This is a genomic window from Sphingomonas sp. Leaf67, from assembly GCF_001421965.1.
In the GTDB taxonomy this organism is placed as follows: domain Bacteria; phylum Pseudomonadota; class Alphaproteobacteria; order Sphingomonadales; family Sphingomonadaceae; genus Sphingomonas.
In genome coordinates this window covers 1-57671 of record NZ_LMLP01000023.1, presented here as the reverse complement: position 1 = coordinate 57671, position 57671 = coordinate 1, and the positions used below count along the sequence as shown (strand labels likewise).

At 65.7% G+C, this 57671-nt stretch carries 50 protein-coding genes, 1 tRNA gene and 1 pseudogene (1 of these 52 running past the window's edge); 17 read left to right on the top strand and 35 right to left on the bottom strand.

Annotation, left to right across the window (positions count from 1 at the left end; translation table 11 throughout):
* Together ASE90_RS16230 and ASE90_RS16225 are read right to left on the bottom strand one after the other, a co-directional pair.
* Positions 1 to 1202, bottom strand: the 5' portion of a protein-coding gene (locus ASE90_RS16230) for a globin-coupled sensor protein (RefSeq protein WP_056003221.1). The gene continues 259 nt to the left of window position 1, outside the view; the window shows 1202 of its 1461 coding nt (coding positions 1-1202); its start codon is at positions 1200 to 1202; its stop codon lies beyond the left edge, outside the window.
* Positions 1203 to 1314: 112 nt separating this feature from the next.
* On the bottom strand, positions 1315 to 2271 hold the full coding sequence (locus tag ASE90_RS16225) for an L-threonylcarbamoyladenylate synthase (RefSeq protein ID WP_200910927.1): 957 nt from the start codon (positions 2269 to 2271) through the stop codon (positions 1315 to 1317).
* A gap of 46 nt (positions 2272 to 2317) precedes the next feature.
* Between ASE90_RS16225 and ASE90_RS16220 the strand changes: the two genes are divergently transcribed.
* Positions 2318 to 4039 (top strand): acyl-CoA dehydrogenase, encoded by a 1722-nt coding sequence (locus ASE90_RS16220; RefSeq protein WP_056003215.1) that lies wholly within the window; start codon positions 2318 to 2320, stop codon positions 4037 to 4039.
* Here the strand turns inward: ASE90_RS16220 and ASE90_RS16215 are convergent.
* From ASE90_RS16215 to ASE90_RS16185, 7 genes and pseudogenes are all read right to left on the bottom strand, one after another.
* Entirely contained in the window at positions 4036 to 5034 is a 999-nt protein-coding gene (locus ASE90_RS16215) for a DUF2332 domain-containing protein (RefSeq protein ID WP_235531883.1), read from the bottom strand. The genes ASE90_RS16220 and ASE90_RS16215 overlap by 4 nt on opposite strands.
* A 4-nt stretch (positions 5035 to 5038) precedes the next feature.
* Positions 5039 to 6844 (bottom strand): methyl-accepting chemotaxis protein, encoded by a 1806-nt coding sequence (locus ASE90_RS16210; protein WP_056003209.1) that lies wholly within the window; start codon positions 6842 to 6844, stop codon positions 5039 to 5041.
* A gap of 37 nt (positions 6845 to 6881) precedes the next feature.
* Positions 6882 to 9620 (bottom strand): TonB-dependent receptor, encoded by a 2739-nt coding sequence (locus ASE90_RS16205; protein ID WP_056003600.1) that lies wholly within the window; start codon positions 9618 to 9620, stop codon positions 6882 to 6884.
* Between the two features lie 240 nt (positions 9621 to 9860).
* Positions 9861 to 10907: pseudogene (locus ASE90_RS16200) on the bottom strand (family 43 glycosylhydrolase); the annotation flags it as partial.
* Between the two features lie 14 nt (positions 10908 to 10921).
* On the bottom strand, positions 10922 to 11929 hold the full coding sequence (locus tag ASE90_RS16195; RefSeq protein WP_056003206.1) for an arabinan endo-1,5-alpha-L-arabinosidase: 1008 nt from the start codon (positions 11927 to 11929) through the stop codon (positions 10922 to 10924).
* A 1-nt stretch (position 11930) separates the two neighbouring features.
* Positions 11931 to 13019: an arabinan endo-1,5-alpha-L-arabinosidase gene (locus tag ASE90_RS16190; protein ID WP_056003203.1), complete on the bottom strand. Its 1089-nt coding sequence runs from the start codon at positions 13017 to 13019 to the stop codon at positions 11931 to 11933.
* Positions 13020 to 13067: 48 nt separating this feature from the next.
* Positions 13068 to 15983 carry a TonB-dependent receptor gene (locus ASE90_RS16185; protein WP_056003200.1) on the bottom strand — a complete coding sequence of 972 codons (2916 nt, stop codon included), beginning with the start codon at positions 15981 to 15983 and terminating at the stop codon, positions 13068 to 13070.
* A gap of 338 nt (positions 15984 to 16321) precedes the next feature.
* Here ASE90_RS16185 and ASE90_RS16180 point away from each other — a divergent pair, with 338 nt between their 5' ends.
* A complete protein-coding gene (locus tag ASE90_RS16180) occupies positions 16322 to 18718 on the top strand; it encodes a glycoside hydrolase family 127 protein (protein WP_056003197.1) in 2397 nt (798 codons plus the stop codon).
* Positions 18719 to 18871: 153 nt separating this feature from the next.
* Here ASE90_RS16180 and ASE90_RS16175 read toward each other — a convergent pair whose 3' ends face one another.
* Positions 18872 to 19963, bottom strand: coding sequence for an SGNH/GDSL hydrolase family protein (locus tag ASE90_RS16175; RefSeq protein ID WP_056003195.1), 1092 nt, complete (start codon positions 19961 to 19963; stop codon positions 18872 to 18874).
* A 320-nt stretch (positions 19964 to 20283) separates the two neighbouring features.
* Between ASE90_RS16175 and ASE90_RS16170 the strand changes: the two genes are divergently transcribed.
* Positions 20284 to 21624: a glycoside hydrolase 5 family protein gene (locus tag ASE90_RS16170; protein ID WP_056003192.1), complete on the top strand. Its 1341-nt coding sequence runs from the start codon at positions 20284 to 20286 to the stop codon at positions 21622 to 21624.
* Positions 21625 to 21697: 73 nt separating this feature from the next.
* On the top strand, positions 21698 to 23080 hold the full coding sequence (locus tag ASE90_RS16165; RefSeq protein WP_056003189.1) for a M20/M25/M40 family metallo-hydrolase: 1383 nt from the start codon (positions 21698 to 21700) through the stop codon (positions 23078 to 23080).
* A 199-nt stretch (positions 23081 to 23279) separates the two neighbouring features.
* On the opposite strand, the gene ASE90_RS16160 is transcribed toward ASE90_RS16165, so the two are convergent.
* From ASE90_RS16160 to cpdR, 5 genes are all read right to left on the bottom strand, one after another.
* Complete coding sequence (locus tag ASE90_RS16160) at positions 23280 to 24857, bottom strand: amidase (RefSeq protein WP_056003186.1); 1578 nt, start codon at positions 24855 to 24857, stop codon at positions 23280 to 23282.
* 165 nt (positions 24858 to 25022) lie between these two features.
* A complete protein-coding gene (locus tag ASE90_RS16155; protein ID WP_082449882.1) occupies positions 25023 to 26090 on the bottom strand; it encodes an acyltransferase family protein in 1068 nt (355 codons plus the stop codon).
* A 349-nt stretch (positions 26091 to 26439) separates the two neighbouring features.
* Positions 26440 to 27531 carry an acyltransferase family protein gene (locus ASE90_RS16150; RefSeq protein WP_162235108.1) on the bottom strand — a complete coding sequence of 364 codons (1092 nt, stop codon included), beginning with the start codon at positions 27529 to 27531 and terminating at the stop codon, positions 26440 to 26442.
* A gap of 400 nt (positions 27532 to 27931) precedes the next feature.
* Positions 27932 to 28006, bottom strand: a tRNA-Val gene (locus ASE90_RS16145).
* Positions 28007 to 28081: 75 nt separating this feature from the next.
* Positions 28082 to 28459: a cell cycle two-component system response regulator CpdR gene (gene cpdR / locus ASE90_RS16140; protein WP_056003177.1), complete on the bottom strand. Its 378-nt coding sequence runs from the start codon at positions 28457 to 28459 to the stop codon at positions 28082 to 28084.
* Positions 28460 to 28560: 101 nt separating this feature from the next.
* Here cpdR and ASE90_RS16135 point away from each other — a divergent pair, with 101 nt between their 5' ends.
* Positions 28561 to 29421 (top strand): N-formylglutamate amidohydrolase, encoded by an 861-nt coding sequence (locus ASE90_RS16135; RefSeq protein WP_056003173.1) that lies wholly within the window; start codon positions 28561 to 28563, stop codon positions 29419 to 29421.
* A gap of 184 nt (positions 29422 to 29605) precedes the next feature.
* Here the strand turns inward: ASE90_RS16135 and ASE90_RS16130 are convergent, their stop codons facing one another.
* The 3 genes from ASE90_RS16130 to ASE90_RS16120 form a co-directional block, all read right to left on the bottom strand.
* A complete protein-coding gene (locus tag ASE90_RS16130; protein WP_056003171.1) occupies positions 29606 to 30139 on the bottom strand; it encodes a cytochrome b in 534 nt (177 codons plus the stop codon).
* A complete protein-coding gene (locus ASE90_RS16125) occupies positions 30139 to 30924 on the bottom strand; it encodes a SapC family protein (protein WP_056003168.1) in 786 nt (261 codons plus the stop codon). The genes ASE90_RS16130 and ASE90_RS16125 overlap by 1 nt, the downstream gene beginning before the upstream one ends.
* 78 nt (positions 30925 to 31002) lie before the next feature.
* A complete protein-coding gene (locus tag ASE90_RS16120) occupies positions 31003 to 32445 on the bottom strand; it encodes an FAD-binding oxidoreductase (protein ID WP_056003165.1) in 1443 nt (480 codons plus the stop codon).
* A gap of 109 nt (positions 32446 to 32554) precedes the next feature.
* Between ASE90_RS16120 and ASE90_RS16115 the strand changes: the two genes are divergently transcribed.
* From ASE90_RS16115 to ASE90_RS16100, 4 genes are all read left to right on the top strand, one after another.
* Entirely contained in the window at positions 32555 to 32998 is a 444-nt protein-coding gene (locus ASE90_RS16115; protein WP_156357659.1) for a hypothetical protein, read from the top strand.
* 108 nt (positions 32999 to 33106) lie between these two features.
* Entirely contained in the window at positions 33107 to 34531 is a 1425-nt protein-coding gene (locus tag ASE90_RS16110) for a DEAD/DEAH box helicase (RefSeq protein ID WP_056003159.1), read from the top strand.
* A complete protein-coding gene (locus ASE90_RS16105; protein ID WP_056003156.1) occupies positions 34512 to 34739 on the top strand; it encodes a DUF1289 domain-containing protein in 228 nt (75 codons plus the stop codon). The genes ASE90_RS16110 and ASE90_RS16105 overlap by 20 nt, the downstream gene beginning before the upstream one ends.
* A 64-nt stretch (positions 34740 to 34803) precedes the next feature.
* A complete protein-coding gene (locus ASE90_RS16100) occupies positions 34804 to 36024 on the top strand; it encodes an SDR family oxidoreductase (RefSeq protein ID WP_056003153.1) in 1221 nt (406 codons plus the stop codon).
* 39 nt (positions 36025 to 36063) lie between these two features.
* Here ASE90_RS16100 and gmk read toward each other — a convergent pair whose 3' ends face one another.
* The 6 genes from gmk to ASE90_RS16070 form a co-directional block, all read right to left on the bottom strand.
* Positions 36064 to 36726, bottom strand: coding sequence for a guanylate kinase (gene gmk, locus ASE90_RS16095; protein WP_056003150.1), 663 nt, complete (start codon positions 36724 to 36726; stop codon positions 36064 to 36066).
* Positions 36727 to 36877: 151 nt separating this feature from the next.
* Positions 36878 to 37084: a hypothetical protein gene (locus tag ASE90_RS16090; protein ID WP_056003146.1), complete on the bottom strand. Its 207-nt coding sequence runs from the start codon at positions 37082 to 37084 to the stop codon at positions 36878 to 36880.
* On the bottom strand, positions 37081 to 37299 hold the full coding sequence (locus ASE90_RS16085) for a hypothetical protein (protein ID WP_056003143.1): 219 nt from the start codon (positions 37297 to 37299) through the stop codon (positions 37081 to 37083). Before ASE90_RS16085 ends, ASE90_RS16090 begins: the two co-directional genes overlap by 4 nt.
* A 224-nt stretch (positions 37300 to 37523) precedes the next feature.
* The gene (gene fumC, locus ASE90_RS16080; protein WP_056003140.1) at positions 37524 to 38909 is read right to left on the bottom strand and encodes a class II fumarate hydratase; all 1386 of its coding nucleotides are present in this window, start codon (positions 38907 to 38909) and stop codon (positions 37524 to 37526) included.
* A 22-nt stretch (positions 38910 to 38931) separates the two neighbouring features.
* On the bottom strand, positions 38932 to 39348 hold the full coding sequence (locus tag ASE90_RS16075; protein ID WP_056003137.1) for a GNAT family N-acetyltransferase: 417 nt from the start codon (positions 39346 to 39348) through the stop codon (positions 38932 to 38934).
* Positions 39345 to 39827 carry an SspB family protein gene (locus ASE90_RS16070; RefSeq protein WP_056003134.1) on the bottom strand — a complete coding sequence of 161 codons (483 nt, stop codon included), beginning with the start codon at positions 39825 to 39827 and terminating at the stop codon, positions 39345 to 39347. Before ASE90_RS16070 ends, ASE90_RS16075 begins: the two co-directional genes overlap by 4 nt.
* Positions 39828 to 39908: 81 nt before the next feature.
* Here ASE90_RS16070 and hisB point away from each other — a divergent pair, with 81 nt between their 5' ends.
* From hisB to hisF, 5 genes are read left to right on the top strand one after another with little or no spacing between them, the layout of a single operon-like run.
* On the top strand, positions 39909 to 40496 hold the full coding sequence (hisB, locus tag ASE90_RS16065; RefSeq protein WP_056003594.1) for an imidazoleglycerol-phosphate dehydratase HisB: 588 nt from the start codon (positions 39909 to 39911) through the stop codon (positions 40494 to 40496).
* A gap of 1 nt (position 40497) precedes the next feature.
* Complete coding sequence (locus ASE90_RS16060; RefSeq protein WP_235531882.1) at positions 40498 to 40803, top strand: YciI family protein; 306 nt, start codon at positions 40498 to 40500, stop codon at positions 40801 to 40803.
* Positions 40800 to 41399 (top strand): imidazole glycerol phosphate synthase subunit HisH, encoded by a 600-nt coding sequence (gene hisH / locus ASE90_RS16055; protein ID WP_056003131.1) that lies wholly within the window; start codon positions 40800 to 40802, stop codon positions 41397 to 41399. Before ASE90_RS16060 ends, hisH begins: the two co-directional genes overlap by 4 nt.
* Positions 41387 to 42115 carry a 1-(5-phosphoribosyl)-5-[(5-phosphoribosylamino)methylideneamino]imidazole-4-carboxamide isomerase gene (gene hisA, locus ASE90_RS16050; protein WP_056003128.1) on the top strand — a complete coding sequence of 243 codons (729 nt, stop codon included), beginning with the start codon at positions 41387 to 41389 and terminating at the stop codon, positions 42113 to 42115. The genes hisH and hisA overlap by 13 nt, the downstream gene beginning before the upstream one ends.
* Positions 42112 to 42882 carry an imidazole glycerol phosphate synthase subunit HisF gene (gene hisF, locus ASE90_RS16045; protein ID WP_056003125.1) on the top strand — a complete coding sequence of 257 codons (771 nt, stop codon included), beginning with the start codon at positions 42112 to 42114 and terminating at the stop codon, positions 42880 to 42882. The genes hisA and hisF overlap by 4 nt, the downstream gene beginning before the upstream one ends.
* A 165-nt stretch (positions 42883 to 43047) precedes the next feature.
* Here the strand turns inward: hisF and ASE90_RS16040 are convergent, their stop codons facing one another.
* Genes ASE90_RS16040 through petA form a run of 4 tightly spaced genes read right to left on the bottom strand, consistent with a single transcriptional unit; the run spans position 43048 to position 46393 of the window.
* The gene (locus ASE90_RS16040; protein ID WP_414889364.1) at positions 43048 to 43599 is read right to left on the bottom strand and encodes an adenine phosphoribosyltransferase; all 552 of its coding nucleotides are present in this window, start codon (positions 43597 to 43599) and stop codon (positions 43048 to 43050) included.
* Positions 43596 to 44462 (bottom strand): cytochrome c1, encoded by an 867-nt coding sequence (locus tag ASE90_RS16035; RefSeq protein WP_056003122.1) that lies wholly within the window; start codon positions 44460 to 44462, stop codon positions 43596 to 43598. Before ASE90_RS16035 ends, ASE90_RS16040 begins: the two co-directional genes overlap by 4 nt.
* Before the next feature lie 10 nt (positions 44463 to 44472).
* The gene (locus tag ASE90_RS16030; RefSeq protein ID WP_056003118.1) at positions 44473 to 45798 is read right to left on the bottom strand and encodes a cytochrome b; all 1326 of its coding nucleotides are present in this window, start codon (positions 45796 to 45798) and stop codon (positions 44473 to 44475) included.
* A gap of 10 nt (positions 45799 to 45808) precedes the next feature.
* Positions 45809 to 46393 (bottom strand): ubiquinol-cytochrome c reductase iron-sulfur subunit, encoded by a 585-nt coding sequence (petA, locus tag ASE90_RS16025; protein WP_082438697.1) that lies wholly within the window; start codon positions 46391 to 46393, stop codon positions 45809 to 45811.
* A 248-nt stretch (positions 46394 to 46641) separates the two neighbouring features.
* Here petA and ASE90_RS16020 point away from each other — a divergent pair, with 248 nt between their 5' ends.
* Positions 46642 to 47334, top strand: coding sequence for a peptidylprolyl isomerase (locus ASE90_RS16020; RefSeq protein ID WP_056003116.1), 693 nt, complete (start codon positions 46642 to 46644; stop codon positions 47332 to 47334).
* A gap of 23 nt (positions 47335 to 47357) precedes the next feature.
* Positions 47358 to 48389 carry a tRNA preQ1(34) S-adenosylmethionine ribosyltransferase-isomerase QueA gene (queA, locus tag ASE90_RS16015; protein ID WP_056003113.1) on the top strand — a complete coding sequence of 344 codons (1032 nt, stop codon included), beginning with the start codon at positions 47358 to 47360 and terminating at the stop codon, positions 48387 to 48389.
* Positions 48390 to 48593: 204 nt separating this feature from the next.
* Here the strand turns inward: queA and ASE90_RS16010 are convergent, their stop codons facing one another.
* The 7 genes from ASE90_RS16010 to ASE90_RS15980 form a co-directional block, all read right to left on the bottom strand.
* Positions 48594 to 51806: a type I restriction endonuclease subunit R gene (locus tag ASE90_RS16010; RefSeq protein WP_056003110.1), complete on the bottom strand. Its 3213-nt coding sequence runs from the start codon at positions 51804 to 51806 to the stop codon at positions 48594 to 48596.
* Between the two features lie 25 nt (positions 51807 to 51831).
* A complete protein-coding gene (locus ASE90_RS20765; RefSeq protein ID WP_156361627.1) occupies positions 51832 to 52278 on the bottom strand; it encodes a hypothetical protein in 447 nt (148 codons plus the stop codon).
* Positions 52279 to 52345: 67 nt separating this feature from the next.
* Positions 52346 to 52924 (bottom strand): restriction endonuclease subunit S, encoded by a 579-nt coding sequence (locus ASE90_RS20760; protein ID WP_235531881.1) that lies wholly within the window; start codon positions 52922 to 52924, stop codon positions 52346 to 52348.
* 149 nt (positions 52925 to 53073) lie between these two features.
* The gene (locus tag ASE90_RS15995) at positions 53074 to 53424 is read right to left on the bottom strand and encodes a helix-turn-helix domain-containing protein (RefSeq protein ID WP_056003101.1); all 351 of its coding nucleotides are present in this window, start codon (positions 53422 to 53424) and stop codon (positions 53074 to 53076) included.
* Complete coding sequence (locus ASE90_RS15990) at positions 53421 to 53744, bottom strand: nucleotidyltransferase family protein (RefSeq protein WP_056003098.1); 324 nt, start codon at positions 53742 to 53744, stop codon at positions 53421 to 53423. The genes ASE90_RS15995 and ASE90_RS15990 overlap by 4 nt, the downstream gene beginning before the upstream one ends.
* Complete coding sequence (locus ASE90_RS15985) at positions 53741 to 54145, bottom strand: HI0074 family nucleotidyltransferase substrate-binding subunit (protein ID WP_235531878.1); 405 nt, start codon at positions 54143 to 54145, stop codon at positions 53741 to 53743. The genes ASE90_RS15990 and ASE90_RS15985 overlap by 4 nt, the downstream gene beginning before the upstream one ends.
* A gap of 90 nt (positions 54146 to 54235) precedes the next feature.
* Positions 54236 to 55810: a type I restriction-modification system subunit M gene (locus ASE90_RS15980; protein WP_056003092.1), complete on the bottom strand. Its 1575-nt coding sequence runs from the start codon at positions 55808 to 55810 to the stop codon at positions 54236 to 54238.
* A 319-nt stretch (positions 55811 to 56129) separates the two neighbouring features.
* Here ASE90_RS15980 and ASE90_RS15975 point away from each other — a divergent pair, with 319 nt between their 5' ends.
* Positions 56130 to 57611: a MobA/MobL family protein gene (locus tag ASE90_RS15975; RefSeq protein WP_056003090.1), complete on the top strand. Its 1482-nt coding sequence runs from the start codon at positions 56130 to 56132 to the stop codon at positions 57609 to 57611.
* Positions 57612 to 57671: the final 60 nt, after the last annotated feature.

Here is a 57671-nt window from a genome sequence, read left to right as displayed (position 1 = left end):
CTGATCTCACCGATTCGCCCGATGATCCGTTGCAACGCCTGCCCGGTCGCATTGACCAGATCGACACCGACATCGACCTGTTCGGACGACGCGAGGATGCGGGTCTTCACGTCCTTGGCCGCTTCGGCCGAACGCAGCGCCAGCGCGCGGACTTCGGATGCGACGACGGCAAAGCCCTTGCCCGCCTCCCCCGCCCGTGCCGCCTCGACACCGGCGTTCAGCGCCAGCAGGTTCGTCTGGAACGAGATGCCGTCGATGACGCTGATGATCTCGCTGATTTCGGCCGACGACCGCTGGATACCGCCCATGGCGTCGACCGCGCGGCGGACGATCTTGCCCGATTCCTCGGCCTCGCCCCGCGCCTCGCCGACGATGCGATCGGCGCGCGACGCGCCTTCGGCGGTTTCGCGAACGGTGCTGACGATCTGGTCCATCGCCGCAGCGGTTTCCTCAAGGCTCGCCGCCTGCTGTTCGGTACGCTGCGACAGGTCGTCGGACGCCTGACGGATATTGCCCGTTCCGATGCGGATCTGCTCGCCCGACCGGGTGACCATGCCCAGCGTCTCGCACATCTGCTGGCGCATCGCTTCGAAACTGTCGGCCAGCGCCTGATATTCGCGCGGCAGTCCGCTCAGCGATACGGTCAGGTCGCCCTGCGCCATCCGCTCGAACGCGGCACCGCAACGTTCGATGACGGCCCGTCGTCCGGCCTGTTCCGCCTCGAAATAGGCGGCGAGCGCGATGTCCATGTCGATCAGCGACGCCTTGACCAGCGCGGTCGCCGCCCGGGCGCGCGCCCGCGCGCCGAACGGCCAGCCGATCCGCCCCAGCACCAGCCGTGGCAGGACATGCTCCAGCATCCGGGCATAGCCGCTGATATACCAGGTCGGTGCCAAGCCGATCCGGGCATGGACCTGCCCGATGTTCGATGCGGCGGCGGCATAGTCGCGGTTGATCGGTCCCGAAAACAGCTTGCGCCAATGTTCGAGTTGCTTGTCGCGGGCATGGTCCATCCGGGCCTGCGACTGGAACATGACGCTGATCGACGGCGTCGCCGCGATGTGCCGGTACAGGCCGGTCAGCGCAGCGGGCGCATACCGTTCGATCGCACGTTTGACCTTGGGGAACGCACCGTAACTGCGTTCGTCATAGGCAAAGGCGGCCAGTCTCTTGTCGAAGTCGATCTCGTCGGTTGCGCTCACTGTCGGTACCCTCCCGTACCGAACCAGCTAACGCCCGAAGGTTAACGTTGCGTAGCTTGAAAAAACGAAACGCACCCTAAGTCAGCGGAATTTCTTGCTTTATTGACCTATATTAAGTCGCGGCCGCTGCCCGGCGCAATCGGTCGTTGATCGCCGCACCCAACCCGTCATCGGGGATCGGTGCGACCGCGATCCTCGTCGCCGCCGACGCATCGGCGGTGTGCAGCAAATCGAACAACCGCGCCGCCGCCTCGACAGGATCGCCGCTGGCCGACAGCGTATTGTCGCCCGCGACCGGACCGAAACCGATCAGCCATTCGCCGGCACGCCGATCGGTCGCGTTCAGCCGGACCGGCTTCGACGGGGCATAGTGGCTGGCGAGTTGTCCGGGCGCCTCGATCCCCGCGCCCGCCCCGCCGATCGATATGTTCAGCAGGTCGGCGACCGTAGTGCGGGTCACCGGGCCGGGGCGCAGTTCGCGCACCTGGCCGCCGACACAGGCGATGATCGTCGATTCGATGCCGCGCAGCGTCGCTCCGCCATCGACGACCAGCGGGATGCGACCGTTCAGGCTGCGCAACACATGGTCGGCACGGGTCGGGCTGATCGATCCGCTGGCATTGGCGGACGGCGCGGCGAGCGGCCGCCCGGTCCTTTCCAGCAACGCCTGCATCGCGTCGTGCGCCGGTACCCGGATCGCGACGGTCGGCAGTCCAGCGGTCACCAGCGCGGCGATCCCAGCCCCGTCGCGCATCGGCAGCACCAGCGTCAGCGGTCCCGGCCAGAATGCTCGGGCAAGCCGCAGCGCATGGTCGTCGAACACCGCCAGCGCCTGCGCTGCCGCCATGGTCGGGACATGCACGATCAACGGGTTGAAGCCCGGCCGCCCCTTTGCGGCATAGATGCCGGCGACCGCATGCGAATCGGTCGCGTCGGCGGCGAGGCCATAGACCGTCTCGGTCGGTACCGCGACGCAGCCGCCGTCCGCGATCACCGCCGCCGCCGCGTCGATCGCCGCCATGCCGTACGGTAAGGTGACGGTAGCGATGCGGGCGTTTGGAGCGGTCATGATTTGGGCGCTATACCGGCAAAAACATGGAATCGAGAGAGGGCAAATGGAGCTGATCCCCGCCACCGCCGAACAGCGTTTCGTGCTGACCCATGCCGCCGGGATCGACGAACTTGCCGCCGACACGCGATTTGCCGATGCGACCCCCGACATGCTCGACGCGATCCTGACCGGGATCGGCGAATTCGCCGCCGGCGAATGGCGGCCGCTCGACCGGATCGGCGACACGGTCGGCGCGCGCTGGACCCCCGACGGGGTGGTGATGCCCGACGGCTATCGCGCCGCCTATCAGGCCTATGTCGCGGGCGGTTGGGGCACGATCGGATCGCCGGCCGATTTCGGGGGGCAGGCGATGCCGTTCGCGGTCGCGACCGCCGTGCTGGAGACGCTCGGCACCGCCAATCTCGGCTTCGCGCTGGCCCCGACGCTGACGGTCGGCGCGATCGAGGCACTTACCCATCACGGCAGCGCCGAACAACAGGTGCGCTATCTGCCGAAACTGGCGACCGGCGAATGGACCGGCACGATGAACCTGACCGAACCGCAGGCCGGATCGGACGTCGGCGCGCTGACGACGCGGGCGGAGCCGGTCGGCGACGGCAACTGGCGGATTCGCGGGACCAAGATCTATATCTCGTTCGGCGATCACGACATGGCGGACAATATCGTCCATCTGGTGCTGGCCCGCACGCCCGGCGCGCCGGTGGGAACCAAAGGGATTTCGCTGTTCCTCGTGCCGAAATACCGGCTCGACGCCGATGGCCAACCGGGGGAGCCGAACGACGTCCGCGTGGTGTCGATCGAGCATAAGATGGGGCTGCACGCCTCGCCCACCTGCGTGCTGTCGTTCGGCGATACCGGCGATTGCATCGGCGAGCTGATCGGCGCGGAGGGCGCGGGGATGCGCGCGATGTTCACGATGATGAACAACGCCCGCCTCAATGTCGGTCTGCAAGGGGTGCAGGTCGCCGAAGCGGCAACGCAGCGCGCCGTCGCCTATGCCCGCGATCGCGTCCAGTCGGCGCGCGCCTCGTCCGGCGGCGCGCCGGTCGCGATCATCGAGCATCCCGATGTCCGGCGGATGCTGCTGCGGATGGCCGCTCAGACCATGGCGGGGCGGGCGCTGGTCTATTACGCGGCGGGACAGGTCGATCGTGCGACGCTGGGCGTCGAAGGCGCGAAGGCGAGGCTCGATCTGGTAACGCCGCTGGCCAAGGCGCATGGCACCGACATCGGCTGCGAGGTCGCGAGCATCGGCGTGCAGGTGCATGGCGGCATGGGCTATGTCGAGGAAACCGGCGCGGCACAGCATTATCGCGATGTGCGGATCACGCCGATCTACGAAGGCACCAACGGCATCCAGGCCGCCGATCTGGTCGGGCGCAAGCTGTCGGGCGACGGCGGTGCCGCAATCGACGCGCTGTTCGCCGACATGCGCGGCGACGTTGAACATGCTGCGCTCAAAGACCTGCTCAACGACACCCACGCCGTCGCGCGCTGGATGCTGGAGGCCAGCATCGACGATCGGCTGGCAGGCAGCTATCCGTTCCTGACGATGCTCGCGACCTGCGTGTGCGGTTGGCTGCTTGAACGGCAGGGGCGTGCGCTGGCCGGAATGGACGATGCCGACTTCGCCGCGCGCAAGCGAGCGGCCGTCACCTTCTATCTCGACCGGATCGTGCCCGAAGCGCGTGGCCTCGGCATGGCGGCGATGGCGGGTGGCGGCGGATTGTACAGCCTTACCGCGGAGCAGTTCGCGACGGGCTAACCGTGCCAGTCGATCCAGTGGCCATAGGCATGGCAGGTCGCCAGATGCCGGACGATGCCGTCGGGATAGGTGGTGAGCGTCAGATGCACCGCATCGCGAGCGTCGGTCCATTCGAACCCGATGCGAGCCAGCGGATAGTCGCTGGCCGCCATGGCCTCGGTCACCGCCGCCCGCGTCGCCGGGCTGCAATATTGCAGCGCCATGGTGTGGATCACGACGCGACATACGCCCTTGTCGGGTCGACGGGCCAGTTCAGCCGGCAGCCAGCGCAGAATGTCGTCGCACGCGATCTGCGGCGGCACGTCGCCGGCGATCGCCAGCGCATGGCGCAGCCGTTCGGCGCGTTCGGGTTCGTCGGCCCAGACATAGGCCATCAGCCGTTCGCGGGCCCGATGGTCGGCGGCGGCGAGCGGACGCAGGTCGACGCCGCGCGTCGCCACGATCTCCACCGGCCGCGCGACCGGGGGGGACCCGCGCCATTCGGGCGCGATCCGCACCGGCGAATCGCTGCGCCCGGCCCGTACCCCGGCCAGATCATAGGCATAGTGGCCAAGATTGAGGTTCAGTCCGGCACTCGCGCCCAGTTCGAGCAACTCGACCGGCAGGTCGTACAACCCGCGCAGCGTCATCAGCGCCGCCATGACCGCCCCGGCGCGCCCGACCTCGTTGGTCTGCGGCGGATGCTGCATCCAGTCGGCGATGAAGCCGTCCGCCGCCGCCATCGCACTACCGATCACCGTATCGAAATCACCGTTCCGGGTGGCATAGAGCGCACCGAGCATCGGATCGTCGCCCCGCCGCGCCAGCGCGTGGAGCGCACCGTTGAACCGCATCGCCAGCGCATCCGCCGCGGCATCGCCCGGCCAGTCGGCGATCAGCGCCGCGGTCAGGGGCGCGCGGGCCAGCTGTCGCTCCCCCGCCCCCAATACCGCCGCGACGAACGCCGAGCCCAGGTCGCGAACGACCAGCGCATGTTGCCCCAATGGACCCGGCATGTCCTTAGAAAGCGTCCCAGTCGTCGCTCGCATTCACGGCGCGGCGCGGAGCCGGCTCGGGCGGCGCGACCCAGCGGCGCTGCTGCCGGCGGGGCGTGAACGGCGTCACGTTCGTCGCAGCGCCACCGTCGATGGCGAAGGTCGCGACCGATCCGGCCAGCGCCTCCGCCTCCGACACCAGCTGCCGGGCCGCCGCCGACGTCTGTTCGACCATCGCCGCATTCTGCTGCGTCATCGCGTCCATCTCGGCGATGGCGACGTTGATCTGGCCGAGGCTGGTCGCCTGATGGTCCGACTGGCGTGCGATCGCGTCGATCGACCCGCCGACCGATGCGACCCGTTCGATGATCCGGCCCAGCGCCTCACCGGTCTGCTCGACCAGTTCGACGCCGGCCTTCACATGGGTCGATGCCGCCTGCACCTTCGTCTTGACCTCGGTCGCGGCGTTGGCGGAGCGTTGCGCCAGCGCGCGGACTTCCGACGCGACGACCGCGAAGCCCTTGCCCGCCTCGCCGGCACGCGCCGCCTCGACGCCGGCGTTCAGCGCCAGCAAATTGGTCTGGAACGCGATGCCGTCGATCAGGCTGATGATCTCGGCGATCTCGTTGCTGGCGCGTTCGATGCCGTGCATCGCGCCGATCGCCTGCCGGACGATCGCGTCGCCACGTTCGGCCTCGTTCCGCGTATCGACCATCGCGCTGCTGGCACCGGTCGCGGCACCCGCGCCCTCGCGGATCGACCGGGTGACTTCGTCGAGCGCCGACGACGATTGCTGCAATGCCGCCGCTTCGCGCTCGGTCCGCTCGGCCAGATCCATGGCGGCCTGCGAGATTTCGTCGGAATTATGCTTGATGCTGTCGACGGTGCCGCGCACCTCGCCCAGCACGCGGTTCAGGCTGGACGTGGCGTTGTTGAAGTCGTCCGACAGCGCCCGGAACGCGTCGGGCACATCGGCCACGCGGGCGGTCAGATCGGCCTGCGACAGGCTGCGCAGACCGCCGCCGATCGCGGTCATCGCCGCCGCGCGGTCGCGATCGTCAGTGATCTTCGCCGCCGCCGTATCGCGGAACACCAGCACGGCGCGCGCCATATCGCCCAGTTCGTCGCTGCGCCCCGCCGCATCGACGGCGATGTCGTGCCGGCCATTGGCCAGATCGGCCATCGCCTGCGTCAGGGCGGTGATCGGTCGCGCGATCTGACGGCTGAGCATGATCGACAGCGCGACGGCGATCCCGATCAGCGCGACGCCGCCGATCGCCAGCGCGATCAGCGCGGTGGTGATCGCGCTTTCCTGCGCCGCCGTATTCGCCTCCATCTCCTCGGTCTCGGTCGCGCGCAAGGAGCGCAGCGGCAGCGCGACCTTGCTGACCAGCACCTTCTGCCCCGCGCCGCGCACTTCCTCCTGCGCCGCGTCGCGTTCGCCGGCCGTCACCTTCGCGATCAGCCGGTCGCCCCAATTCTTGCGCCACGCCAGCGTCTCGCGCCGCGCTTCCTCCAGCTGCTCCTTCTCCGACGCGATCGTCAGCATCTCCGCCAGCGCCGCCGCCGTCTCGTCGAACTCCTGCCGCCCCTCGTCATAGGACTTCAGATAGGTCGGGTCGCCGGTCACCAGAAACCCGCGGAACTGGCTGTTCTGCCGCAGGATCGACGTTTCGAGCGTCAACGCCTTCGCATAGACGTCGCGACTGTGGTTGTTCCGCTCGGCCGAACGCGCGATCATCATGATGCTGGTGAAGAACACCAGCATCACCACCGCCGCCGACGCGATGACGGCAAGGAACGACAGCCCCAGCTTGCGTGGAATTTTCATGGTTTCAGGTCATCCGTTGCAGGCAGGAATGGCATGATCAGAACCGCGACCGCAGCGTGATGCCATAGGTGCGGGGTTCGGCCAGGAAGGAGGAGGTGATGGCGTTGCCGACGCCGAACGCGGGTGCGCCGAAGCGCGTCACCTGCGACACGCTGCCCGCCCCCTGGAACGGCGCGGCAAACGCGACCTGCTGATAGTCGGTGTCGAGGATGTTCTGCCCCCAGAACTCGATCGCCCAGCGCTGTTCGGGTCCGCGCAGGCCGATGCGGGCGTTCATCAGGAAGAACCCGTCGAGCCGCTTTTCGGCGAACAGGTCCGATCCGGTGTTATAGTCGCTGGTCAGGCGGCTATCGACGTAGAAGAGCGCGCTGAGATTGCGACCGACCGGCGGGGTCCACACTGCCGAATTGGTGATGGTGTGGCGCGGCGCGTTCGACATCTGGTTGCCGGGCAACAGGAACAGTGCCGCGTTCAGCGGCTCGCCCGCCTCGCTGCCGATCAGGTTGTTGCGGTACTGGGTGTGGGCGAAGGTATAGCCGATGTTGAACGCGACATCGCGCGCCGGATAGGCCCCGGCTTCGAATTCGAACCCCTGCGTGACGACGCCCGCGCCGACCTTGCCCGAACACGCCCCGGTCGCCGAATTGTTGTCGCGATCGGCACCGGCCAGCGACTGGTCGCACGCGCTGATGTTCTGGACGATGAAGTTGGTGCCGTTGAAGGTATTGAGCTGAAAATTGCGGAACGCCGATCGGAATGCGGCAAGGTTCGCGGTGAATTTCGCCGAGCTGTATTTGACGCCGATTTCCAGCGCCTGCACGGTTTCGGGATCGAACCGCAGGTTGCGCGCCGATGCGGCGGTCGGCGTGGCGAACACCGTCGCCGACAGGTCGGAACGGTCGAGATTATAGCCCCCCGCCTTGTACCCGCGCGCATAGGACGCATAGAGCAGCGTGCTGGACACCGGTTTCCACGACAGCACGGTGGTGCCGGTGACCTGCCCTTCGGTCAGCTTGTCGCGGATCGGCACGCCGGTCAGCGCGGCGGTCGAATTGCCGGTGCAGGTCAGGGTGACGATCCCGGCCGCCAGCGACCGCAGCGTCGCGTTGCTGCTGCCGAGCAACGGTGCCATCGCCGCCTGCTGCGTCGGGCATACGGTGTTGTTGTTCAGGAAGCTGGCATCCAGCGATTTCTGTTCATGCGTATAGCGCAGCCCGCCGGTCAGGCTGAGCGTATCGGTCACCTTGAAGATATTGTGGGTGAAGAACGCATAGTTGCTGCTGGTCTGGTCATACAGGTCACGGACGCTGCCGAGGTCGTTGAGCGTGCTCAGCCGGTCGATGCCGCCGATGATCTGCGGGCCGACCGCCGGGGTCAGCGCGGCGCGGCCGGTGGCGCTCAGGCACCCGGCGGCCGCCGGATTGCGCAGCGCCGCCAGCGGGTTTATCGTCGCGACGACCCGGCACGCGGCGAACGCGCCATATTGCGTGCCGAAGCGGATATTGTCGGCGACCCGAAGATTTTCGTGCGCGTAATAACCGCCGACCATCCAGTCGAGCCGGTTGTTGAACAGCCCGCCGCTCAGCCGCGTTTCCTGCGTGAAGGTATGGAACTGGCGATAGGCGTTGCCGTCATCGGGACGGTAGGCGATGTCGACATTGCCGTAATCGACGTCGGCGGCACCGCCCGACTTATATTCGCGATACGCGCTGATCGAAATGAGCTGGAGGTTGGACAGGGTCCAGCCGATCCGGGCCGAGCCGCCATAATCGGTCGTGACATTGCTATAGGCCCGGCCGCGCGTATTGGCGATGCGGCGGTTGTACGGATCGCCGTCGCTGGGCAACACTCCGCCAAGGCTTTGCAGGATCGACACGATCCGGTTCTGCGCCGATAGGGCGTAGTCGCCCGCCACGCCCGGGGTCGGATCGACCTTTTCCTGCGTATCGACATAGACCGCGCCGCAGCATTTCTCGTCCCGATGGGTATAGTCGCCGATCAGCCGGATCGAGAAATTGTCGACCGGTTTGAAGAACAGCTGTCCACGCACGAAATAGCGGTTGCGGTCGTTGTAATCGGTGTCGTTGACGACATCGCGATAGAAGCCGTCGCGCTTGCCGACGACGCCGTCGACGCGAAACGCCAGCTTGTCGGCGACGATCGGCCCGGTCAGCGCACCGGCAAGGCGCACCGCGTTGAAATTGCCATAGCTCGCCTCGCCATAGCCGCCAAAGTCGAACGAGGGATATTTGGTGTAGATGCTGATCGCGCCGGCCGACGAATTGCGTCCCGACAACGTACCCTGCGGCCCGCGCAACACCTCGATTCGCTCGACCTCGCCCAGATCGTTGAGGCCGGAACCGGTACGGCTGCGATAGACCCCATCGATGAACACCGCGACCGAGCTTTCGAGGCCGGGATTGTCGCCGACCGTGCCGATGCCGCGCAGGCGCGCCGAGGCATTGGCTTCGGACCCGGTCGACGACACGATCAGCGACGGCGACAATTGCGCCATCTGGCGAATGTCGGTCGCGCCGGAATTCTGGAGCGCGGCGGTGCTATAGGCGCTGACCGCAATCGGCACGTTCGACAAACGCTGCGACCGCCGAGTCGCGGTGACGACGATGTCGGCGGTGTTGGCCGACGCTTCCTCGCCGGCATGGGCATCGGGCTTCTCGCCGGCCTTGGTAACCACCCCGCGCAGCCCCTGCGCCGCGGCCGGGCAGGCGACCACGACGCACGCGGTCGCCGCCAGCAGATACCCGGATTTCCGCATTCCATCCCCCAACCGCGTCAACAGCATCATGGACGAAGCAATAGGACGGTACCGAATACCAGATAGTTAATGCCGCCAAGAGGAAGCAAAAAAAGCGGCAAGTTGCGGGCGTTACAATAGGGACGCGAAGCGAATCCAGCGACCCGCCGACTGTCGTTTCCGATAGTCGATCGATGTATCGCTGGCGCTGTTCCTGATACAGCGAACCTGCCGATCGGGATCAGGTCCCCCTTAGATCCGCAGCAACCCGTTCGCGGCGGGCGGTTCGAACTGCGGTACGCCAGCGGCGTCGTACCGCACCGGCTGCACGCGCGTATGGCGATTCGGATCGAACAGCGGGTCGCCCGTGATCTTTTCGTAATCGCGCGCATGAAAGACCAGCATGTCGCGACCACGTTCGTCGACGGTGAAGCTGTTATGGCCGGGGCCGAAAATCTTGCGCGCGGCGTCGGTCTTGAGCACCGGCTGCGGCGATTTGGTCCATGCCGCCGGGTCCATGATATCGGCATCGTCGCGCGCGGTCAGCATCCCCAGGCAATAGCGCGCATCGGTGGCGCTGGCCGAATAGGTCAGGAACAGCCGCCCGTTGCGCGCCAGCAGCGCCGGGGCCTCGGCGACCTTGTAGCCGCGAATCTCCCATGGCAGCGTCGGCACGGTCAGCCGGGCGGGCTTGGCGGCGAGCGTCAGCGGCGTGGCGAGCGGTGCGAGGTACAGGTTCGAATTGGTCTCGATCCCCGGCTCGCGCTGCGCCCATGCCAGATAGCGGGTGCCGCGATGGACGAAGCTGGTCGAATCGAGGTTGAAGCTGTCCCACGGCGTTTCCAGCTGGCCCAGCACCGACCAATTGCCGGTCATCGGATCGGGACCGTCGCACACCACCGCATAGGTGCGGATGCGGAACACGTCCTCGCCGCCGCCGCTGGGACCAGCGGCGAAATACATGATCCACTTGCCGTCGATCTGATGCAGTTCGGGCGCCCACAGGAACCCTGAGCGCGGCCCCGATGCCTCGTGCCGCCACAGGACCTTTTCCTGCGCGGTGGTCAGGCCGCCGATCGTCTTCGACCGGCGCAGCACCAGCCGGTCATATTCGGGCACCGACCCGGTCAGGTAATACCAGCCGTCGGTGTGGCGAAACACCTGCGCATCGGCGCGGTTCTTGACCAGCGGGTTGACGATGCCGGTCGCGCCGCCGCGCCGTCGCTGCGCCCATGCGGGCATGGCCGTCGCGGCACCGGCGGCGGCAACCCCGCCGAGGAACAGGCGGCGGGACAGGGCGTCGTTCATGGTCATTCTCTCCTTCACCGGGCGGTCGGCCAGCCATCGCTGCCCCATTGCAGGGTCGCGACGCGCAGGGTCGGCGCACCGGCATTTTCCTTGTCGTAGGCATGATAGACGATGCGGTCGATGCCGTCGTCCCCCCGGCTGTGGCCGGCATGGCCGGGACCGCGGAACCGGCCCTTTTCCTCCAGATCGGCCCGCAGCAGCACCGTGCCGCCACCGGCGAGCATCGAACTGCCGTCCTTGCCCAGATACGGCCCGGTGATCGTCTTCGACTGGCCGATGACCGTGTAATAGGTGCTGTTCACGCCCTTGCAGCAATAGTCGTAGCTGGCGATCAGCCAGTACATACCGCCGCGTTCGAAGATATAGGGTGCCTCGATGATCGACGGCGCGCCCGCCGGGACCGGACGGCTGGCCAAAGCAAGCGGCTTGGCGTCGCGGTATAGCGGCTTGCCGGTCCGCGGGTTCAGCTCGACCAGTTTCAGCCCGCTCCAGAAGCTGCCGAACGACAGCCAGTGTCGGCCCGACTTGTCGGCGATGAACGCCGGATCGATCGCGTTATAGGCGTCGCCCGGCATCGATCGCAGCACCATGCCCTCGTCGCGCCAGCCATAGCCGGGCGCTTGCGGGTCGAGCGTCGCATTGGTGGCGAGGCCGATCGCCGACCGGTTCGATCCGAAGGTCGAGACCGAATAATACAGGCGATAGCGGCCGTTCACGAAGGATATGTCGGGCGCCCACAGATTGCGCGCGCCGGGGATGGCCTGCGTCGCCCAGTCGGGCAGCCTGGCGAACGGCGGCGTGCCCGCCTGCCAATGGACCAGATCGGGCGAGGTCCGCTCGGACAGCACCCCTTGCCCGTCGCGCCCGATGCCGGTCGAAAAGACGTGCCAGGTCGCCCCCTGCCGGATCAGCACCGGATCATGGACCGGTCGGATGTCGCCTTCCGGGGCGGCGGTCTGTGCGACCCCCGCCCCGGCGAGCAACAGCGCCGCGAACGACGACAGCACGCGTTCGAACCCCATGTTACTGCGCCACCGGCCAGCCATCGGCATCCCATGTCAGCCGCTGGATCTGCAGCGTCGGTGCGCCGTTCCGTTCGCGGTCATAGGCGTGATAGACGATATGATCGCCGGTCGTTTCCTGCAGCACCGCGACATGGCCACGCCCGACATAGCGCGAATCGGTCCCCTGCCCCGATGCCAGCACCAGCGAACCGCCACCGTCGAGCATCGATTTGCCGCTCTTGTCGAGATACGGCCCGGTCGGCGTCCGCGACCGGCCGACGACGGTGTTGTAGGTGCTGTTCGCCCCCTGACAACAGGCGTCGAACGATGCGAACAGGTAGTAATAGTCGCCGTGGCGGACGACGAACGGCGCTTCGATCGCCCCCGGTGCGGGGCGTGTCGCCAGCGGATAGATCGTCTGGTCGCTGGCAAGGCGCAGGCCGGTAGCAGGATCGAGCCGGACCATCTTGATGCCCGACCAGAAGCTGCCGAACGCCATCCATTCGCCGCCATTGGCGTCGGTAAAGACCGCCGGGTCGATCGCGTTGAAATTGTCGGTGGTGTTCGACTGGATCACCGCCCCCTTGTCGACCCAGCCGGTCGCGGGGCTGTTGACGTTCAGTGCGTTGTTGACGGTCAGGCCGATCGCCGACCGGTTGCTGCCGAAGGTCGAGACCGAATAATACAGGCGATATTCGCCGCCACGCTTGACGATGTCGGGTGCCCAGATGCCCGACGTGCCGGGCACGGCGGTCCCGGTCCATGCCGGCAGCGCGGTATAGGCCGGGCCGCGCCACGTCCATGCGGTCAGATCGGTCGAGGTCCGCGTCGCGAGCAACCCTTCGCGATCGGTGACCGACCCGGTCGCGAACAGGAAATAGGTGTTACCGTCCTTCAGGATGGCCGGGTCATGGACCGGCATCGTGTCGCCGGTCAGCGCCAACAGGCCCGACGTCGCGGTCGGTGTCGGCGTGGGGGTCGGCGTCGGTGCCGGTGCCGGTGCCGGTGCGACGGGTGCCGAGATATTGCCGCTGGCATCGGTACCCGAAATACCGTTGCAACCGGCGAGCAGGACGAGGGCGGCGAGCGGAAGCGTGGACCGGATCATGGGGGTCACTCCGTCAGAAAAGGATTGGATCACAGCGGGCGATGCGCGTCAGTCGAACGAGTAGCGCAGCCCGACCGCGAAGGTCCGCGAGAGCAGGGTGGTGCCGAGGTTGAACTGGTCGGCATTGCCGGCATCCTCGAACCGGTAATAATTCTGCTGCGTCTGGCTGGTCAGATTGACCGCGTCGAGCGTCAGCCCCAGCCGGTTGGTGACCGCATAGGTCAGCTGAAAGTCGAGGCTGCTTTCGGGACGCCGCCAGACGCCGATCGGATTGGCGAACAGCCGCGCTTCGTTGTTGGCGAGGAACGCCTTGCGCCAGACATAGGACAGACGCGCGCCAAGGCCGCCCTTCTCATAGGCCAGCGTCGCATTGTACGACAGGTCCGACACGCCGAAGAAGGCCGACTGCGTCTCGCCCGTCACATTGCCGGCACTGTCGGTCAACGGGATGTTCTGGTTCGAATCGAGCAGCGTCAGGCTGCCCTGAAATCCGAACCCGTCGAGGATCGCGGGCAGATAGGTCGGGAAATAGGTCAGCCCCAGCTCGATCCCCTTGAGCACGCCGTTCGAGGCGTTTTCGGGACGGGTGACGGCGAAGACATTGGTGTTCAGCCCGGTATTGGGAATGGTCAGCACCGACGTCAGCGGCACGACCAGCCCGTCAATCTCCCGCCGGAACAGCGTGCCATAGATCGCGCTGCCCCGTTCAAAAAACCATTCGGCCGACAGGTCGTAATTCTTGGCGATGGTCGGGCGCAGGTTCGGATTGCCCGACGACCCGCTGCCGCGACCGATATTGGTCAGGTCGCCGACCAGATTGGGATTGGGGTTGAGATCGCCGAACGCCGGCCGGCGCAGCGTCTCGCCATAGTTGAAGCGGATGCGGAAATCGTCGGCGATGTCGTAGCGCAGCGTGGCGCTCGGCAGGAACCGGGCGGTGCCGTTCGATGCGCGGGTGACGGTGCCGTTATAGCGGTCGGTAAACACGAAATTCGTGTCGACATCGGTGTAGCGAAGGCCGGCCTGCACATGGAACGGCCGTCCGAACAGGTCGAACTGCCCATCGGCCATGGCATAGGCGCTCATGGTGATTTCGTTGATGTCGAACACGTCGGTCAGGCGCAGCTGATCCGACAGCAGGAAATTGGGCGCGACGGTGCTTTTGTACAGCTGCCGGATCGCGTCGACATTTTGGTAGATATAGGTGCCGTTGGGGACCAGCCACGACGTCGGCACGCTGGCGCGACCGTCGAAAAAGTCCTTGTTGGTCAGTTGCAGGCCCGGATCGAGATCGGAGAAGCGTCGCCCCAATGCGCCCGCATCCTGCGACCGCACCGAATCCACCGCGTTGCGATCGTCGACGCGGATGCCCGCCTTTACCCGGCGCAGGAAACCTTCGTCCCACTTATTCTCGCCGTCGAGGTGCAGGGTCTTGGCATCGCCCTTCGACCGGTTGGCATTGTCGTAGAATTCGCCGACGGTCCACCGGGTCGGATCGACCAGCAGGTCGTTATTGTCGAAATTATAGGCGGGGATGCCGTTGCGGGTGTTGAAATCGACATCGATCCGGCTGGCGATGCGGTTCAGGCGCATCGCGAGGAATTGTGTGTCGAACTGGCTGTTCTGATACGACAGATCGGCGGTGATCCGGCCGTTATCGCCCACTTTCCAATCGGCGTTGAGCGCATAGACGAAGCTGTCGGTCTTCGACCGGGTATAGTCGCCGCTGTTGAACCCGAACACGTCGCCGACCGAGCGCGCCTTGACGATGTTGGTGTCGGGATAGAGCTCGATCGTCGAGGCCGGATTGGCACCGAGCCCGCCCCACCAATCGACGAAGCTGAAGAACAGGCTGTTCTGCGTCGTCGCGCGGAACTGGTTCCAGAAGAATTCGGCGGTGTAGGTCGAACTGCTGTTCGGCGACCATTGGACCGCAGCGTTCACTGCCGGACGTTCGCGCGTGCCCGCGATGTCGGGGCTGAACACCGCGTCGCGCGAGAGATAATAGGGAACGTCCTGCCCGTTGATCCGCAACGTCGATCCGGGCGTAGTCGGCAAACCGCGTTCGAGACCCGGCTGCCAAAGCAATTGTTGCGGAGCACGGCAATCCGTCGGCGCAATCCGTTCGAGCACGGTCCAGCCGTTCGGATTGGACGGCACGCAAACATTGGCCGCGCCGCTGCCGCGCGGCAGATTGGCGGTCGTTGCGAACGGCACCATCGCACCCGCCGTCACGCTCATGTCGCGATATTTGGTGCGCGCATAGCTGCCGCTCACCAACACGCCGATATCGCCGATCCCGGTTTCCCAGCGATTGCTGATCAGCCCCGACACGTTGGGATTAATGCTGTCGGCCTGTTCGTTATAGATGCCGCGTGCGACGCCCGACAGCGCGAAGCCGTTGAAGTCGAACGGACGCCGGGTGAACACGTCGATCTGACCGGCGATGCCGGTCTCGATCTGGTCGGCGGCGCGCGTCTTGTACACGTCGATCCGCTTGACCAGGTTCGCGGGAATATCCGCCAGCGAGAAATTCTGCCCCGACGCGGTAAAGATGTTGCGCCCGTTCATCGTCGTCAGCGCATCGGGCAGACCCCGGATCGAGATCGCGGCGGCTTCACCGCCCGCCCGGTTCGTCACCTGCACGCCGCTGACGCGTTGCAACGCTTCGATCGCGTTATTGTCGGGCAGTTTGCCGACGTCCTCGGCAACGATCGAGTCGACGACCTGCGTCGCGTTGCGCTTGACGTTCAGCGCCCCGACGATCGATGCCCGCACGCCGGTGACGATGATCTCGTCGCCTTCGTCGGTGGCGGGGTCGCGCGAAACGGTGCCGTCGCCGGCCTGTTCCGGGCCATCGGCGGGAACACCGGGCGTTGCACCGGTCACCTGCGCATAGGCAGGCATGCCAAGGAACAAAGCGATTGCAGATGCCGACACCAGCATCCCGGCCCTGACGACCATGAAACTCTCCCCGATCAGACCCTTGATTGAGCCTATCTATACTCTGACAATTACCGTGAGGACGGGGGAATGCAATGGGGACGATATGAAAAATGTCGGCGACGTTGCACTTCGGTCGCACGTCGCGACTGGCGCGCTTCGATTGGGTTCGTGCCTGATTAGCCTCCGATTTTATACAGCGGCATCGAACAGGCCGCGCCCCGGCAAGCTCAATCAGTGTCTGCGATGATAGCGATACCATTGGCAGGATTGCACCATCGCCGGTTGACGTCCTTCCAAAAGTCAGACAATTCTTTCCTGAAGACGCAGCGATGCCAAACCGTCAGTCAGGACCGTCCATGCCGAACCCCGTCACGCCCCCGATCCCGCACGGCACCGGACCCGGCCGGGTCCTGTCGATCAGCCGCCGGAGCCTGATGATCGGTGCCAGCCTTTTGCCGTTCGGCACATCGGCGTTCGCGGCGACTCGAGCGATGCGTCGGGTTGAACCGATCCCCGCCCGATTCGTGACGTTGCAGCCATCGCCCTTCGCCGATGCCTTCGCCGCCAATCGCCGCTATCTGCTCGATCTCGACCCAGAACGGCTGCTGCATAATTTCTATATCTCGGCGGGGCTGCCCGCGCCGAAGCCGGTCTATGGCGGTTGGGAGGCGCAGGGGATTGCCGGGCACAGCCTTGGCCACTGGCTGTCGGCCTGTGCGCTGACCGTCGCCAATACCGGCGACGCAGCGGTCGCGGCGCGGCTCGACCATGCGCTGAAGGAGATGGCACGGATTCAGGCGGCGCATGGCGACGGCTATGTCGGCGGCACGACCGTCGAGCGCGACGGCCGGACGGTCGACGGCAAGATCGTGTTCGAGGAGTTGCGTCGCGGCGATATCCGCAGCAACGGGTTCGACCTGAACGGCGGCTGGGTGCCGCTCTATACGTGGCACAAGGTTCATGCCGGGCTGATCGACGCGCATGTGCTGGCGCGCAATGCTCGGGCCATGCCGATACTGCTCGGCATGGCCGGCTATTTGGCCGGCGTGCTCGAACCGCGCTCCGACGAACAGATGCAGCGCATTCTGGCGGCCGAGCATGGCGGGCTGAACGAAAGCTATGCTGATACCTATGCGCTGACCGGCGATGCCCGCTGGCTGCGGATGGCGGAGAAGATCCGGCACAAGGCGGTGCTCGACCCGCTGACCGCCGGGCAGGACCGGCTGGCCGGGCTGCACGCCAACACGCAGATCCCGAAGGTGATCGGCCTTGCCCGCCTCTACGAACTGACCGGCGCGCCGGCCCATGCGGCGGCGGCGCGCTTCTTTCACCAGCGGGTGACCGGGCATCACAGCTATGTCATCGGCGGCAATTCGGAACGCGAGCATTTCGGCCAGCCCGACCAGCTGTCGAACCGACTGGGCGAGGCGACGTGCGAGGCGTGCAACAGCTATAACATGCTGAAGCTGACCCGGCATCTCTATGGCTGGCAGCCAGAGGCACGCTGGTTCGATTTCTACGAACGGGTGCAGATCAACCACATGCTCGCCCATCAGCGGCCACGAGACGGCCGCTTCGTCTATTTCATGCCGTTGGCGGCGGGGGCGCGGCGGACCTATTCCAGCCCCGAAGACAGTTTCTGGTGCTGTGTCGGATCGGGGATGGAGAGCCATGCCAAACATGCCGATTCGATCTGGTGGCAGGATGCGGACACGCTGTACCTGAACCTGTTCGTGCCATCGAAGCTCGACTGGAGCGAACGGGGACTGGCGGTCGATCTCGATACCGCGATGCCGCTGAAGGGCGATGCGACGCTCACCGTCCGGCGCGCGCCGCGCGGCAGGCAGGCGATCGCGATCCGCCTGCCCGGCTGGGCGAAGGACCCGGTCGTGGCGCTGAACGGACAGGCGATCGCGCCAGTCGTGCGCGGCGGCTATGCGGTGATCGACCGGCGGTGGCGCGCGGGCGATACCGTCGCGCTGACGCTGCCGATGACGCTGGCGACCGAAGCGACGCCCGACGATCCGACGATCGTCGCCTTCACCTATGGTCCGCTGGTGCTCGCCGCCGATATGGGCAGCGAGGCGAAGCCGTTCGACAGCACCGGGCCGGCACTGGTCAACGACGGCGCGATCGCCGACAGCCTGACGCCGGCGGGCGACAACCGCTTCACCGCGACCGGCGCGCTGGGCGAAACGCTGACCTTCCGCCCCTTCTATTCGCAATGGGACCGGCGGACGGCGGTGTATCTGCCGACCTTCACCAGCGATCGCTGGGCGGCGGCGCGGGGCGAGTATGTGCGGGCGCAGGCCGAGGCACGGACGCTCGGCCGCCGCACCGTCGACACGCTGTACATGGGCGAGATGCAGCCGGAGCGCGACCATCAGCTGGTACCGGGCGGCAGCGAGGTCGTGAACTGGTCGGGACGGTCGGCGCGGCGCATCAAACCCGGCCAGACACTGGGCATGACGCTGGCCCGGCGACCGGGACCGGCGGTGCTGCGGCTGCTGATCTGGGGCCGCGATGTCGATCGCGCGATCGATATCGCCCTCGACGGCGCACCGCTCGCCACCGCGACGCACAAGGAGCCGGCGGCGGACCGGTTCGTCGCGCTCGACTATCCGATCCCGTCGGCAGGAGCGCAGGGCCGCCCGGCGGCGACCATCACCCTGACCGCGAAGCGGGGGGATGCAGTGATCTACGAAGTGCGGATGCTCACCGCCGAAGACGCCGCGCCGGTGACGTCGGTCTAGCGTCCGTTTGAAAATGCGCCGTGGCGCATTTTTGCGGTGCCGGCCCGCTCCCCCTCCCGGCCACCCATTAAAATACCGTGTGGGTGGCCGGGCGGGGGAGCGGGCCGGCACCGCCTGCGAAACTCGCTTTACCGCGAGTTTTCAAACAGCCTCTTAGCGCCGCTTCCACACGTCCGGCCGGGCATCGATCACGGTCGCGATCATCGCAGCGATCCTTGCGTCGTCGGCCAGGTCGGGATGATAGTGACAGCCGCCGAAATTAAGGCCGGTTACCGGCACGACCGCAAGGCGCGTCTCGCCGGTCGCGCGGAGTTTGGTCGCGACCTGCTGCACCTCGCGCAGGATCTCGCCATCGGCGAGGTCGGTCGCCCATAGCACGAACAGGGCGTTCGGGTCGCGGCGGCGCAACCCCTGGACGAAGGCGACATAGCGCGCTTCGTAATCGGCATGGAGCGCGGCGCGATCGGCCCAGCGTTCGCCGGACTTCAGCGGCGTCGAAAAGTCGTTGGTGCCGAGTGCGATGACGATGACCTGCGGGTGCCAGCTCGCGTCGTCGGCCGGGGTCTTTGCGTCGAACAGCGCGTAGGGATAGGCCTGCGGCACGGTCGGTGCTGCGAAGCCACCATAGTTGCGAACGATGCCCCGCCCGGAAATGGCGTTGACGCGGATATCGGCACCGTAGCGTTTGCCGAGGCGACCGGCGATCCCCTGCGACGTGTCGGTCGTTTCCCACACCTGCACCTCGGTGCAGTCGCGGCTGGTCGACGTGTTGCCATAGCCGACGGTGTGCGAGTCGCCGATGAATTCGATCCGGCGGGCGGCGGCCCTGGGTGCAGCAAGCGGCGTGGTGCCGGCCGGCGCGAAGAGGCCGCCCAGACCGGTCGGGCCGGCCTGCGATTCGCTGACCACGTCGACGCGGACGCGATGGCGGCCGACACCGGGCGCGGTAATGCGGTAGCGGCCGGGTTTGGGGCGGACCAGTGCGACCGGGGCCGCGCCGTCGATGCTGATGCGCAGCGAGACCTCGCCGGGACCGATCTTCAGGTCGACGGCGCGGCCTTTGAACGCGGCTTCGAGATAGGTGCCGGGCCATTGCCGCTGATACCCGCCATCGGCGGGGACGACGCGGCCGCCGATGTGGAGCGGGATCGGCCGGGTGGCGGTTTCGGCGACGGGGGCGACGGTCTGGGCCGGCGCGATGGCGGGAAGTGCCAGCAGGAAGGCAGCGATCAGGGGGCGGGGCATATCGGTCCTTCTGGTCCTCGGGCTATGCGGTTCTGGTTCGAGTGCGAAAGGACAGTTGCAAAAAGCTTGCCGGCGAACGCCGGGGGCCGGTCGGCGGACGCCGATGATGGGCCGCAAAACCTTTCCAACTGCACCATCAGCCATGGGATCGTTCGGGGGTAGCGCATCGCAACTCATTTTCTGGTGGCCGCGAGCAAGCGTAACCACTTCCGGCCGCGGAATAAACAAAAATGAAATACATATGTTGACAGCGATGCGCCGGTTCCGCAGTCTGCCGGCACAGACGGCAAGACCGGCGTAGGGATGAGGGACTGGACGGCATGACGACGATCGCACGGCGCGGATTCATCGGATCGGGCGCGCTGCTCGCCGGTTGTACCATGGCCCCTCCCCTGTCGCGGCCGACCGCCGGCGGCACCAGCGGCTTCGTGCGGCGGGACGGGATGCGGCTGTCGCTCGACGGCCGGCGCTATCGTTTCGTCGGCGGCAATATGTGGTATGCCGCCTATCTGGGTGCCGATGCGCCCTATGGCGACCGGGCACGGCTGGGCCGCGAACTCGACGCGCTGGCGGCGATGGGGGTGACGAACCTGCGCGTGCTGGCGTCGAGCGAGGAAGGGCCGCTCAAGAATTCGATCAAGCCGGGCTTTCGCGGTCCCGGCAAGGATTACAACCAGACGCTGCTCGCCGGGCTCGACTATGCGCTGGCGGAAATGGGCAAGCGCGGCATTCGCGCGGTGCTCTACCTGACCAACTTCTGGGAATGGTCGGGCGGGATGATGACGTACCTGTCCTACGTCAACGGCGGCAAATACCTCAACATGAACGATCCGGCGCATCCTTGGCCGGAATTCGCGAACTTCAATGCCCAATTCTACGGCAATCGCGCCGCCATGGACCTGTATCGCGACTGGATCCGTGCGGTCGTCGGGCGGACCAACGGCGTGACGGGCAAGCCCTACGCCGACGATCCGACGATCATGGCATGGCAGCTGTCGAACGAGCCGCGTCCGTCGGGCGACATGGCCCATGCGAACCTGCCGCAATTCTATGCGTGGGTCCGCGACAGTGCGCAGTTCATCAAGTCGATCGATCGCAACCATCTGGTCTCGACCGGCAGCGAGGGGCTGAAGGGCGGGCTGGACAGCGCGGATATCGTGCTGGCCGAACATGCCATCCCAGAGATCGACTATCTGACCGTGCATATCTGGCCCAACAACTGGGACTGGGTGAAGCAGACCGACCTCGCCAATACCGCCGCGCGTGGCGAGATGCTGACCGACCAGTATATCGCCGACCATGTCGCGCTGGCCCGCCGGCTGGACAAGCCGATGGTGATCGAGGAATTCGGCTATCCGCGCGACGGCGGCAGCAACGATCCGGCGGTGGCGACGACGTACAAGGATCGCTTCTACGGTCGCATCTATTCGGCGGCGATCAAGGACATGCAGGACGGCGGGCCGATCGCCGGCACCAATTTCTGGGCATGGAACGGCGAAGCGCGCGCGGCGCATCCCGACTACCGGTTCCAGGACGGCGACCGCCAGTATATGGGCGATCCGCCGCACGAGCCGCAGGGCTGGTACGGCATCTTCACCGGTGACACGACGATCCGGCTGGTGTCCGATCACGCCAAGGCGATTGCCGCACTGCCGGCGTGACGAGGGTGCGGGGCGGTCTTGCGCCCCGCCCCTTCCCCTGCGCAGACTGCCGGCAGCCTAGTCGGAGAAGTCCATGCGCCACCTGTTCGTCGTCCTTGCGGCATCCACCCTGCTCCCCGCCGCCGCGATCGCGCAGGATGCGCCGACCTCCGCTACGGGCAAGGAAGCGCTGACGCTGCTGACGCGCGGGATCGCGTTCAAGACGGTGCAGGGCGAGGGGCAGGTGCCGGCCTATGCCGCCTATCTGAAGCAGCAACTGGTGTCGGCGGGCTTTGCCGATGCCGACGTGACGTTCGTGCCGCTGGGCGAGACCGGCTATCTGACCGCGCGCATCGCCGGGCGCGACCGCAAGGCGAAGCCGACCGTCGTGCTGGGCCATATGGATGTGGTCGCCGCCGACGCAAAGGACTGGACCCGCGATCCGTTCACGCCGGTGGTCGAGGGTGGCTATGTCTTCGGGCGCGGCAGTCTGGACAACAAGGCGAACGTATCACTGGTCGTCGCGACGCTGATGCAGCTGAAGCGCGAGAACTGGGTGCCGAAACGCGACCTTGTGCTGGTGCTGACCGGTGACGAAGAAACCGAGATGAAGACGACGCAGGCGGCAGCGGGGGCGTTCGTCAATGCCGGGCTGGTGCTGAACGCCGATGCCGGTGGCGGCGCACTGGGCGAGGATGGCAAGCCGATCGCTTATGGCCTGCAGGCGGCGGAGAAAGTCTATGGCGACTGGCATCTGACCGTCACCGATCCCGGCGGCCATTCGAGCCGACCGGGGCCGCGCAACGCGATCGCGGTGCTGGCGAACGCGGTGGTGCGGATCGCCAACTACCGCTTCCCGCCGCAGCAGAACGAGATCACCAAGGCGTCACTCGCCGGGACCGCCGCCGCAACGCCGGGCGAGCTGGGCGCGGCGATGAAGGCGTTCGCCGCCAATCCGGCCGATACCGCCGCCGCCGACATCCTGTCCGCCGACAAACGCTATGTGGGACAAGTCCGTACGACCTGTGTGCCCACCATGTTCAACGGCGGCCATGCGCCCAACGCATTGCCGCAGCGGGCGATGGCCAACATCAACTGCCGCATCTTTCCCGGCACGCCGCGCGCCGAGATCGAGAAGAAGCTGATCGAACTGGTCGCCGACCCGACGATCGCGGTCACCTTCCGCGACAATGGCACGATCGAGGCCGGTGCCTCCCCGCTCGACCCGAAGGTCGTGTCGGCGGTCAAGACCGTGGTCGCCAAACGTGCGCCGGGTACGCCGGTCCTGCCGATGCAGGAAGCCGGCGCCACCGATTCGATGCATTTCCGGGCCAAGGGTATCCCGAGCTTCGGCGTCGGGGGTGTGTTCATGAAGCCCGGCGAAATCTTTGCCCACGGGCTGAACGAACGCGTGCCGGTGGCGACGATCGATCCGGGCGTCGTGTGGTGGGAGGAATTGCTCAAGACGCTGGGGTAGCGTCCCGACTTCGGTCTGGCGCAAACGAGACTTTTGTCAGGCTTGCGGATCTGGCCAGATCTTCACCGTACCCCGGCGAAGGCCGGGGTCCGGTTGGGATGTCTTCCCGGTAGATTACCGGCGTCCCCCAACTGGGCCGCGGCCCTCGCCAGGGTAGGCTGGAATTGTGGTCGAGCGCTGGAACGTCGCTGTCTGGCCCCTACCGAACCCCTTCCAGCCCCACGCCCACCTCGGCACGCTCCGCATAACGCGGCGCGATCCGGGCCTGCGCCCTCTGTTCATAGGCATAGCCGGCGTTCAGCACCTGCTGATCGGCACCACCCGTGCCGATGAGCGACAGCCCGACCGGTAGTCCCTGCGCCAGCCCCATCGGTACGGTCAGGTGCGGATAGCCCGCCACCGCCGGCAATTCGGACGCCGACGGGCCGCCATATTGGTCGCCGTACACCGGGTCGCTGAGCCACGCCGCGCCATAGGTCGGCTCGACCAACAGATCGACCTTCGCGGCTTTCAGCATCGCATCGATCCCTTCGGCACCCGCCAGCCGCAGCGACTTCGCCCGCGCCGCGCGATAGGCGGGGTCCTTCAGGCCCCCCGTCTTCGCCGCGGCCTCGAACGTTTCCTGTTCGAAGAACGGCATTTCGCGCGGCGCGTTCGCGCGGTTGAAGGCGATGACCTGATCGAGGGTGCGGGTCTTCACCGCCGCCGGAGTGGTTGCAAGATAGGTGTTCAGGTCGGCTTTCAACTCGGTCTGGAGCACCAGCAGTTCCGCCTCGCCCAACCCGTCGAGCTTGGGCGGCGTCACCTCGACCAGTGTCGCGCCGCCCGCGCGCAGCACCGCAAGTGCCGCGTCGAACCGCCGGGTCAGCGGCTGCGTCATCCCCTGCGGCCGGATCACGCCGATCCGCCGCCCCTTCAATGCGTCGGTCGACAGGCCAGCGACATAATCCCGAACCTCGGTCCGGGCGGTGGCGGGATCGGTCGCATCGGGTCCGGCCATCGCCGACAGCAACAGCGCCGCGTCGCGCACCGATCGCGCCATCGGCCCGGGCGTGTCCTGGCTATGGCTGATCGGCACCACCCGGCTGCGGCTGATCAGGCCCAGCGTCGGCTTGAACCCGACCAGTCCGTTGATCGACGAGGGGCAGACCACCGAGCCGTCGGTCTCGGTCCCGACCGCTGCCGCCGCGAAGCTGGCCGCGACCGCCGCACCCGATCCCGAGGACGATCCGCAGGCGGTGCGATCGAGCGCATAGGGGTTGCGCACCAGTCCGCCGACCGCGCTCCACCCGCTCATCGACCGGGTCGACCGGATATTGGCCCATTCGGACAAGTTGGTCTTGCCGAGGATCACCGCCCCCGCCCGCCGCAGATAGGCGACCAACGGCGCATCCCGCCCGGTGAAGTTGTCCCGCAACGCAAGGCTACCAGCGGTGGTAGCAACCCGGTCCCCCGTCTCGATATTATCCTTGATCAGGATCGGCACGCCATGCAGCGGCCCCCGCACCCGCCCGGCACGCCGCTCGGCATCAAGCGCCGCCGCCTGTTGCAACGCATCCGGGTTCAGCGCGATGACGCTGCGCAGCGTCGGGCCGGCGCGATCCATCGCCGCGATCCGGGCGAGATAGGCGCGGGTGACCGCGACGCTGTCGGTGGCGCCCGCGCGCATCTGCGCCTGCAATTGATCGATCGACACTTCCTCGACCCGCTGCGCGGTAGCGGGCGTCGCGATCGCCAGCGTCGTCGCGGCGAGACCGATCCATCCGTAGCAGCGCATCGCAATCCTTCCCGTCATTTGGGAGCATGCTAACGCGGATAGCGATGCGCGCAATGGCCGTAGATCAACCGGACGGCGGCGGTCATCCGAACCTCGACGACCTATCTGCAGGAACCGGGCATCGAGACGGGCACCGTGCGGTTCGCGCGGCCCCGGCAGCAAGGTTCACGCATTGGCCGGGCGGACCGCGGCCGGTTTGCCAAAATTCGGTACGGCGAAAAGCCACTGCACCGCCTTCGATCGCTCCGCTGCGACCGACAGGATCAGTCCGACCGACAATGCGAACACGATGCTGGCGAGGACAATAATGTCGGTATTGGTGACACCAAGCCGGACCGCCATGACGTCGAACAGATAAATGGCCGGGAAATGGCTGACATAAAATTTCAGCGAATTGCGGCCGACATAATTGGGTAGGTGCGTCCAGCGATGATCCACGACCTTACGCGACAGATGGCATGCCGCGATCACGAAGGCGAGGGTCAGCGCGATGAACGCCGGTCCGGACTTAAAGTCGAAATAGGCGGCAAAGGCGCCGCCGATCGCGGCGACTACTGCCGCGAACAGGCTTTCGCGCCGATCGGTGAGGGCGAGGAAGGCATCCCAATGCCGACCCGCAAATGCGCCGAGGAAGAAGAAGGTCATCAGGTAGAACATGCGCGTATGCACGACGATGCCGGGCGACCCGAACGACACCAGCACCGCAATTCCGAAGATAGCCGCCCCGACAACGAAAAAGTTGAACGACTTCACAAGATAGGCAACGAAATAGAAAATCCCGATGAAGTAAAGAAACCAGAGGTAACTTCCAGCATTCAGGAGACTGAAGATAGCCGAGACGCTGCCAACGTCGCGGGAAAAGACGATGGCCGTGACGGCCGACCAGATCAGATAGGGCCACCAGACACTGCGTAGTTTGCCGAGGAAGTAGGTACCCGACCCCTTCTTCAGCGATTTTGGCAGCAACAAGCCAGACAGGAACATCAGCGTCGGCATTCGGTAAAGCGCGAAGAAATCGGTGATTTCTTTCAGCCAAGCCGGTGGTACCAGATCGACACGACTAAGGATGGCCACCGAATGGAATGCCACGACCAGCAGGATTGCCAGACCGCGCAGCAAATCCATCCACGATTGGCGGGGTGCCCGCCCTTCGCTACGTTCTGCCTGCTTCATTACCGTCATGATCGCTGCCCCGTCCTCTGCACCCCCCGATGCAATCAACAGCGGCAACATCAGATATGCGCAAGAATGTCCAGTATATTTGTTATCAAATAAGATCCGACATCAAACATATCGGCCGGTTCGTTTTCGGGATGATACAGGATAATCCAACACTGGAGATAAAGGGACCTAATTTTTATGATCTTAGGCCCGGAAAATCTGGAACGCCAGAAACACAGCCACTTGCCGTACCAAGTTATCAAACGTATCCACCTGATAACGCTTCGCCGATTCGAGCTAAGATATCCGGATCGACACCGACGTTGCCGAATTATCGGAATCTAGAGAAATTTTGTCAGAACCGGCCGCGGAAAGCGTCCAGATCCAGGCCGCTTTGCTCTGGTCGCGCGAGCATACCGGCTTACCGGCCGCCCGCCCGCGCTTCGCGCAACATCGAGACACCGCGAACCCGGTACCGGTCGAGGTGCAGGATGGCGCGCCTGACCGCTGACTGCATCGGCATTTCGTACAAGCGGAAGCTGAGCGATGCCACGCCGACGATCGCGACCAGAATGACAACGATCTGCAGAGCAATCGGGACGTTCCATAGCTGCAGCGCATTCCGGACCGTGTCGGCGACCGGCTCATGCAGCAGGTAGATCGAGAAGCTATACGCTCCGAGCCGCCGCATGACCGGGTTCGCAAAGAAGACGCGCGCGAACTTCGTATCGATCGTGAAGGACAGCACGAACGCACCGAACAGCAACGCCATCGGCAGGCTTTCGTAAACACGTCCGCGCTCCCATCCGAAGCCGGTCTTGGTCGGATCGGTCGAGACGAACTCCACGAAGATCGACAGCATCAGAACGATCCCCAGACACTGGACGATCGTCGCCGAACGCTTGTCGATCCGGTCGAACTGCACGTAGCGGCACAACACCGCCGCGCCGACGCCCGCGAGGAAAATCGGGAGCGAATTGAAGACGGTGATGCCGGGGAACATCGGTTGCAGGACGAACATCGCCGCCAGCCCGAACCCGAAGACCGGCAGATAGCGCAGGACGTGCCGCCGCGCGACGACATACCAGAGACCGACGAACACGACATAGAATTCGACTTCGGGCGGGATCGACCAGAAGACATATTTGCTGCCGACAAACAGCAGGTGCTTCACCGTATCGAAGGTCGTCAGATAATAGACGAAGTCGCTGCCGAAGATCTTCGACGCGATATAGGAGCCGATGATCACCGCATAGAACAGTGGAATCACCCGCGCGATGCGCGACGCCATGAAATGGGTCACGGCGGCTGCGTCGAACGGCCGGAACAGGTAGAGATGGCCCATCAGGAAGCCGCTGAGGACGAAGAAGATCATCACCCCGAACGTGCCCGAATGCGGGATATGATCCTCGGACAGGCCGAGGGTCTGAAAATGGGAAACCACGACCAACAGCGCGGCAGCGCCCCGGAGCCCGTCGAGCGCCGGAATATGCGCCGGCTTCCGGATCGGCACGTCCGTCGGTGCCTCCCCATGATGGTCTGACCGCGCCAATTCCATGTCTTCTTCCCCCGAAGTTGTTGCCGCCCCTCCCAAAAAGCTGACCGGGGCGCAGTGACATACAACCCCCTTTTATTTCAACTCATTTTTCGCAACGGCTTCGAAATGGATTTAATTCTTTCGTGATTCTGGCCGCTTGGTCCGGCCAGCCGTAGCAATACTTTCGACTGATGTAGCGTGATCGCGCCAGTACGCATCGAATACGGGACAGACCGTTTCCCGGCGCAACGATTATGCGCCGGAATTAGGAGGCGTAGCGCGGCAAGGAACATGCATGCCCAAACGCCCATCGAGCCGAGAGAATCGACGAGCAACGAAAAAGCCCGCCAGGCTTTCACCTGACGGGCTTTCTAAATGGTGGGCGCGGCAAGGATTGAACTTGCGACCCCTGCGATGTCAACACAGTGCTCTACCACTGAGCTACGCGCCCGGCGCTCTCTCTGTTGCCGGAGAGAGCGAAACCGGAGTGGCGCTGTTAGCGGCGCGGTTGCCGCCTGACAAGCGCTTAATTGCTGGTCGGCACTCTTTCTTCCCCGAACAGCCGGTCGACCTCGGCAACCAGTTCGCGCAGGTGGAACGGCTTGGACAGGATACGGGCATGCGGCACCTGTCGTCCGGCCTTGAGCGTGACTGCCGCGAAACCGGTGATAAACATGACGCGCAGGTCGGGGACCATCTCGCCGGCGCGCTGCGCCAGTTCGATGCCGTCCATCTCCGGCATGACGATGTCGGTCAGCAACAGGTCAAAGGTTTCGGTCCGCAGCAGCGGGATCGCCGCCGTGCCGCGATCGACCGCGCTGACGCCATAGCCGGCACGTTCCAGCGCGCGCGTAAGATACTCGCGCATCACCTGGTCGTCTTCGGCCAGCAAAATCCTGTACATCCCAACCCCTTCGACCCGAGCCCGGACAGTATGCCGTTCCGGGTTAAGATTTTCCAGCGATATGCTCGACAACTGCGGCGGGCCGTGATCCTGTACGGGACATGATCCCCGCCCCCCTGTCCTTTCGCCGTTTCGGTCCGGCCGATCCGGTGTCGCCCGTGGTGGTGTCGGTGCCCCATGCCGGACGCGACTATCCGCCGGCGATGCTGTCGCTGTTGACCGTGCCGGTCGCGCGGCTGACGGCGCTGGAGGACCGGTATGTCGATGCGGTCGCGCAGGGTGCGCGCCGCGACGAAACGATGCTGGTGGCGACGCGGGCGCGGGGCTGGATCGACCTCAATCGGTCGCCGGTGCGCGACCGCGATCCGCAGGTCGATGCGGGCGCGGACCCACGCGACGCCGGTCGCGCCGCATCGGACAAGGTCCGCAGCGGCATCGGGCTGATCCCCCGCCGCGCCGGGGGCGCCGACAATATGTGGCGGCGCAAGCTGACCGATGCGGAAGTAATCGAGCGAATCGCAACGGATCATACCCCGTATCACGCGGCGGTCGCGGCGGCACTGGCGGCGGCGCATGCCCGATTTGGCATCGCGATCCTGCTCGACCTGCACTCGATGCCGACTCTGGTCGGGCTGACGCCGGCGCAGATCGTGCTCGGCGACCGGTACGGGCGGAGCGCGGGCGGGCAGCTGACCGAATCGATCGCAGCGGTGGTACGCCATCGCGGGTTGCCGCTGGCGATCAACCATCCCTATGCCGGCGGCCACATCCTGTCGGAACACGCCCGGCCGCGGGCGGACATTCATGCGCTGCAACTGGAGATCGACCGCAGCCTGTATCTCGACGATGCACTCGACCGGCCCGGTGCCGGCCTCGGCGAGATGATCGCGTTGGTGCGGGCCGTGCTCGACCGGGCATCAGACATCGCGCTGAATACGACGCGCCGCATCGCAGCGGAATAGCCGAAGAAAAAAGCCACCCCGTGTACAACACGGAGTGGCCAAGGTTCAGGGAGGAGGCGCGTGAAACGCGCCGCACGGTCCAACGAAAGGGGGGACATCGAACCGTGTAACCAGTATTTAGGGAGCTGTCCGGACGGCTTCAAGAGCCTTTTTACATTTGACCGTGACTTTATCGCAACGCATCTCAGCGCGCCCGCCGCCCGCCCGGCAGCATGCGCGAAACGATGCCGTCGCGCAGCAGGAACTGGTGCCGCAGCGCCGCGCCGACATGGAGCGCGACCAGTCCGGCCATCAGGAACCCGACGACTTCGTGGACCTCATGTCCGGCCCCGGCAACCGCGGGCGTGATCGGCAGATACGGGATCGGGAACAGCCCGAACCAATCGAGCGGGTAGCGCTTGGCCCCCGACGCCATCGCCCAACCGCTCAGCGGCAGGACGACCAGCAAAATATAGAACAGGCGATGCGTCCAGCTCGCCGCCAGCCGCTCCCAACCCGCGACAAAGGCGGGCAGTGGCGGCGGCGGGTTGGCGATGCGCCAGGCGATGCGCCCGGCGGTCAGCACCAGCACGGTGATGCCGACCGCCTTGTGAACGCCCATCGATCCGCCGACCAGGCCGATCCACAGATTCACCAGCACGAGCAGCGCGATCGTCCAGTGAAAGAAGATCGCACCGCGCGAATAGCGCTGGGCGTGGAACGGCCGGGTGCCGCGCATTAGAAAGTGGGAACCGCTGCCGGCTGCGCCTGCACCTTGCCCTGTCGCATCTGCCGCGCGAACACGTCACGCATCAGCGACAGCGAAAACAGGTGCGCGAAGATCAGCGGCAACATCCCCGACTGCTGCATCTTGCGCAGTTGATCGCCGCGCAGTTCGTTCAGCTTTTCCTCCGAAATCATCTGGAAACCGCGATAGACGAACGGCTGGTCGTTGCCTTCTTGCTGGATCGACACTTCGCCGTCCATCAGAAGGCCCATATCCTTGATCTCCTTCATGAACATGCCGGTCTTCTGGCCGGCCTGCTCGAACTGCTCGTTGAAGGCGAGGATCTGCTTGGTGACTTCGCTGGGCTGGTCGCCATCGAACAGCGGCTCGCCTTCCTCGAACGGGCCGATCACGTCCGACGTCGGATCGAAGCACAGCGACAGCTCGTCCGTATCGGGGCGCAGGCGCGCGAGGAGATACGGGTAGCGACGGATATAGGCCGGAATATAGGTTTCCGGGTCGATCAGCCGGCCATCGTCGTCGAGGAACGTGTTGACGCCTTCGTTCAGCCCCATCAGCGCCAGCGGCACAGGATCGTCACCGACCGAGAACACGATCGGCATCCGGCGCTGCACCAGCGGAAATTCTTCTACGGTGACGGGAATCGCATGCTGCCCGGTCAGGAACGGCGCACGATCCGACGAACGGACCTTCCAATTGCCGTGCGTCTGACTCGAAAGCGGTTCGAGCCGATTGTAGAACAGCGGAAGCGGTTGATTCTGCGGCGCGCTGGCCATTTCAGGGTCTCCAGATACTCAATTCGGTCCGGCTGATTGCCGGACGGCCGCCCCCCCGGGCGTACCTCGTGCCACCGTCTATGGATTGGTCGCGCGGGGCGCAAGCGATACGAGCTTGCCCGGATTGAACAGCCCGAACGGGTCCAGCCCGGCCTTGATCGCGCGCAACGCCCCCAGCCGGGCGGGCGGACCCAGCCGTTCCAGTTCGGCCAGTTTCATCTGGCCGATGCCATGTTCCGCCGAGATCGATCCGCCCGCCGCCGTCACCGCGTCATGGACGAAGCGGGTGACGACCGGCGCGTCCTGCGCATACCAGCGCGCCGGATCGACCCCCGACGGCGCGCGGACATGGAAATGGACATTGCCGTCGCCCAGATGGCCGAAGGCGGTGGCATGGGTACCGGGAAAGCGTGCCTCCGCCGCCGCCGCCGCCTGCGTCATGAACCGCGGCATGGTGTCCACGGGTACCGAGATATCGTGCTGGACCGCCGGTCCGGTCGACTTCTCTGCCGCCGACAGCGAATCGCGCAACCGCCAGAAGGCCTCGGCCTGCGCCTCGCTGGTGGCGATCACCGCATCCCCGATCCATCCGGCAGCGAACCCATCGGCGAGCAGCGTTTCGAGCAGCGGCGCGGGCGGCGATTCGCCCGGGGCCGCAACCGCCTCGATCAGTAACTGCCACGGATAATCGCCTGCCAGCGGCGTGCGCGCGCCCGGCACGTGTGCAACGGCCAGCGCCAGCGTGTCGGCAGGGATGATCTCGAAACTCTCGATCCGGTCGGTCGCCGTCTGCATCCTGCGCAGCAGGTCGAGTCCCGCCTGCGGATCGCCGATCCCGACCCATGCGACGGCACGTTCGGCAATGGCCGGGGCCAGCCGCAACGTCGCGGCGGTGACGATGGCGAGCGTCCCCTCCGCCCCGACCAGCAATTGCGTCAGGTCGTAACCGCGATTGTCCTTGGGCAGCACCGCCAGCCCGTCATGCACCGATCCGTCGGGCAGCACCGCCTCCACGCCCAGCACCAGCCGCCGCATATTGCCCCAGCGCAGCACCTGCGTACCGCCGGCATTGGTCGACACCAGCCCGCCGATCGTCGCGCTGCCCCGCGCGCCGAGCGTCAGCGGGAATCGCTGGCCGGCATCGGCGGCGGCTTCGTGCAGATTCTGGAGAATGACGCCGGCTTCGGCGACCGCCTGTCCCGGATCGATACGCCGCAGCCGATCCATCCGCCGGAGCGACAGCAGCACCGCTTCACCATGCGCGGGCGGGGTCGCCCCGCCGACCATCGACGTGTTACCGCCCTGCGGCACGATCGGCACGCCGTGTTTCGCGGCCAGCGCAACCAGTGCAGCGACCTGTTCCGTAGCGTAAGGTTCGAACAGCGCCGCGCTCTTCCCGTGATAGCGGCCGCGCCAGTCGGTCAGCCACGGCGCGATCCGTTCGACATCGGTGGTGACGATCCGGTCGCCCAGCCCCGCACGGGCATCGGCGACCATCGCGGCGACGGGCGATGGCATCATGGATCGGGCGGTAGCACCGCAATTCCCTTGCGACCAGTTCATCTGCGGTTAAATTCCGATCGGAGATGTTCTTCGCGTGACCGCCTTGCCGCTTCCCGCAGCGACCCTGATGTTGCTCATGCTCGCGCTGCCCGGTGCCGCGCAGCGTCGGCTTGCCGAACCGCCGGCGACGACGGTGATGCGGACCGAGATGCGGATCCAGCGGATGATCATTCGCGTTCCCCGTGCCCCCTTCGCCCCCGTCGCGTTCAGTGCGCCACGCGCGCTCCCGCCGATCCAGTGGGTCGAAAAGCGGACCGACCGTTGCCTGCCCGTACAGAGTGTCGCGGCGGTGACGATCAGCCGCACCGACAGCGTCGATCTGTTGCTGAACGGTGGGGGACGGGTGCGGGCGCGGTTGGCCGACGATTGCCCGTCGCTCGATTTCTATGCCGGCATGTATATCAAACCGAGCAGCGACGGGCGGATGTGCGCGTCACGCGACGTCATCCGCTCGCGCACCGGTGGCCAGTGCCGGATCGCGCAGTTCCGCGCGCTGGTCCCGGCGCGCTGAATTGCGGACGGCGCGCACGCCAACCTTGACTTTTCCGACGTTTTCCGCGACGCGCCGTCCGATTTACCGGAGCGCGGGCCTGTTGCGTTCCCCAGCCATGGAACCGCAATGACCTTCGCCGATCTCGGCCTGTCCGACGAACTGCTGCGTTCCGTCAACGATTCGGGCTATACCGAACCGACCCCGATTCAGGCGGCGGCGATCCCGTCGGTACTGATGATGCGCGATCTGGTCGCGATCGCCCAGACCGGCACCGGCAAGACCGCTTCGTTCGTGCTGCCGATGATCGACATCCTGGCGCAGGGGCGCAGCCGGGCACGGATGCCGCGCTCGCTGATCCTCGAACCGACGCGCGAACTGGCCGCGCAGGTTGCCGAGAATTTCGAGAAGTACGGCGCGAACCACAAGCTGTCGATGGCGTTGCTGATCGGCGGCGTTTCGATGGGCGACCAGCTCGCCGCGCTGGAAAAGGGCGTCGACGTGCTGATCGCGACGCCGGGCCGGCTGATGGACCTGTTCACTCGGGGCAAGATCCTGCTGACCGGCTGTTCGATGCTGGTCATCGACGAAGCCGACCGGATGCTCGACATGGGGTTCATTCCCGATATCGAGGAAATCTGCACCAAGCTGCCCAAGCAGCGTCAGACGCTGTTGTTTTCGGCGACGATGCCGCCGCCGATCAAAAAGCTGGCCGACAAGTTCCTCGACAATCCCAAGACGATCGAGGTGTCGCGCCCGGCATCGACCAATCTGAACATAGCCCAGCATGTCGTGCCCGTCAGCGCCGCAAAGAAGCGCGAAGTGCTGCGCACGCTGCTGGCGACCGAGGAGGTCCGCAACGCGATCATCTTCTGCAATCGCAAGACGACCGTGCGCGAACTGAACAAGAGCCTGCAACGCGCCCGCTTCCGCTCCGCCGAAATCCATGGCGACATGGACCAGTCCGCTCGCATCGCCGAACTGGAACGCTTCAAGTCGGGTGACGTCTCGATCCTCGTCGCCTCGGACGTCGCTGCGCGCGGCCTCGACGTGAAGGGGGTCAGCCACGTCTTCAACTATGACGCGCCGTGGCATCCCGACGATTATGTCCATCGCATCGGTCGTACCGGGCGCGGTGGCGCGACCGGCATCGCCTATACGCTGGTTACACCCGACGACGCCGAGAATATCGCCAATATCGAAAAGCTGACCGGACAGAAGATTCCGGTGCTCGACTTGGGGCACGAACCGGCCGAAGCGCCGGTCGAGGCCGAACCGGTCGAGGAGGCCCCTCGCCGTGGTCGCCGCCCCCGTCCGGCCGCCGCCGAACCGGAGGCGCCTCGCGCTCGTCCCGCCGCCCCTGAACCGGAAGCGCCCCGCGAACGCGCGCCGCGCGCAGAGCGTGAGGAACGCCGTCCGCGTCGCGAGCGCGAGGAGCGCGCGCCCGAACTTCGCGACGAACGCCCGGCCCGCTACGTTCAGCAGGACGCGGTCGAGGATGGCGGCTGGAACGGCCCCTTCCCCGCCTTCCTGAATGTCCGCATCCCGCTCTGATCCGGTGGACGACGTGTTCGAACCGGTCGCTCCGCAAGCGATCGAGAGCCCCTGCGTGCTGGTCTGTTCGATCGATACCGACACCGGCTGGTGCCTTGGCTGCGGACGGACGCGCGACGAGATCGCGCGCTGGACCGCGATCGACAGCGAAGCGCGCCGCGCGGTGATGACGGTGCTGCCGCAGCGAATGGCGGTTCTGGAACAATAGCTTGGCCGGACCCCCGGATGGCTGCCGTGCGTTAGCGCGCCATCCAGACATTCGGAGGTTCCCCATGGCCGTCACGCTCAAGCCGCTGTCCGAGCAAACTATCGTCATCACCGGTGCCTCGTCGGGGATCGGCCTCGCCACCGCCCGCCGGGCCGCGCGCGAAGGGGCAAAGGTTCTGCTGGTCGCACGCAACGAAGACGCGTTGCGCGAGGCGACCGAATCGATCCTGCTGCACGGCGGCAAGGTCGATTTCCTCGCGATCGACATCACCGCCGCCGATGCCCCCGAACGGATCGGTGCGAAGGCACGCGAGGCGTTCGGCGGGTTCGACACATGGGTGAACGACGCCGCCGTCGCGCTCTATGCCCGTCTGGAGGCGACCGGCATCGACGAACAGCGTCGCGTATTCGACGTCGGCTATTTCGCGACCGTCGCGGCCTCGCTCTATGCCGCGCGCGAACTGACCGCACGAGGCGGCGGGGCGATCGTCAATCTTGGGTCAATCCTGTCCGACCGGTCGGTGCCGGTGCAGGGGGCGTACAGCGCGATGAAGCATGCGGTGCAGGGCTTTACGGAGGCGTTCCGGATGGAGATGGAGGCCGAAGGCCGCCCGGTATCGGTCACCCTGGTCAAACCCGCCGCGATCGACACCCCCTATCCCGAACATGCCCGCAACCGCATGGACAAGCCGGCGCGCGTCCCGCCGGTCGTTTATGATCCCGAACTGGTCGCCAAGGCGATCTGTTTCGCCGCAGCCCATCCCAAGCGCGACCTGACCGTCGGCGGCACCGGCATGGCGATGATCAAGATGAGCAACCTGCTGCCGCGCAGCGCCGACCGGTTCATGGAGATGTTCTTCAAGGAAGAGGCGCAGACGATCGATACCCCTGCGACGCCCGGTGCCAAGGACAATCTGTTCGAACCGCGCAAGGACGGCCGCGAACGGTCGAACCAGGACATCTACGTCCGCAAGCAGAGCCTCGCGCTCGAAGCGCAGATGCGACCGTGGACGACCATGGCGATTCTGGGCGGTGTCGGTGTCGCGGCGGGCATGTTGCTGTCGCTACGCGGATCGACGCCGCGTCGGACCGACGAGGAGGTGAAGCTGCTCCCGCCGCCGACCATGGCGCATCAGGCGGACGGCAGCGATTCATCGGCGTCCTATGCGGCGGGGATTGCCGATGGGGGCACGATCCCCGAAGCGCACGATCCGGCGTTTTCCGAACGTCCGGTCGGCGCAGCCGACGCGCCGAATGCGGACGATATCAAGGTCGCGCACCCCTGAACGCCTGACGCTTCCCTTCCCCTACGGGGTGGGGAAGCGTTATTCGCCCGGTGCGCGCAGCAGCTTGCGAATGAACCCGATCAGTCCGGTCTGCCGCGACCGGCGCAGCCGTTCCGCCGCAAGGATCGTCTGTACCTTGCGAAAGCAATCCTCGACATCGTCATTGACCAGCACATAATCATAGCTGTCCCAATGGCTGACCTCGGCCGCCGATCGCGCCATGCGGGCATCGATCACCTCGACGCTGTCGGTGTTGCGCGACACCAGCCGCTGCCGCAATTCGGCCATCGACGGCGGCAGGATGAAGACGCGGACGACATCGCCGCCGGCAATCTGGAACAGTTGCTGCGCACCCTGCCAGTCGATGTCGAACAACACGTCCTTGCCCGCGCTCAGCATCGCTTCGACCGGCGCGCGCGGCGTGCCGTAGCGGTTGCCGAACACATGCGCCCATTCCAGAAATTCGTGGGCCGACACCATGCGCCGGAATTCTTCCAGATCGACGAAGTGGTAATCCTTACCGTCGACTTCCCCTTCGCGCGGCGCGCGCGTGGTGGCGGATACCGACATTGACAGGTCGCTTTCGGCGGCCAGCAGCTTGCGTGCGATCGTCGATTTACCCGCCCCGGATGGGGAGGACAGGACGAACAACACCCCCCGGCGCTTGAAGCCGTGGAGGTCGGGGTCTGGCAGATGGCTCATGGCGGGGCCTCATCGCGCGTGCAGGCGCACGACGTCAAGGGGCGACGGAATCCCGTCGCCCCTCTCCTGTCATCCGTAAATTGTGGATTGCGCGCCAAACCGGCAAGCAGGGCGGATATCGCCTCCGCCACCGACAGGCTCTAAAACATTCTCAGTAGCCGCGCCGTATCTTGTCGGTCTTGCGACGATCATAAGCCTTTTTCGCGGCATAACCGCCACCAAGAATCATGCCGAGCGGTCCCATGCGACGCATTACGCTGCCGGCGACCCAGCCCATCGCCGCACCCTTCGCGCCACCACGCCCGTCGCGGCGATCCATCTCGCGCCCGACCAGTGCGCCGATAATACGTCCGATCATGCTGCATCCTCCGTTTCGAACAATTGTGCCTTCAGTTCACCTGCGCCGCGCAAGACGGCCCAGCCGACAGCATAGGTAATCGCGATGGGCACCACGACTTTCAGGACATTGACGACAATGGCACCCTTGATAGCACCATCGACGCTCGAGTCATCGTCGCCACTCATCTTGTCGATCGCGGCACCGACCAGCGCCCCTATCGTCGTTGCACCCATGATTTCCCTCGCCAAGATTATACATCTACAGCGCGGGAAGGGCCGGGATGTTCCGTGCAACATACTGACGCCATCCATGGGCCGATGCCAAAGGTCACAAAAGTCACACTCGCGCAGCGTGCGGACGTTGCGCGAAGCCACCGAACCACTTTGTCAAACAGCGTGGGCAACGATGCCCGGTCGACGGCATGGCACAGGCTGCCTTTGTAGGACAGCGATCGCCCCTATCCGACCATCGTCTCCGGCCGGACCAGCCGATCGAACGTCGCCGCATCGACCAGCCCCATCGCCAGCCCGGCTTCGCGCAACGTCAGCCCCTCGGCATGGGCGTGCTTGGCGATCTTGGCGGCGTTGTCATAGCCGATCTCGGGCGCGAGTGCCGTGACCAGCATCAGCGAGCGTTCGACCAGTTCGCCGATCCGCGCGCGGTTCGGCTCGATCCCGTCGATACACCGCTCGGCGAAACTCGCCATGCCTATGCTAAGCAGGTCGATCGACCGCAGCACCGCCGCGCCGATCAGCGGTTTGAAGACATTCAGCTCCAGATGCCCCTGCATCCCGCCGACCGTTACCGACAGGTGATTGCCGATGACCTGCGCCGACACCATCGTCAGCATTTCGCACTGGGTCGGATTGACCTTGCCCGGCATGATCGAGCTGCCCGGTTCGTTCGCCGGCAGGTCGATTTCGCCCAACCCCGAGCGTGGTCCCGACCCCAGCAACCGGATGTCGTTGGCGATCTTCGTCAACGCGACCGCCAGCGTATTGAGCGTGCCCGACAGCTGGACCAGCGGGTCGTTCGACGCCAACGCCTCGAACTTGTTGGGTGCGGTGACGAAGGCGTGGCCGGTGATCGCGGTAATCTCCGCAGCAATCGCTTCGGCGAAACCGGGCGCGGCGTTCAGGCCGGTGCCGACCGCCGTACCCCCCTGTGCGAGGCGGAGCAGATCCCCCTCCGCCGCCTCCAACCGCCGCTTCGCATCGTGCAACTGCGCGACATACCCCGAAAATTCCTGCCCCAGCGTCAGCGGCGTCGCATCCTGCAAATGGGTGCGCCCGATCTTGACGATATCGGTCCAGTCCTTCGCCTTTGCCTCCAGCGAGTCCGCCAGCCGGTCGAGCGCCGGGATCAGGTCGCGGTTCAGCGCGACGACCGCCGCGACGTGCAGCGCGGTCGGGAAGCTGTCGTTCGATGACTGCCCCTTGTTGACGTGATCGTTGGGATGGACCGGCGACTTGCCACCGCGTTTGCCGGTCAGCGCTTCGTTGGCGCGCCCGGCGATCACTTCGTTGGCGTTCATGTTCGACTGGGTACCGCTGCCGGTCTGCCAGATGACCAGCGGGAATTGATCGTCGAGCTTGCCCGCAATCACCTCGCCCGCCGCTGCCTCGATGGCATCGGCGATGCTGCCCTCCAGACCATGCGCCCGGTTCACCCGTGCCGCCGCCTGCTTCACGATGGCCAGCGCATGAACGATGCCGATCGGCATCCGTTCGGACGGCGGGAAGGGGAAATTCTCGATCGATCGTTCGGTCTGCGCGCCCCAATAGGCGTCGGCGGGAACCTCGATCGCGCCGATCGAGTCGGTTTCGGTACGGGTATCGGTCATCACCCAAAAACCCGCGGGCGCGTCAGTCGATCCGTTTCGACAGGAAGAAGCGCGCATGGCCCGGCGGGAAATCGTCGATCGTGCCGAAATGGCCGAAGCCCAGCTTCTCGTAGAAGCCGCGCGCCTGAAAGCTGAACGTGTCGAGCCAGATGCCGATGCAATCCGCCGCGCGCGCCAGTTCCTCGGCCCGCTGCATCAGGTCGCGGCCGATCCCCTGCCCCTTCGACGCCGGTGACACCGCCAGAAACTCGACGAACAGCCAGCGATAGCCGATCTTGCCCCACAGCCCGCCGGTGATCGTGCCCGCATCGTCGCGGACCACGATCGCAACCTGCCGTCGTTCGGTCGGCCCGACCGCGGCATCGTTATGCGCGGACAGGATGCGCAGGATCGCCTCGCGCTCGCCCTCTCCGGGATTCGCGACGACCTCGACCGTCACTTCTTGCGCTTGAAGTCCACCGCCACGACGTTCGATCCGTCCTCGCTGGTGGCGATCGGCGCATCGTTTTCGGGCGGATCATGCGGTTCGGGCTCGTCGCCCGGTTCGTCATTCGCCTGAAAGCGCAGTTCGAAATTGACCGCCGGATCGTGAAAACCGGTGATCGCGGCAAAGGGGATGACCAGCGTCGACGGGATGCCGCCGAAGCTCAACCCTACCGAAAATCGTTCGGCATCGACGGTCAGGTCCCAGAAACGATGCTGGATGACGATCGTCATCTCGTCCGGGAACCGTTCGATCAGCCGCCGGGGGATGTCGACGCCGGGGGCCTGCGTCTTGAACGTGATGTAGAAATGATGCTCGCCGGGCAGCGCGCCGGTGGCGGAGACCTGCCCGAGCACGCGGCCGACGACGGCGCGCAAGGCTTCCTGGACGATCTCGTCATACGGGATCAGGCTGTCGGCGACGGGCTGGTTCATGGGCCTTGGGTTAGCGGCGTTTGCCCGCCCGTCAAGATTCGTTGCGTTGCATGGGCCACGCCAAGCGCTATGGAACCGCACATGCGCACCGCCACCATCGCCCGCAAGACCAGCGAGACGTCGATCGACGTCACGGTCAATCTCGACGGCACCGGCACCTATGACGTGTCGACCGGCGTCGGATTTTTCGACCATATGCTCGAACAGCTGAGCCGCCATTCGCTGATCGACCTGACCGTGCGGACGATCGGCGACCTGCATATCGACGCGCACCATACCGTCGAGGATACCGGCATCGCGATCGGCGAAGCCTTTGCGAGGGCGCTGGGCGACAAGCGCGGCATCCGCCGCTATGGCGACGCCCTGTCACCGATGGACGAGACGCTGACGCGCGTCGCGCTCGACATTTCGGGACGGCCGTGGCTGGTATGGAAGGTGGCGTTCACCCAGGCACAACTCGGAACGATGGATACCGAGATGTTCGGCCATTTCTGCCACAGCTTCGCACAGGCCGCTGGCATCACGCTGCATGTCGAGACGTTGTACGGCACCAACAACCATCATATCGCCGAAAGCATCTTCAAGGGATTGGCCCGCGCCCTGCGCACCGCGACCGAGATCGATCCGCGCAAGAGCGATGCCATCCCCTCGACCAAGGGAGTGTTGTGACATGGTGACCCGTCCGATGCAGCCGATGAGCCTCGCGATGCTCACCTATGTGAAGCCGCTCGACGAGGTCGATGTCCACCGCGACGCGCATGTCGCATGGATCAAAAAGGCGATGGACGAGGGTGTCATGCTGCTCGCCGGGCGTCGCAATCCGCCGACCGGCGGCGTGCTGCTGTTCCGCGGCGAAGCGGATGCGGTGCGCGCGGTGGCGGAAACCGACCCGTTCGTCGTGAACGGCGTCGCGACGGTCGAGATCGTCGCCTTTACCATGACGCTGGCGATGGACCAGATCGGCGACCTGTTTTGATCGCACTGATCGATTACGGCGCGGGCAATCTCCATTCGGTCGCCAATGCGCTGAAGGCGGCGGGCGCGTCGGACCTGTCGATCACCGCCGATCCGGAAGCGGTGCGGAGCGCCGACCGCATCGTCCTGCCCGGGGTCGGCGCGTTCGCGGCCTGTATGAACGGCCTGACCGCGATTCCGGGCATGGTCGATGCGATGCGCGAGCGGGCGCTGGACGGCGGCGTGCCGTTCCTCGGCGTCTGTGTCGGCATGCAGTTGCTTGCCGTCACCGGTGAGGAGTTCGGCGTGCACGCGGGACTGGGCTGGATCGACGGCACCGTCCGCCGCCTGCCCGCGTCGCCCGGCATCACCGTGCCGCATATGGGCTGGAACGATGTCGTGCCTTGCTGCGAGCATCCGCTGCTGGTGCCGGGTGAGGCGTATTTCCTGCACAGCTATGCGTTCGATGGCGATCAGGTGCTGGCCACCACCGACCATGGCGGCCCGGTGACGGCGGCGATCGGCCGCGACAATCTGCTGGGCGTGCAGTTCCACCCCGAAAAGAGCCAGCGCTATGGCATCGCGCTGCTGGAGAGGTTCCTCGAATGGCGTCCTTGATCGTCTTCCCCGCCATCGACCTGAAGGGCGGGCAGGTCGTCCGTCTGGCAGAGGGCGATATGGACCGCGCCACCGTGTATGGCGACGATCCGGCGCAGCAGGCGCGGCTGTTCGCCGACGCCGGGGCGGATCACCTGCATGTCGTCGACCTCGACGGGGCGTTCGCGGGCCAGTCGGTCAATGGCGATGCGGTCGCCGCGATCCTGCGGGCGTTTCCGGGTCGGGTGCAATTGGGTGGCGGCATCCGCAACCGCGCCAATGTCGATCGCTGGATCGATCTGGGCGTCGCGCGGGTCGTTATCGGCACCGCCGCGCTCGAAAACCCCGACTTCGTCCGCGAGGCCGCCGCCGCCTGTCCGGGGCAGGTCGTCGTCGCGGTCGACGCGTGGGACGGCATGGTCGCGACGCGCGGCTGGGCCGATGTGTCGACCGTCTCGGTCACCGACCTTGCCCGCCGGTTCGAGGATGCCGGTGTTGCCGCCGTTCTGTTCACCGATGTCGGCCGCGACGGGATGCTGAAGGGCTGCAATGTCGAGGCGACCGCCGCGCTGGCTGCTGCCGTGTCGATCCCGGTCATCGCCAGCGGCGGGGTGGCGGGGATCGAGGACATTCACGCGCTGAAGGGCAAGCCCGGCATTGAGGGCGTCATCACCGGCCGCGCGCTGTACGACGGTCGCCTCGACCTGGCCGAAGCGATCCGGGTCGCCAGCGCATGACCGTCCGGGCGCGGGTGATCCCCTGTCTCGACGTCCATGCCGGGCGGGTGGTGAAGGGCGTCAATTTCGTCGAACTGCGCGATGCCGGCGATCCGGTCGAACAGGCGCGTGCCTATGATGCGGCGGGCGCCGACGAGCTGACCTTCCTCGACATCGGCGCGAGTCATGAGGGTCGCGACACGATCATCGACGTGGTCCGGCGGACCGCAGAGGTATGCTTCATGCCGCTGACCGTCGGTGGTGGCGTCCGCTCGCCCGACGATGCACGCGCGCTGCTGCTGGCCGGGGCGGACAAGGTCGCGGTCAATTCCGCTGCTGTCGCCCGGCCCGAACTGGTCGCCGACATCGCCGACCGCTTCGGCAGCCAGTGCGTCACCGCCTCGGTCGATGCGCGGCGCAGCGATGGCCGCTGGGAAGTGTTCACCCATGGCGGCCGCCGCGCGACCGGCATCGACGCGGTCGAACATGCGCTGAAGCTGGCGTCGCTGGGCGCGGGCGAGTTGCTGGTCACGTCGATGGACCGTGACGGGACGCGCGACGGCTATGACCTCGACCTGATCCGCACCATCGCCGATGCGGTATCGGTGCCGGTCGTCGCCTCGGGCGGGGTGGGTACGCTCGACCATCTGGTCGCGGGAGTGATCGAGGGGCATGCCAGCGCAGTGCTGGCGGCGTCGATCTTCCATTTCGGCGAAGCGTCGGTGGCCGATGCACATGCCGCACTGGCCGCGGCGGGGGTACCGGTGCGGTCACCTGCGCGGGGATAGGCGGCCCGCGCCTTCAACCCCTTAGTCAGTTCACCCTCACCCTTCCGCGGCTTTGCCGCTCCCTCCCTCTCCCGTCGGGAGAGGGGAGAGCACGTCCGGCGGCGCCGGGTGGGAAGGGCGAGGGCGAATCAGCAGAAGCGGTTTGCGGCCCCTCCCGAAACCGGCCTACTCCCCCGGGAACGCCACCAGCGCCGACACCCCGATCCCGTCCGCGCGCAACGCCGCCGCCCCACCCAGATCGGGCAGGTCGATCGCGAACAACGCCTGTTCGACGCTCGCCCCGGCCTTGCGCAGCAGCCGCACCGCCGCGCGCGCCGTGCCCCCAGTCGCGATCAGATCGTCGATCAGCAACACCCGCGCGCCGGGGGCGCAGGCATCGGCGTGGATGGCGATGCGGTCGGTGCCGTATTCGAGGGCATAGTCCTCGGCGATCGTCGCGCCGGGCAGCTTGCCGTCCTTGCGGATCAGCAACACCCCCGCGCCCAGCGCGAGCGCGACGGCAGGGGCGAAGACGAATCCCCGCGCCTCGATCCCCGCGACCAGATCGATCGGGCCGTTCACCGCCGCGACCATGCCATCGACGGCGAGGCGCAATCCTTCCGGATCGAGGATCAGCGTCGTGATGTCGCGAAACCGGATGCCGGGTTTGGGGAAATCGGGGATGGTGCGGATGCGCCGGGCGATCGCATCGACCCCGACGTCATCCGCAACGATCAATGCTTCATGCCCCGCCAGATGTTGCGATACGCGCCGAACGCGAGGCCGGTGAAGATCAGCAGGAAGATGACCGTCGCCAGACCCCAGGTGTGACGCTTTTGCAGGTTCGGCTCGGCCGTCCATGTCAGGAACGCCGCGACGTCCTTCGCCATCTGGTCGACGGTCGCGCGGGTACCGTCCTGATACTGGACCTGATCGTTCGCGGTCAGCGGCGGTGCCATGGCGAGGTTCAGCGTCGCGAAATAGCGGTTGAAATGCAGGCCCTCGGGCGTCTTGGCCTCGGGGAATTTGCGGAGCAGATCGGCGGGCTGCGCGCTATAGCCGGTCAGCAGCGAATAGACGTAATCCGAACCGTCGTCGCGCGCCTTGGTCATCAGCGACAGGTCGGGCGGCACCGCATTGTTGTTGGCGGCGCGCGCGGCGACGTCGTTGGCGAAGACCAGCGGGAAACGATCGGACGGCAGGTTCTTGCGCGTCGCCGGCTCGCCCGTTTCCGGATTTACGCTCGGCTGTTCGATCGCCCAATCGGTGGCGATCGTCTTGACCTGACCCTCGTCATAGCCAAGCGCCTGAAGGTCGCGGAACGACACCAGCCGCAGCGAATGGCACGCCGAGCAGACTTCCTTGTAGACCTGAAACCCGCGCTGCAGCTGCTGGTTGTCGAAGGTGCCGAACAGCCCCGCCGATTGCAGCCCGGCGTCGCGCGGCTTCAGGTGGAACTCGTGCTCGGCGGAATGGACCGGCGTGTCGTTGATCATGCCGCTGACGGTCGAAATGACACCGAGCAGCAGCGCGAACAGAAAGCCCGCGCCGACGACGAGGTTGAGGTTGCGGGCGAGAAAACGGGAAGCGAAGGAGAGCATCGTGGTTCCCTTACTCGGCCGCGGCCGGGCTGTTGTGCCCCGGAAGGACGGACCCATGGGCGGCGGTCTGCGCGGGCGACGTGCCGCCTTCGCCCTTCAGCACCGCTTCGGTGATCGAATTGGGCAGCGGCCGCGGCCGCTCCATCGCCGACACGATCGGCAGGACGACGAGGAAATGGGCGAAATAATAGCCTGCCGCGATCTGGCTGAGCAGCACCGTGACCGGCGTCGCCTCCGCACCGCCCAGATAGCCGAGCACCAGCACGTCGACCAGCAGCACGATCAGGAACAGGCGATAGGTCGGACGGTAATTGGCCGACTTCACCGGTGACTTGTCGAGCCACGGCAGGAAGAACAGCAGCAGGATCGAGCCGAACATCGCCAGCACGCCCCACAGCTTCGCGGGCAGGATGAAGTCGACGGTGAACGCCTTCAGGATCGCGTAGAAGGGCAGGAAATACCATTCGGGCACGATGTGCGCCGGCGTCGAGAGCGGGTTGGCCGGGATGTAATTGTCCGGGTGGCCGAGCAGGTTCGGCGCGAAGAAGATCAGCGACGCGAACACGATCAGGAAGATGCCGAGCCCGAACCCGTCCTTGGCGGTGTAATAGGGGTGGAACGGCACGGTATCCTGCGGTCCCTTCACCTCGACGCCGGTCGGGTTGTTCGACCCCGGAATGTGCAGCGCCCAGATGTGCAGGACGATGACGCCCGCGATCACGAACGGCATCAGATAATGGAGCGAGAAGAAGCGGTTGAGCGCGGCATTGTCCGGCGCATAGCCACCCAGCAGCCAAACGCGGATCGTTTCGCCCACGCCCGGGATCGCCGAGAAGAACCCGGTGATGACCTGCGCGCCCCAGAAGCTCATCTGCCCCCAAGGGAGCACATAGCCCATGAACGCCGTCGCCATCATCAGCAGGAAGATGACGACGCCGAGCAGCCACACCATTTCGCGCGGTGCCTTGTACGACCCGTAATAGATGCCGCGCGAGATGTGCGTGTAGACGACGATGAAGAACATCGACGCGCCGTTCGCATGGGCATAGCGCAGGAACCAGCCCGACGGCACGTCGCGCATGATCCGCTCGACCGAATCGAACGCTACCGCGCCGTTCGCCGCATAATGCATGGCGAGCACGATGCCGGTGATGATCTGCACCGCCAGCGCCGCGCCGGCGAGCACGCCGAAGTTCCAGAAATAATTGAGGTTGCGCGGCACCGGATAACCGGCACCGACCGCGTTATAGACCAACCGGGGAAGCGGCAGCTTCTCGTCCAGCCAGCGCATCAGCGGCTGTTTCGGTTCGTAATGCTTGGCCCAGGGGAAGCTCATGACTCTCTCCTCAGCCGACCGTCACGACGGTGTCGGACGTGAATGCATATTCGGGAACGTGCAGGTTCTGCGGCGCGGGCCCCTGCCGGATGCGACCGGCCGTGTCATAGGCCGACCCGTGGCACGGGCAGAAATAGCCGCCGAACGGCCCCTTGTTCTCACCCTCGCCCGCGCCCAGCGGCACGCAGCCCAGGTGCGTGCAGACGCCCAGCGTGATGAGCCAGTTGTTCTTGCCGGTCTTGGTCCGCTCAGCCAGCGTCTGCGGATCGCGCAGATCGGCGAGCGATACCGCGTTCGCCTCGGCGATTTCCTTGGGCGTCAGGTTGCGCACGAACAGCGGCTGCTTGCGGAAACTGGCCTTGATCGCCTGTCCCGGCTCGATCGCCGACAGGTCGATCTCGGTCGTCGACAGCGCCAGCGTATCGGCGGCGGGCGACATCTGGTTGATGAGCGGCAGCGCGATCACGCCCGCGCCGACCCCGGCGAATGCCACCGCGCCGATCGACAGATAGTCGCGCCTGCGGGGGTTGTCCGGCCCGCCGTCCAGCGCGGTCGCGCCGCCTGCGGGTACGTGCTGATCGTCGTCAGTCGCCATTCAACAGCCCTTGTCGTCGGGCGCATGTCGCGCCCTGCCCCTCTCCGGTCGCCCTCGTGGAAGCGACGCCGGACCGGCCGGTTCTCCGTCCAGTCGCACAGGGTGATAGCCGGGCGTTCGACCGTTTGCCAATCCCTTTTGCCGAAACCGCCCCGTGCCGACCCATGGATGTTCAGATTGGCGCAAGCGACGACATGGTCTATGCGCCGCTGCCAGACCCAATATCCCTCGCGTGTTCCGGGAACTCCATGCGTCGTATCGCCCTATTGTTCGCTTTCCTCGCCTCGCTCCTCGCGCTGCCCGCCACGGCGCAGGTCATGGACGTGCCCGGACGCGCGCCGCCGCCGTCGACGACGGACTTGCGCAACCTGTGGATCCTCGACCTGTCGACCGGCGGGCGGGTGACGATCTGGCTGCGTCCCGACGTCGCGCCCAAGATGGTGTCGCGGATCAAGACGCTGACGCGCGAAAAATTCTATGACGGCCTGAAATTTCACCGCGTGATCGACGGATTCATGGCGCAGGGCGGCGATCCCGATGGCGACGGCACCGGCGGCTCGAAGCTGCCGAACGTCGAAAAGGAGTTCAACTATTTGCCGCACGTCCGCGGCGCGGTGGCGGCGGCGCGGGCCAATGACGAGAACAGCGCGAACAGCCAGTTCTATATCATGCTCGCCCCGCGCCTCGCGCTTGACAAGAAATATACCGTGTTCGGCCGGGTGATCGACGGCATGCAATATGTCGATGCGATCGAAAAGGGCGAGCCGCCGGCCGATCCGTCGCGCGTCGTCCACGCCTATATCGCCAGCGACAATCCCCCGCCCTATCAGCCCGAGGCGCCGGTCGCCCTGCCCGAAACGGTCGCACCGCTGCCCGCCACCGCGCCGCGCCCCCGGCCCGCTGCCGCGCCGCGGCGGACCCAGCCCGCCCCCGCCCGCTAACCCCGGGCGAGCGACGACCGGCGATGCACGTCGACCTGTTCGATTTCGAGCTGCCGACCGATCGGATCGCGCTGCGCCCCGCCGCCCCGCGCGACGCGGCGCGGATGCTGGTGCTCGATGGCGATGCCACGCTCGACCGGAGCGTGCGCGACCTGCCCGCCTGCCTGCGACCCGGCGACCTGCTGGTGTTCAACGACACCCGCGTCATTCCGGCGCAGCTGGAGGGACGGCGCGGCGACGCGGGCATCGGCGCGACGCTGCACAAGCGCGAGGGGCCGCGCCGCTGGCGGGCGTTCGTGCGCAACGGGCGGCGGCTGCGCGACGGCGACACGATCGATTTCGGCGCAGGCGTAACCGCGATCGCCGGCGACCGGGCCGAGGATGGCAGCTTCGCGCTCGACTTCGCCGGCGACGAGCCGGTCGAGCTGCTGCTGGAGCGTGCCGGGCGGATGCCGCTGCCGCCCTATATCGCCGCCAGGCGCGGCGGTGCCGACGCGCGCGATGCCGAGGATTACCAGACGCTGTTCGCGCGAGAGGCCGGTGCGGTCGCCGCCCCCACTGCCGCGCTGCACTTTACGCCGGCATTGATGGCGGCGCTGGACGCAGCGGGAATCGGCCATGCGACGCTGACACTGCATGTCGGTGCGGGCACCTTCCTGCCGGTCAAGGCCGAGGATACCGACGACCACCGGATGCATGCCGAATGGGGCTGCATCGACGCCACGACCGCCGACCGCCTGAACGCGACCCGCGCCGCCGGCGGCCGGGTGATCGCGGTCGGCACCACCAGTCTGCGTCTGATCGAAAGCGCCTGCGACGACGCCGGCCGGGTCCAGCCGTTCGAGGGCGACACCGCGATCTTCATCACCCCCGGTTACCGGTTCCGTGGCATTGACGGCCTGATGACGAACTTCCACTTGCCCAAATCGACGCTGTTCATGCTGGTGTCGGCGCTGATGGGGCGGGAGCGGATGCAGGCGGCGTATGCCCACGCCGTCGCGCAGGAATATCGTTTCTATTCCTATGGCGACGCCTCGTTGCTCCTCCCGGCTTGACAGCACAGTCCCGCCGGGTAAGGGCTGAAGGACCGACGCGGGTGTAGCTCAATGGTAGAGCAGAAGCTTCCCAAGCTACAGGAAATGGCAGAAAACTGTCGTTTCTGCTGTAAACCGGCCTAAATCGGTTGTCGTGAAATCAATAGCTTAGCCGAGGCCCTGTAAACCGCCCCAGGCAGGTTTTCGCCTTGCCTTCGCGAAAAATCACCATGCGCCTGCCAGCAATTCGGCCTGCTGGATGACAGTCTGGACAGCTGCTTCCTGAAGGTCGGGTGGATAGCCGTATTTACGCAGGATTCGCTTCACGAGCACACGCATCCTGGCTCGGGCACTCTCGCGGTGGGACCAGTCGACGGTGGAGTTGGCGCGCAGGTTGTTGACCAGTTCGGCGGCGATCACCTTCAGGCTGTCGTTGCCCATGATGTCGACGGCGCTTTCATTGTCGGCGAGCGCGTCGTAGAAAGCGATCTCCTCCGGGGTCAGCCCTTCCGCCTCGCCGCGGGCCTGTTCGGCACGGATCTGCTTGGCGAGGTCGATCAGCGTCTGCAGCACCTCGACCGTGCTGACGGCGTTGGTGTGATAGCGCGCGATGGCATCGGTCAGGCGTTCGGAATAGCGGCGGCTCTCGACGGCGTTGGTGCGACTGCGCGAGCGGATCTGGTCACCGAGCAGCTTCTTCAACGCCTCCAGCGCCAGGTTCGGCCTCTCCATCGCCTTCACTTCGGCCAGGAAGTCGTCGGACAGGATCGAGATGTCCGGCGTGGTGAGGCCTGCGGCGCGCAGAATCTCGACGATCTCGGTCGACACCACTGACTTGTTGATAAGCTGCTGGACGGCGAAGTCGCGGTCTTTCGCAGAGCCCCTGCTGCCGCCGGTCTTGGCGAGAGCGGCGCGGACGGTCTGGTAGAAGGCGATGTCGTCGCGGATCGCCCGTGCCTCGTCGCTTGCGGCGGCCAGCGCGAAAGCCTTGGTCAGCGCGAGCACGGCGTCCTGAAAACGGCGGTGCGCGGCCTTCCGGGCTTCGTCGCTTGCTTCCTTCGCCGCGGCCTCATGCTGGCGGGCGAGGATGAACTCGATCGCTTCGGCCAGGCATTTCAGCCGTGCGACCGGTGTGCCGGAAATGCCGGGCTTGCAGTCGAAGCCGTGGAACATCGCTCGCACCACGTCGAACTTCTCGAGCAGCACCGCGACGGCCTCCGCCTCGTCGATCCCGGTTTCGGCAGCGTCGGAGGCGGAATACTGGCCGAGCGCCTTCTTCAGGTTCTGGGCGATGCCGATGTAATCGACCACCAGCCCCGCCGGCTTGTCGCGGAACACGCGATTCACACGCGCGATCGCTTGCATCAGGCCGTGGCCGCGCATCGGCTTGTCGATGTACATGGTGTGCATAGACGGCGCGTCGAAGCCGGTCAGCCACATGTCGCGCACGATCACGAGCCGCAGTGGATCGGTCGGGTCTTTCGCCCGGGCTGCCAGCAGGTCGCGCCGCGCCTTGTTGCCGATATGCGGCTGCCATGCAGGAATGTCGGCTGCCGACCCGGTCATCACGACCTTCACCGCGCCCGTCTTGTCGTCGTCGCTATGCCATTCGGGCCTGAGGGCGGCGATAGCATCATAGAGCGCCACGCAGATGCGGCGGCTCATGCAGACGACCATCGCCTTGCCGTCCATTGCCGCCAGCCGGTCCTCGAAATGGGCGACCAGATCGACGGCGACCATCTCCAGGCGCTTCTTCGATCCGACCAGCTTCTCCACGGCGGACCAGCGCCGCTTCAACCGTTCCTGCTCGCTCAGCGCTTCGTCTTCGGTAAGGCCGTCGATCTCGGCGTCGATGACCGGCAGTTCCTCGGGCGGAAGCTCGATGCGGGCCAGCCGGCTCTCGTAGTAGATCGGCACCGTCGCGCCGTCCTCGACCGCGCGGGCAATGTCGTAGACGTCGACATAGTTGCCAAACACGGCGGGGGTGTTGACGTCATCCTTCTCGATCGGCGTGCCGGTGAAGCCGATGAACGAGGCGTTGGGCAGCGCGTCGCGGAGATACTTGGCGAAGCCATAGGCCAGTTCGCCGGTCTTGCGGTCGATCCGCGCGCGGAAGCCATATTGCGATCGGTGCGCTTCGTCCGCGATGACGATGACGTTGCGGCGGTCGCTGATCGCGGGATAGTCGCTGGTCCCCGGCGGAGGGGCGAACTTCTGCATCGTGGTGAAGATCACCCCGCCGGACGCGCGGTCGAGCCGTTCGGTCAGGTCCTCGCGGCTGTCGATCTGGATCGGGGTCTGGCGGATCAGGTCGGCGCACATCGAGAAGGTGGCGAACAGCTGATCGTCGAGGTCGTTGCGGTCGGTGATGACGACGATCGTCGGGTTTTCCAGCGCTGGCTCGCGCACCAGCAACCCGGCGTAAAAGGCCATGAGGAAGCTCTTGCCGGACCCCTGCGTGTGCCAGATCACGCCGATCCGGCGGTCGCCGGCTGGATGCGCGGCAGCGTCGGGCAAGCCGTAGCGCATGGGGCTTTCCCGCATCGCGCCCGCCGCCGACACACCTGGCACTGCGCGGAGCGTCGCGGTGACGGCGCGCTGGGCGGCGTGGAACTGGTGATAGCCGGCGATGATCTTGACGATGCCGCGCCCGGTGTCGCCGAACACGGTGAAGTCGCGGATGAGCATCAGCAGGCGCTGGCGATCGAGCACGCCCGCGATCATCACCTCAAGCTCGGGCACGCCCTTGGCCGCGATGTCCTCGCCGTCGACCGTGCGCCACGGCATGAAGCGCTCCTGGTCGGCGGTCAGCGATCCGATCTGCGCCGTCATGCCGTCCGACGCGATCAGCAGCGCGTTGGTGCGGAACAGCGACCCGATCTCGCTCTTGTAGGTCTGAAGCTGATTGTAGGCGCCGGTGACGGTGGCGTTTTCGTCGCCCGGGTTCTTCAGCTCGATGACCCCGATGGGCAGGCCATTGAGAAACAGCACGATGTCGGGCCGACGGGTGTGGCCGCGCTCGATGACGGTGAACTGATTGATCGCCAGCCAGTCGTTCATGTCAAAGCCACCGGCCGGCGTGGCGAAATCGACCAGCCGCACCCGGTCGCCGCGGATCGCGCCATCGGCCGCGCGATACTCGACCGGCACCCCCTCCACGATCAGCCGGTGGAGCCGCCGGTTTTCCTCGACCTGACCGGGCATCTCGACCGCCAGCACCCGGCGGATCGCATCGGCGCGCGCGTCGGCGGGGATCTGCGGGTTGAGCCGATCGACCGCCGCGGTCAGCCGAGCGGTCAGGATCACGTCACTGTTCGCCGTCCGCTCAGGCGTATTGCCGTCGGGCGAGGCGTCGATGCCATAGGCGACCTGCCAGCCCTGTTCGGCCAGCCAGGCGAGCGCGGCGTCCTCGACGACCGATTCGGTCAGCTTCGCCATCAGGCGGGGGAGCCGGGGGCGCAGGTCATGCCGCCAACGCCTCAGCTTCGCGGACACGGATTTCGCCGGACATCAGCTTGGGGAGGAGGGCGTCGCGGGTGGCAAGGAGGGTACGGGATTCGACTAAATTAGCATTTCGCCTCGCATACAATTCGCCAACGATCCGATCGAAGGCAAGGATCGCTGTCATGGGTGGTTTGACAACTGGCAAGTTGTGGATGTGATTCCGGTTTAAAGTTGGCACCGCAGAGCCAGCGTTGAACGAGCCAATGTCAATGTCGAGAAGGGCGTGAAACGCATAAAGCGGAGTGGTGTGCGGGTACTCCTTGATCCAAAGGGAGGTGTTTAACGGCCAGAAATCTTCAGCGACGTAATAGACGCCGCCCAACACACCTGATCGCCCGGTGCACACACCAGGGCCGCTGACCCGCTTTTCACTGTGTGTTCCGCTGGGACCGCTGGCAGCGATCACGGGGAAAGCTCCATCCGTTCGATCGCCCTTGGGCAGATCGAAGCCCCTCTGAAAAACAAGCATCTCGTTAAGTGGCCCCCATTCCCACCCCTCTGGGACGCCATCGTTGCCAAGGCGGTCGGGGAACAGGGTCGGGGGCGAGATAGGCGGGTCGGCCTTCGGCCTTGGCGCGGGTGGGGCCGAAATCGACGAACCAGTCCCGGAACAACGCCCGCGCGCTCGCTTCCAGCGTCTCGTTCATCCGCCGGTTGAGTTCGATCTTGTCGTCAAGGGCGGACAAAACGGCGGCGATGCTTCGCTGTATCGATATAGTGGGAAGGTAGAGCGGAAAATTCTCTGCAAACTGCGTGTATTGGAAGCGAGCGACACCAGTATGCTGAATGTGATATGGTAGCATACGTCGAGGTGCATATTCATCTTGCAATTTCCAGAAAAGAAAATTTGGATCAACCTCGCTAACGTTCGGACGAAGAAGTCGTGAAAAGCTTGCGCATACAAGCGGATGGGAGGCATCTTCTAATAATTTATTCTTGATTAGGACGGTGCGGCCAGTCGGCTGATCCTTCGTCCCTCCTGCCGCTTCGATCAGGGTATCGCCGGGTCGGATACGCTTTCGCTCGAGAATGTCCGAACGTATATAACGCACAGGCAACGATCGCATGTCACCATACCGCACATTTTGAAAGTCTGTCCCTCTAACCACCAGTGCGGGAGAGTGACCGTCTGTGGGCTCTCCGTGTCCCCACTCTCCATCTCGGGTAAAAGATAAAAGATCAGCAAGGCGCCTATCCGCCATCACGCCGCCCCATCCACGAACAAAGCCACCAATCGCTGGTTCATGTAGTAGTTATTCCGTCCGATCCGCTGCTTGTCCAGAAATCCTGCCGCCGCCAGCGTGTCGAGATATTTCGTCGCGGTCGGTCGGGACACACCCAGTTCCTGCTCGACATATTCGATCCGCGTATAGGGGTGGCGGAACAGGTTGTTGAGCAGGTCCTGCGAATAGCCTTTGGGGTGGTCGGCCCGGATGCGCTGCTTGTAGTCGGCCATCAGCACCCGCATCCCTTCGATCAGCGCCAGCGTGTCCTTCGCCGTCTGCGCGACGCCGCGCGCCTCGGTGGCGACGCTTGCCTCACCAGCGTTCACGCCGTCAGCCGTCCTGGCACCAGCACGCGAAGGTCGGGCGCGATGATCGCGCGGAACCGGTCGCTCGTCGTCGTCCAGTCGATCAGGTCGACCTTCCAAGGCAGGTCGCTTTCGTCGAATGCCTCCGCCAGACCGGCCATGACCGACGGCGGGATCGGATTCGACGCGCATAGCGCCAGATCGAGATCGGACATGGGCCGTGCCCTGCCCTTTGCCCGGCTGCCATAGACATAGACGGTCGTGTCGGCGGGAAGATGCTGCAGCAGCGTCTCGCGTACGATCGCATCGTGCCGAGCTTCGATGGCGATCGGCGAACTCATTCGGCTCGCTGCGTCATTATGTCGTGCAGGTATCGCACCTCTTCGATGAAGGCGGGTATTCCGGCAACGACCCTAATCGCCTTCGTCTCGTCATAGGTGTGCGACGTGATGTTCCGATCGTCGCGATATTGCTTCCACCGTGACCATTCGTTCAACAGCAGGCCGCGCTCGTTCGCGGTGCGGATGAGCGTGGGAAAGCTCATCTGCGCAACGGCATCCGGGTTGGCGTCACTCATCGCCAAATAGCGGCGCAGCATCTTGTGCGCGAGATCATAGGTGAATTCGAACCGCTGGATCAGGCCATCGCGGATCTGCGTGTCCGACGTGTCACCTAGATAGCGCGCCTGACCTTCTTCGAGCCGGGCGATCGCGCTGGTGAGCGGGGTCAGATCAATCGGCACGACAGCTCTCCCGGCTCGCATCGTCCTGCAAAAACATCGCGGCTTCTTTTACACATGCGCCGCGACGTGCAAAACTTTCGCGGTTTTTTTTTACACATTCGGGCGCTCGTCCGGCACGACCACTCCCGCCAGCCGCTGACGGATGACGTCGGTCAGCCGCGCGCTTTCGGCGAACTGCTCCTCCAGCGTCGCCTGGAGGGTGGCGAAGCGCTCGGCGAAAGGAACGACGTCCGCTTCGACGTCTTCGGCGCCGACATAACGACCGGGCGTGAGAACATAGCCGTGGCCAGCGATGACTTCGTGGCGGGCGGCGCAGGCGAAGCCGGGAACGTCGGCATAGCCCTCCCCCTCGCGCCAAGCGTGATAGGTGTCGGCGATCTTCGCGATATCCGCATCGCTGAACTCGCGCCGCGTGCGGTCGACCATGTGGCCGAGCTTGCGCGCGTCGATGAACAGGATCTCGCCGCGACGGTCGCGCAGCTTCCTGCTGCGGCCGATGCCGTTCGACTTGTCCTTCGCCAGGAACCAGATGCACACCGGGATCTGGGTCGAATAGAAGAGCTGGCCCGGCATCGCGATCATGCAGTCGATCACGTCGCCGTCCACCATCGCCCGGCGGATGTTGCCCTCGCCATTCTGGGTCGAGGACATCGACCCGTTGGCCAGGATGACGCCGGCGGTGCCGGTGGGTGCCAGATGGTGCAGGATGTGCTGGAGCCAGGCGAAGTTGGCGTTGCCGGCCGGCGGGGGGCCGAACTGCCACCGCGCATCCTGCTTGATCCGGTCACCGCCCCAGTCGGAAATGTTGAACGGTGGGTTGGCGAGCACATAATCGGCGCGGAGGTCGGGCAGTTCGTCCTTGTGGAAGCTACCCTCGCTGTTCCAGCGGATGTCGGCGTCGATGCCGCGCACCGCCAGGTTCATCATCGCCAGCCGCCACGTCGTGTGGTTGGATTCCTGACCATAGATGGCGATGTCGCCGATCCGCCCGCCGTGGCTTTCGACGAACTTCTCCGACTGGACAAACATGCCGCCCGACCCGCAGCACGGATCGTAAACGCGGCCCTTGTACGGCTCGAGCATCTCCACCATTGTCCGGACGACCGAGCGCGGCGTGTAGAACTCGCCACCGCGCTTGCCCTCGCTGCCGGCGAACTGACCGAGGAAGTATTCGTAGACCCGGCCGAGCAGGTCGCGGGATGCGTTGCCGGCGTCCTTGAAACCGATGCCGGAGATCAGGTCGATCAGTTCGCCCAGCATCACCGCATTCAGGCCCGGGCGGGCGTAATCCTTGGGCAACACGCCCTTCAGCCCCGGATTGACCTTCTCGATCTCCAGCATGGCGTCGTCGATGACCTTGCCGATGCCGGGCTGCTTCGCGTTCGCCTGAAGGTGCGACCAGCGTGCGCCCTTCGGCACCCAGAAAATGTTGTCGGCGCGGTATTCGTCCTCGTCCTCAGCACCCTCGGAATATTCGGCGAGCAGTTGGGCGTGCTTTGCCTCGAACCCTTCGGATATGTGCTTCAGGAAGATAAGGCCGAGCACGACATGCTTATAGTCCGACGGCTCCATATTGCCGCGCAGCTTGTCGGCGGCCCGGAAAAGCTCCGCCTCGAAACCCAGATCACCGCCCGCCGTCGTCTTCTTCGTCGCTCTTGCCATCATCGTCCCAATGCTGCTCGCTCGAACGGATACCCGGCTCGGGACCGTGCTGCCAGACCGCGATGGATCTGGCGAAGGTTTTAAGGGCGGATGAGGAAATTTCAGGCGCAATTCCGCGTCGCTGGGGAAACCCCGAGCGACGCTGGTGCGCGGACCCGATTGCCGGCTCCGGATGGCGCCTTGCGGGCGCGGTCCTTCTCACCCGCGGGCGGGGTGATCCGGAAGGTGACGGCTGCCGTCACGAGGGGGGTCTATCGGCTGGCGCCGATCCATTCCAGACTGATGCCGTCACGCCGTCGGCACGGCGTGCTGGAGGCGAAGCGTGGTCGGCGAGCGGGCGATTAGCCAGAGCATCGGAGCGGCGAATGGCAAGCTCGCCGCGCTGCTGCGGTCGCGCGAGGAAGACGAGCAGTTGCTCAAGATCGGACGGGTTAAGATCAAGGAACAGGCGAAAGAAGAGGCCGCGAAGAGACCGACCAGCGGCCGTAGCGCGTGGACGATCACCGCCGACTTCGGCGCGCCGCTGCCCCGCCCGGGTCGTCCGCGGGCGGCGGACGGGGTCACGACCAGCTTCCACTTCCATTCCTGTTCCGTGACCCGGTCGTCCATCGCCGCAGCGACGGGCGGTTTGGCAGCGAGCCATGCCGCCTATGTCGAGCGTGTCGAAGCGGTCGAGGTCGGTTCGGCGCTCGATCATGCCGGCTATGTCGAGCGCGGCGATGCGGTCGAGATCGCGGTTCGGCCGCTCGTCTTCAGCAACATATCCGACGATCCCGATCGGCGCCGTGCCTATTGGGAAGCGGTTGATCGCTGCGAACGGCAGGGGCATGAAGGGCTGAGCATCGACGCCAGCGTCATCGGGGGGTGGTTGAAAAGGGTAGCGGCCGACGAACTGCCTCCAGATTTCGTCGCCCATTGCCATGCCGAGCGGGAGCGCCGGGTAGCCAGTCGGAAGAGGCCGAAGTCGTTCAAGCCGAAGCGCTACCGCGCCGATGGCCGTGACTGCGCGGCGATCCTCGACGTCTTACGGCGCGCGCCGGGTTGGCCGGATGAGGATCCGCCCGTCATTTTCACACCCGGTTCCGCTGGCCGGACGCAGTATCGCTACGTCGCCGAGCTGCCGCACGAGCTTGGCGCCGACGACCGGGCTGCCATCGTTCGTCACTTCTGCGACCATCTCGGTTCCTTCGCCCGCGACGCGGAGGGCCAATCCACGGGCATGATGTATACCGCGGTGATCCATGCGCCGGGGCCGGGCAATGACAAGCAGAACTTTCACCTCCACGTCATCGCGCACGATCGCCCCGCCAAATGGATGCCCGACCCAGGCAAGTGGGATTTCGAGATTGCCGAGGAGTTTAAGCGCAAGGGCGAGACCCGCGTCCGCTATCCGCACCGGCAGGAAAAGATCGTCGAGGTCAGCCGCAGCCTCGCGCCGGACAAGCGGTCGAAGCACTATAACGCCGCGATCGCCGGCAAAGCTTTCGTACCGCACCTGCGGGAACGCTTCGCCAGCATCTGCAACGACCGGCTCGCGCTCAGGGGTATCCAGCGCCGGATCGACGCGCGGTCGCACGAGGCGCTCGGAATCGACAAGAAGCCCGAATTGCACCTCGGCACCCGTGCTTCCGCGCTGGAGCGGGCGGGCGTGTCGACCGCGATCGGCCGCTACAATGCGGCTGCCAGCTGGCAATACGCCGCGCTAGCCGAGCGGCGCAGGACCGAAGTGGACTTGCCCCGCTTAAGTGGAGAGGCATTTGCTCAGCGTGACGCGGTTCGTTCGAACTGCGAGGGGCTGGTGTAGTCGAGCGCGGAATGACGCCTGTGCGAGGGGCTGGTGTAGTCGAGCGCGGAATGACGCCTG

What these genes read in the sequence shown, in the direction of transcription:
- ASE90_RS16205 (WP_056003600.1), bottom strand. Translation starts at nt 9,620, where the DNA reads ATGCGGAAATCCGGGTATCTGCTGGCGGCGACCGCGTGCGTCGTGGTC.
- ASE90_RS16165 (WP_056003189.1), top strand. Translation starts at nt 21,698, where the DNA reads ATGCGCCACCTGTTCGTCGTCCTTGCGGCATCCACCCTGCTCCCCGCC.
- ASE90_RS16130 (WP_056003171.1), bottom strand. Translation starts at nt 30,139, where the DNA reads ATGCGCGGCACCCGGCCGTTCCACGCCCAGCGCTATTCGCGCGGTGCG.
- cpdR (WP_056003177.1), bottom strand. Translation starts at nt 28,459, where the DNA reads ATGTACAGGATTTTGCTGGCCGAAGACGACCAGGTGATGCGCGAGTAT.
- hisB (WP_056003594.1), top strand. Translation starts at nt 39,909, where the DNA reads ATGCGCACCGCCACCATCGCCCGCAAGACCAGCGAGACGTCGATCGAC.
- ASE90_RS16135 (WP_056003173.1), top strand. Translation starts at nt 28,561, where the DNA reads ATGATCCCCGCCCCCCTGTCCTTTCGCCGTTTCGGTCCGGCCGATCCG.
- ASE90_RS16060 (WP_235531882.1), top strand. Translation starts at nt 40,498, where the DNA reads ATGGTGACCCGTCCGATGCAGCCGATGAGCCTCGCGATGCTCACCTAT.
- ASE90_RS16210 (WP_056003209.1), bottom strand. Translation starts at nt 6,844, where the DNA reads ATGAAAATTCCACGCAAGCTGGGGCTGTCGTTCCTTGCCGTCATCGCG.
- ASE90_RS16215 (WP_235531883.1), bottom strand. Translation starts at nt 5,034, where the DNA reads ATGCCGGGTCCATTGGGGCAACATGCGCTGGTCGTTCGCGACCTGGGC.
- ASE90_RS16160 (WP_056003186.1), bottom strand. Translation starts at nt 24,857, where the DNA reads ATGCGCTGCTACGGATGGATCGGTCTCGCCGCGACGACGCTGGCGATC.
- ASE90_RS16105 (WP_056003156.1), top strand. Translation starts at nt 34,512, where the DNA reads ATGTCCGCATCCCGCTCTGATCCGGTGGACGACGTGTTCGAACCGGTC.
- ASE90_RS16085 (WP_056003143.1), bottom strand. Translation starts at nt 37,299, where the DNA reads ATGGGTGCAACGACGATAGGGGCGCTGGTCGGTGCCGCGATCGACAAG.
- gmk (WP_056003150.1), bottom strand. Translation starts at nt 36,726, where the DNA reads ATGAGCCATCTGCCAGACCCCGACCTCCACGGCTTCAAGCGCCGGGGG.
- ASE90_RS16110 (WP_056003159.1), top strand. Translation starts at nt 33,107, where the DNA reads ATGACCTTCGCCGATCTCGGCCTGTCCGACGAACTGCTGCGTTCCGTC.
- ASE90_RS16195 (WP_056003206.1), bottom strand. Translation starts at nt 11,929, where the DNA reads ATGGGGTTCGAACGCGTGCTGTCGTCGTTCGCGGCGCTGTTGCTCGCC.
- ASE90_RS16225 (WP_200910927.1), bottom strand. Translation starts at nt 2,271, where the DNA reads ATGACCGCTCCAAACGCCCGCATCGCTACCGTCACCTTACCGTACGGC.
- hisA (WP_056003128.1), top strand. Translation starts at nt 41,387, where the DNA reads ATGGCGTCCTTGATCGTCTTCCCCGCCATCGACCTGAAGGGCGGGCAG.
- ASE90_RS16170 (WP_056003192.1), top strand. Translation starts at nt 20,284, where the DNA reads ATGACGACGATCGCACGGCGCGGATTCATCGGATCGGGCGCGCTGCTC.
- ASE90_RS16115 (WP_156357659.1), top strand. Translation starts at nt 32,555, where the DNA reads ATGTTGCTCATGCTCGCGCTGCCCGGTGCCGCGCAGCGTCGGCTTGCC.
- petA (WP_082438697.1), bottom strand. Translation starts at nt 46,393, where the DNA reads ATGGCGACTGACGACGATCAGCACGTACCCGCAGGCGGCGCGACCGCG.
- ASE90_RS16010 (WP_056003110.1), bottom strand. Translation starts at nt 51,806, where the DNA reads ATGGCGAAGCTGACCGAATCGGTCGTCGAGGACGCCGCGCTCGCCTGG.
- ASE90_RS16185 (WP_056003200.1), bottom strand. Translation starts at nt 15,983, where the DNA reads ATGGTCGTCAGGGCCGGGATGCTGGTGTCGGCATCTGCAATCGCTTTG.
- queA (WP_056003113.1), top strand. Translation starts at nt 47,358, where the DNA reads ATGCACGTCGACCTGTTCGATTTCGAGCTGCCGACCGATCGGATCGCG.
- ASE90_RS16180 (WP_056003197.1), top strand. Translation starts at nt 16,322, where the DNA reads ATGCCGAACCCCGTCACGCCCCCGATCCCGCACGGCACCGGACCCGGC.
- hisF (WP_056003125.1), top strand. Translation starts at nt 42,112, where the DNA reads ATGACCGTCCGGGCGCGGGTGATCCCCTGTCTCGACGTCCATGCCGGG.
- ASE90_RS16220 (WP_056003215.1), top strand. Translation starts at nt 2,318, where the DNA reads ATGGAGCTGATCCCCGCCACCGCCGAACAGCGTTTCGTGCTGACCCAT.
- ASE90_RS16090 (WP_056003146.1), bottom strand. Translation starts at nt 37,084, where the DNA reads ATGATCGGACGTATTATCGGCGCACTGGTCGGGCGCGAGATGGATCGC.
- ASE90_RS16035 (WP_056003122.1), bottom strand. Translation starts at nt 44,462, where the DNA reads ATGCTCTCCTTCGCTTCCCGTTTTCTCGCCCGCAACCTCAACCTCGTC.
- ASE90_RS16100 (WP_056003153.1), top strand. Translation starts at nt 34,804, where the DNA reads ATGGCCGTCACGCTCAAGCCGCTGTCCGAGCAAACTATCGTCATCACC.
- ASE90_RS16190 (WP_056003203.1), bottom strand. Translation starts at nt 13,019, where the DNA reads ATGATCCGGTCCACGCTTCCGCTCGCCGCCCTCGTCCTGCTCGCCGGT.
- ASE90_RS15990 (WP_056003098.1), bottom strand. Translation starts at nt 53,744, where the DNA reads ATGAGTTCGCCGATCGCCATCGAAGCTCGGCACGATGCGATCGTACGC.
- ASE90_RS16175 (WP_056003195.1), bottom strand. Translation starts at nt 19,963, where the DNA reads ATGCCCCGCCCCCTGATCGCTGCCTTCCTGCTGGCACTTCCCGCCATC.
- ASE90_RS16070 (WP_056003134.1), bottom strand. Translation starts at nt 39,827, where the DNA reads ATGAACCAGCCCGTCGCCGACAGCCTGATCCCGTATGACGAGATCGTC.
- ASE90_RS16125 (WP_056003168.1), bottom strand. Translation starts at nt 30,924, where the DNA reads ATGGCCAGCGCGCCGCAGAATCAACCGCTTCCGCTGTTCTACAATCGG.
- fumC (WP_056003140.1), bottom strand. Translation starts at nt 38,909, where the DNA reads ATGACCGATACCCGTACCGAAACCGACTCGATCGGCGCGATCGAGGTT.
- ASE90_RS16030 (WP_056003118.1), bottom strand. Translation starts at nt 45,798, where the DNA reads ATGAGCTTCCCCTGGGCCAAGCATTACGAACCGAAACAGCCGCTGATG.
- ASE90_RS16020 (WP_056003116.1), top strand. Translation starts at nt 46,642, where the DNA reads ATGCGTCGTATCGCCCTATTGTTCGCTTTCCTCGCCTCGCTCCTCGCG.
- ASE90_RS16155 (WP_082449882.1), bottom strand. Translation starts at nt 26,090, where the DNA reads ATGTTGCCGCTGTTGATTGCATCGGGGGGTGCAGAGGACGGGGCAGCG.
- ASE90_RS16120 (WP_056003165.1), bottom strand. Translation starts at nt 32,445, where the DNA reads ATGATGCCATCGCCCGTCGCCGCGATGGTCGCCGATGCCCGTGCGGGG.
- ASE90_RS15980 (WP_056003092.1), bottom strand. Translation starts at nt 55,810, where the DNA reads ATGATGGCAAGAGCGACGAAGAAGACGACGGCGGGCGGTGATCTGGGT.